General features: G+C 65.2%; 43 protein-coding genes and 1 pseudogene. 25 read left to right on the top strand and 19 right to left on the bottom strand.

What is annotated here, in order from left to right; translation table 11 throughout:
• Both ASC45_RS14465 and ASC45_RS14460 read left to right on the top strand, forming a co-directional pair.
• The coding region (locus ASC45_RS14465) for a transposase (protein WP_174514729.1) at positions 1-267 on the top strand (267 nt) is incomplete at its 5' end.
• A gap of 176 nt (positions 268-443) precedes the next feature.
• Positions 444-1,532 carry an IS5 family transposase gene (locus ASC45_RS14460; protein ID WP_055451737.1) on the top strand — a complete coding sequence of 363 codons (1,089 nt, stop codon included), beginning with the start codon at positions 444-446 and terminating at the stop codon, positions 1,530-1,532.
• Between the two features lie 256 nt (positions 1,533-1,788).
• Here ASC45_RS14460 and ASC45_RS15810 read toward each other — a convergent pair whose 3' ends face one another.
• Positions 1,789-2,634: a hypothetical protein gene (locus ASC45_RS15810; protein ID WP_141655809.1), complete on the bottom strand. Its 846-nt coding sequence runs from the start codon at positions 2,632-2,634 to the stop codon at positions 1,789-1,791.
• Between the two features lie 258 nt (positions 2,635-2,892).
• On the opposite strand from ASC45_RS15810, the gene ASC45_RS15805 reads away from it, so the two are divergent.
• From ASC45_RS15805 to ASC45_RS14430, 5 genes are all read left to right on the top strand, one after another.
• Complete coding sequence (locus tag ASC45_RS15805; RefSeq protein WP_156346985.1) at positions 2,893-3,054, top strand: hypothetical protein; 162 nt, start codon at positions 2,893-2,895, stop codon at positions 3,052-3,054.
• A 159-nt stretch (positions 3,055-3,213) separates the two neighbouring features.
• The gene (locus tag ASC45_RS14445) at positions 3,214-3,612 is read left to right on the top strand and encodes a hypothetical protein (RefSeq protein ID WP_055451734.1); all 399 of its coding nucleotides are present in this window, start codon (positions 3,214-3,216) and stop codon (positions 3,610-3,612) included.
• Positions 3,613-3,701: 89 nt separating this feature from the next.
• Positions 3,702-4,772, top strand: a complete 1,071-nt coding sequence (locus ASC45_RS14440; RefSeq protein WP_245610077.1) for a transporter family protein — start codon at positions 3,702-3,704, stop codon at positions 4,770-4,772.
• Positions 4,773-4,807: 35 nt separating this feature from the next.
• Complete coding sequence (locus ASC45_RS14435; RefSeq protein WP_055451733.1) at positions 4,808-5,320, top strand: copper chaperone PCu(A)C; 513 nt, start codon at positions 4,808-4,810, stop codon at positions 5,318-5,320.
• An 18-nt stretch (positions 5,321-5,338) separates the two neighbouring features.
• Positions 5,339-5,869 carry a TlpA disulfide reductase family protein gene (locus ASC45_RS14430; RefSeq protein WP_072243086.1) on the top strand — a complete coding sequence of 177 codons (531 nt, stop codon included), beginning with the start codon at positions 5,339-5,341 and terminating at the stop codon, positions 5,867-5,869.
• On the opposite strand, the gene ASC45_RS14425 is transcribed toward ASC45_RS14430, so the two are convergent.
• Complete coding sequence (locus ASC45_RS14425; protein WP_055451732.1) at positions 5,859-6,818, bottom strand: AAA family ATPase; 960 nt, start codon at positions 6,816-6,818, stop codon at positions 5,859-5,861. The genes ASC45_RS14430 and ASC45_RS14425 overlap by 11 nt on opposite strands.
• Positions 6,819-6,950: 132 nt before the next feature.
• Positions 6,951-8,846, bottom strand: a complete 1,896-nt coding sequence (locus ASC45_RS14420) for a potassium transporter Kup (protein WP_055451731.1) — start codon at positions 8,844-8,846, stop codon at positions 6,951-6,953.
• A gap of 189 nt (positions 8,847-9,035) precedes the next feature.
• Between ASC45_RS14420 and hemN the strand changes: the two genes are divergently transcribed.
• The 3 genes from hemN to ASC45_RS14405 all read left to right on the top strand — a co-directional run bounded on the left by hemN (position 9,036) and on the right by ASC45_RS14405 (position 12,123).
• On the top strand, positions 9,036-10,439 hold the full coding sequence (hemN, locus tag ASC45_RS14415; RefSeq protein ID WP_055451730.1) for an oxygen-independent coproporphyrinogen III oxidase: 1,404 nt from the start codon (positions 9,036-9,038) through the stop codon (positions 10,437-10,439).
• Positions 10,440-10,483: 44 nt separating this feature from the next.
• A complete protein-coding gene (locus ASC45_RS14410; protein WP_055451729.1) occupies positions 10,484-11,107 on the top strand; it encodes a MarC family protein in 624 nt (207 codons plus the stop codon).
• A gap of 260 nt (positions 11,108-11,367) precedes the next feature.
• The gene (locus tag ASC45_RS14405; protein ID WP_055451728.1) at positions 11,368-12,123 is read left to right on the top strand and encodes a sulfite exporter TauE/SafE family protein; all 756 of its coding nucleotides are present in this window, start codon (positions 11,368-11,370) and stop codon (positions 12,121-12,123) included.
• A gap of 70 nt (positions 12,124-12,193) precedes the next feature.
• On the opposite strand, the gene ASC45_RS14400 is transcribed toward ASC45_RS14405, so the two are convergent.
• Together ASC45_RS14400 and ASC45_RS14395 are read right to left on the bottom strand one after the other, a co-directional pair.
• Complete coding sequence (locus ASC45_RS14400; protein WP_055451727.1) at positions 12,194-12,385, bottom strand: YgaP family membrane protein; 192 nt, start codon at positions 12,383-12,385, stop codon at positions 12,194-12,196.
• Between the two features lie 95 nt (positions 12,386-12,480).
• A complete protein-coding gene (locus ASC45_RS14395; protein WP_055451726.1) occupies positions 12,481-13,152 on the bottom strand; it encodes a Crp/Fnr family transcriptional regulator in 672 nt (223 codons plus the stop codon).
• A gap of 98 nt (positions 13,153-13,250) precedes the next feature.
• Between ASC45_RS14395 and mnmG the strand changes: the two genes are divergently transcribed.
• The 5 genes from mnmG (at position 13,251) to ASC45_RS14370 (ending at position 18,248) form a co-directional block, all read left to right on the top strand.
• Positions 13,251-15,215 (top strand): tRNA uridine-5-carboxymethylaminomethyl(34) synthesis enzyme MnmG, encoded by a 1,965-nt coding sequence (mnmG, locus tag ASC45_RS14390; protein ID WP_425427641.1) that lies wholly within the window; start codon positions 13,251-13,253, stop codon positions 15,213-15,215.
• Positions 15,212-15,883, top strand: coding sequence for a 16S rRNA (guanine(527)-N(7))-methyltransferase RsmG (rsmG, locus tag ASC45_RS14385; RefSeq protein ID WP_425427640.1), 672 nt, complete (start codon positions 15,212-15,214; stop codon positions 15,881-15,883). The genes mnmG and rsmG overlap by 4 nt, the downstream gene beginning before the upstream one ends.
• Before the next feature lie 85 nt (positions 15,884-15,968).
• Entirely contained in the window at positions 15,969-16,742 is a 774-nt protein-coding gene (locus ASC45_RS14380; protein ID WP_055451725.1) for a ParA family protein, read from the top strand.
• Positions 16,743-16,752: 10 nt separating this feature from the next.
• On the top strand, positions 16,753-17,325 hold the full coding sequence (locus tag ASC45_RS14375) for an RBBP9/YdeN family alpha/beta hydrolase (RefSeq protein WP_055451724.1): 573 nt from the start codon (positions 16,753-16,755) through the stop codon (positions 17,323-17,325).
• Positions 17,326-17,348: 23 nt separating this feature from the next.
• Positions 17,349-18,248 (top strand): ParB/RepB/Spo0J family partition protein, encoded by a 900-nt coding sequence (locus ASC45_RS14370; RefSeq protein WP_055451723.1) that lies wholly within the window; start codon positions 17,349-17,351, stop codon positions 18,246-18,248.
• 3 nt (positions 18,249-18,251) lie between these two features.
• Here the strand turns inward: ASC45_RS14370 and ASC45_RS14365 are convergent, their stop codons facing one another.
• The 3 genes from ASC45_RS14365 to ASC45_RS14355 form a co-directional block, all read right to left on the bottom strand.
• The gene (locus ASC45_RS14365; RefSeq protein ID WP_055451722.1) at positions 18,252-18,530 is read right to left on the bottom strand and encodes a hypothetical protein; all 279 of its coding nucleotides are present in this window, start codon (positions 18,528-18,530) and stop codon (positions 18,252-18,254) included.
• Positions 18,531-18,886: 356 nt separating this feature from the next.
• Entirely contained in the window at positions 18,887-19,081 is a 195-nt protein-coding gene (gene hemP, locus ASC45_RS14360; protein ID WP_055451721.1) for a hemin uptake protein HemP, read from the bottom strand.
• Between the two features lie 212 nt (positions 19,082-19,293).
• Positions 19,294-20,865: a sensor domain-containing diguanylate cyclase gene (locus ASC45_RS14355; RefSeq protein WP_055451739.1), complete on the bottom strand. Its 1,572-nt coding sequence runs from the start codon at positions 20,863-20,865 to the stop codon at positions 19,294-19,296.
• A gap of 209 nt (positions 20,866-21,074) precedes the next feature.
• Here ASC45_RS14355 and ASC45_RS14350 point away from each other — a divergent pair, with 209 nt between their 5' ends.
• Together ASC45_RS14350 and ASC45_RS14345 are read left to right on the top strand one after the other, a co-directional pair.
• Positions 21,075-27,455, top strand: a complete 6,381-nt coding sequence (locus ASC45_RS14350) for a non-ribosomal peptide synthetase (RefSeq protein ID WP_082454463.1) — start codon at positions 21,075-21,077, stop codon at positions 27,453-27,455.
• 13 nt (positions 27,456-27,468) lie between these two features.
• Complete coding sequence (locus tag ASC45_RS14345) at positions 27,469-28,347, top strand: helical backbone metal receptor (RefSeq protein WP_055451720.1); 879 nt, start codon at positions 27,469-27,471, stop codon at positions 28,345-28,347.
• Here ASC45_RS14345 and ASC45_RS14340 read toward each other — a convergent pair.
• Together ASC45_RS14340 and ASC45_RS14335 are read right to left on the bottom strand one after the other, a co-directional pair.
• Positions 28,301-28,780 carry a DUF6790 family protein gene (locus ASC45_RS14340; protein ID WP_055451719.1) on the bottom strand — a complete coding sequence of 160 codons (480 nt, stop codon included), beginning with the start codon at positions 28,778-28,780 and terminating at the stop codon, positions 28,301-28,303. The genes ASC45_RS14345 and ASC45_RS14340 overlap by 47 nt on opposite strands.
• Before the next feature lie 36 nt (positions 28,781-28,816).
• Positions 28,817-29,374 (bottom strand): carboxymuconolactone decarboxylase family protein, encoded by a 558-nt coding sequence (locus ASC45_RS14335; protein WP_055451718.1) that lies wholly within the window; start codon positions 29,372-29,374, stop codon positions 28,817-28,819.
• A gap of 122 nt (positions 29,375-29,496) precedes the next feature.
• On the opposite strand from ASC45_RS14335, the gene trxC reads away from it, so the two are divergent.
• Positions 29,497-29,913, top strand: coding sequence for a thioredoxin TrxC (trxC, locus tag ASC45_RS14330; protein WP_055451717.1), 417 nt, complete (start codon positions 29,497-29,499; stop codon positions 29,911-29,913).
• A gap of 10 nt (positions 29,914-29,923) precedes the next feature.
• On the opposite strand, the gene ASC45_RS14325 is transcribed toward trxC, so the two are convergent.
• Positions 29,924-30,550 (bottom strand): PhaM family polyhydroxyalkanoate granule multifunctional regulatory protein, encoded by a 627-nt coding sequence (locus ASC45_RS14325; protein WP_055451716.1) that lies wholly within the window; start codon positions 30,548-30,550, stop codon positions 29,924-29,926.
• A 191-nt stretch (positions 30,551-30,741) separates the two neighbouring features.
• On the opposite strand from ASC45_RS14325, the gene ASC45_RS14320 reads away from it, so the two are divergent.
• Both ASC45_RS14320 and ASC45_RS14315 read left to right on the top strand, forming a co-directional pair.
• The gene (locus ASC45_RS14320) at positions 30,742-31,974 is read left to right on the top strand and encodes a DUF3108 domain-containing protein (RefSeq protein ID WP_055451715.1); all 1,233 of its coding nucleotides are present in this window, start codon (positions 30,742-30,744) and stop codon (positions 31,972-31,974) included.
• Positions 31,975-32,132: 158 nt separating this feature from the next.
• Complete coding sequence (locus ASC45_RS14315; protein ID WP_055451714.1) at positions 32,133-32,414, top strand: BTH_I0359 family protein; 282 nt, start codon at positions 32,133-32,135, stop codon at positions 32,412-32,414.
• A gap of 21 nt (positions 32,415-32,435) precedes the next feature.
• Here ASC45_RS14315 and ASC45_RS14310 read toward each other — a convergent pair whose 3' ends face one another.
• Complete coding sequence (locus ASC45_RS14310) at positions 32,436-33,725, bottom strand: MFS transporter (protein WP_055451713.1); 1,290 nt, start codon at positions 33,723-33,725, stop codon at positions 32,436-32,438.
• 175 nt (positions 33,726-33,900) lie between these two features.
• Between ASC45_RS14310 and ASC45_RS14305 the strand changes: the two genes are divergently transcribed.
• Positions 33,901-34,254, top strand: coding sequence for an ArsR/SmtB family transcription factor (locus ASC45_RS14305; RefSeq protein WP_055451712.1), 354 nt, complete (start codon positions 33,901-33,903; stop codon positions 34,252-34,254).
• 70 nt (positions 34,255-34,324) lie between these two features.
• On the opposite strand, the gene ASC45_RS14300 is transcribed toward ASC45_RS14305, so the two are convergent.
• Positions 34,325-34,894 carry an SRPBCC family protein gene (locus ASC45_RS14300; protein ID WP_055451711.1) on the bottom strand — a complete coding sequence of 190 codons (570 nt, stop codon included), beginning with the start codon at positions 34,892-34,894 and terminating at the stop codon, positions 34,325-34,327.
• 235 nt (positions 34,895-35,129) lie between these two features.
• Here ASC45_RS14300 and ASC45_RS14295 point away from each other — a divergent pair, with 235 nt between their 5' ends.
• Positions 35,130-36,140 (top strand): D-2-hydroxyacid dehydrogenase family protein, encoded by a 1,011-nt coding sequence (locus tag ASC45_RS14295; protein WP_055451710.1) that lies wholly within the window; start codon positions 35,130-35,132, stop codon positions 36,138-36,140.
• Between the two features lie 15 nt (positions 36,141-36,155).
• Here ASC45_RS14295 and mnmE read toward each other — a convergent pair whose 3' ends face one another.
• The 5 genes and pseudogenes from mnmE to rpmH all read right to left on the bottom strand — a co-directional run bounded on the left by mnmE (position 36,156) and on the right by rpmH (position 40,413).
• A complete protein-coding gene (mnmE, locus tag ASC45_RS14290) occupies positions 36,156-37,574 on the bottom strand; it encodes a tRNA uridine-5-carboxymethylaminomethyl(34) synthesis GTPase MnmE (RefSeq protein ID WP_055451709.1) in 1,419 nt (472 codons plus the stop codon).
• Positions 37,575-37,605: 31 nt separating this feature from the next.
• Positions 37,606-39,297: a membrane protein insertase YidC gene (yidC, locus tag ASC45_RS14285; protein WP_055451708.1), complete on the bottom strand. Its 1,692-nt coding sequence runs from the start codon at positions 39,295-39,297 to the stop codon at positions 37,606-37,608.
• A gap of 248 nt (positions 39,298-39,545) precedes the next feature.
• Positions 39,546-39,752 (bottom strand): annotated as a pseudogene (gene yidD / locus ASC45_RS16095) (membrane protein insertion efficiency factor YidD); the annotation flags it as partial.
• A complete protein-coding gene (locus ASC45_RS14280) occupies positions 39,749-40,168 on the bottom strand; it encodes a ribonuclease P protein component (RefSeq protein ID WP_055451707.1) in 420 nt (139 codons plus the stop codon). The pseudogene yidD and the gene ASC45_RS14280, both read right to left, overlap by 4 nt.
• A gap of 110 nt (positions 40,169-40,278) precedes the next feature.
• Positions 40,279-40,413 (bottom strand): 50S ribosomal protein L34, encoded by a 135-nt coding sequence (gene rpmH, locus ASC45_RS14275; protein WP_055451706.1) that lies wholly within the window; start codon positions 40,411-40,413, stop codon positions 40,279-40,281.
• A 452-nt stretch (positions 40,414-40,865) separates the two neighbouring features.
• On the opposite strand from rpmH, the gene dnaA reads away from it, so the two are divergent.
• The 3 genes from dnaA to gyrB all read left to right on the top strand — a co-directional run bounded on the left by dnaA (position 40,866) and on the right by gyrB (position 46,289).
• Positions 40,866-42,314: a chromosomal replication initiator protein DnaA gene (dnaA, locus tag ASC45_RS14270; protein ID WP_055451705.1), complete on the top strand. Its 1,449-nt coding sequence runs from the start codon at positions 40,866-40,868 to the stop codon at positions 42,312-42,314.
• 264 nt (positions 42,315-42,578) lie between these two features.
• Complete coding sequence (gene dnaN, locus ASC45_RS14265; protein ID WP_055451704.1) at positions 42,579-43,709, top strand: DNA polymerase III subunit beta; 1,131 nt, start codon at positions 42,579-42,581, stop codon at positions 43,707-43,709.
• 96 nt (positions 43,710-43,805) lie between these two features.
• Positions 43,806-46,289, top strand: a complete 2,484-nt coding sequence (gyrB, locus tag ASC45_RS14260) for a DNA topoisomerase (ATP-hydrolyzing) subunit B (protein WP_055451703.1) — start codon at positions 43,806-43,808, stop codon at positions 46,287-46,289.
• Between the two features lie 203 nt (positions 46,290-46,492).
• Here gyrB and ASC45_RS14255 read toward each other — a convergent pair.
• A partial coding sequence (locus ASC45_RS14255) for a transposase (protein ID WP_174514729.1) occupies positions 46,493-46,759 on the bottom strand: 267 nt, incomplete at its 5' end.

Below are 46,759 nucleotides of genomic sequence, written 5' to 3'. Positions count from 1 at the left end.
GACGTGCTGGCCTTCATGACCTTCCCGAAGGCGCACTGGCCGCAGACCGACTCGACCAACCCGCTCGAGCGCCTGAACGCCGACATCAAGCGCCGCACCCACGTCGTGGGCATCTTCCCCAACGATGGGGCCATCACCCGCCTGGTCGGTGCCATGATGCTGGAGCAGAACGACGAGGGGTCGCTGAACCGTCGATACATGCAGCTTGAAGGCCTCCAGTCGCTCTGCGATACTGCCCCGGCTCGGCTGTCCGCTGTGGCACGCTGAGTACCGTGTAGCTCAGCCTATCCGGGCTGTGGACCTACACCACGTCGCGGGACGCGACCCCAATGCCCGTGTGCAGGTGCGAAGCGCCGCCTAACAGGCCGTTGAAAAATCCCCCGCCGGTGCCTGCGTCGGCCACTACGATCTGCAGCCATCCGAGAACGACGCAGACGAGCACGATGAGAGGCAACCAAGACTTCCAGGGGACGATGTTCAGCTACATCAGCCTTGAAGAGCGAGTTCCGCAGGCACACCCGCTGCGCAAGTTGCGTGCCGTGGTCGATGCGCTGCTGACGACGATGAGCAGCGAGTTCGAAGCGGCCTATGCCCGCCGCGGCCGCCCCTCGGTGCCGCCGGAGATGCTGCTCAAGGCCTTGCTGCTGCAGATCCTGTTCTCCATCCGCAGCGAACGCCAGCTGGTCGAGGCGGTCAACTACAACCTGCTCTACCGCTGGTTCGTGGGCCTGAACATCGAAGAGAAGGTCTGGGACCACTCCACCTTCAGCGCCAACCGCGAACGACTGTTCAATGAAGACCTCGCTCGCGCCTTCTTCGAGCGCGTCAAGCTCAGCGCCCAGTGGGGTCGGCTCGCCAGCGACGAACACTTCAGCGTGGACGGCACGCTCATTGAGGCCTGGGCCTCGCACAAGAGCTTCAAGCGCAAGGACGATGACAGCGCCAGCCCGCCGGGGCGCAACCCCGAGGTGGACTTCAAAGGGCAGGAGCGCTGCAACGACACCCACGCCAGCACCACCGACGCCGATGCCCGCCTGTTCAAGAAGAGCCAGGGCGACAAGTCTCGCCTGTACCACATGGGGCACATCCTCATGGAGAACCGCAACGGGTTGATCGTGGACGTTGAGATCACCCACGCCAGCGGCACGGCCGAGCGCGAGGCGGCGCTGGCGATGCTCAAACGGCGGGGCAGCAGAAACAAGCGGGCCACAGTCGGGGCCGACAAGGGCTATGACAGCAAGGCCTTCATCAAGGGTTGCCGCCAACTCAAAGTCACGCCGCACGTAGCGGCCAAGGACAAGCACTCGGCAGTCGATGGTCGCATCCAGCGGCACGAGGGCTACAAGACCAGTCTGAAGGTGCGCAAACGCATCGAGGAGGCCTTTGGCTGGATCAAGACGGTGGGCGGCTTGGCCAAGACCAAACTGATCGGTCAGGCCAAGCTCACGAGCCAGGCGCTGCTGTGCTTTGCCACCTACAACCTGGTGCGCATGGGCAGCCTCGGCGGCTGGTGGGACGCGCATCATGCGTGAGTCCTGGGATACGTGCGCCCGAAATGGGCGAGATGGCCTGCAAACAGGCCGAAATGCACGTCGCAACGCTGCACAGCCGCCTCTGGGCGGCTCGTTTCTTCGAAATCAGCGCCCCTGATGCGTTCGAAGAGCACTTTTTCAACGGCTTGCTAATGAACAATCTGGGTTCAAACCAAGTCTGCACCAGCATGCGGGCAGCGGGAGGCAACCCCCAAAGGGGCGGTCGGGGCATGAAAACAGCGCACAACCCCGAGGTTCAATTCAAAGCCCGCGCGTCGTTCGACGCTTTGGCTGTGAGTTCAACACCCTGCGAACTATTCATTGGGGGACAGTACTGCGAAAACAAGCGTCGCAGCCTTTCCAGTCGCCTGCTGCCAGACCAGAAGACCTCTTCTTTCATCGTGCCGTCAAACCGCACCCGACTGGCCTTGGTGGTCATCGTGCTGATTGGAATCCGCATTTTATCCAAAGCGAATTTCAATAACTTTTCGGCATGCAAGGGTGCGTCATACTCTTCGCAATAAGAGAGTGCCTCATCTACGCGACAACCGTAGGCGTGGATGGCGTCTGCACCCTTGCATATTGCAAACCGATCATTGAGCCCACCCTCCCAGTGCTGCCAATCCGGAACGCAGACTTCGTTTTCATTTCTCGATTGCACCACTCGAAGGAGAGGGCGACGAATTGAATCATGGTACAAAAGATCGGGGCGGGCAAAAATCACCAGATCAAAATCATGCGATTGGACGGCCTGCGTGACCGTTTTGATTGAATGCAGTTGATGCAGCAAATTTCTAAGCGATTTGAAATCGTCGCCCCAATAATCACCATAATGGAAAATACGATCGATGGGATAATTTTCCAAGCATTGATCCGGCTCATCCAGTTGGAGCCAATCTGGGGACAACAACTTGTATTCGTTTCTATCCAGTTCGCCACGCTCCCCGGATCTCGGATTATTGATATCGCCAAGTTGAAAAAAGTGACAGAAATTCTCGGTGTCGCCAACATCGCGGCAGGGCTTCAATACATTTGAAGAAATGGACTCGAACGTGTGCCGCAAGGACCGAGTGATTCCAAAAAAGCAAATCGCGATTTTCATGGCGAATGATTTCTCGAGGACAGCTCCCAAGCCGCTCGACATCATTCCGCGGGGCTTGCATGAAGCCTATGACAACACGCATCCTTTTAAGCAAAAATCAGACCAGAAATCTGGCCCACCATGAGTGCTTCACTCTGGGTTCCGCTTTCATCTTGACGCCATGAAAGCGGCCGGGCGATGGTCCACGGCTTCCTGGAAATTTCCCTCGGCGCCCAGATCATCGACGACGCGCAACCACGCCGCCCTGAATAACTGGCCGTGAAGCTGCTTACCGGCTGGATCGCTGCCGAGCTGTTTTCCGTCATCATCGGGCTGACCGGCGGCAGCTCGACAGCGCCGCTGCTCGCCGGCGCCCAGGTATTGCGGCACAAGCCGCTGGACGCGGGTGTGAGGTGCAGGAGCCGTCGGCCGACGTCCTGACCGTGGTCGGCTTGATGTTGCACATCTCCGGCTGAACGGGCTTGTGTCGTGTCCGGGCGAGGCCACGTCACCCCCTGGACTGGCGGCCGATTACCACGGCTGCAAGCGAAACGTTTTATTGCAACGCAAATCTCGGCCGTCTGAGTAATATCCTGGCTCATGCGCGCCACCCCTCGTCCGTTCGCCCTGCGGCTTCCCCGCCTGATCTGGCTGGTGGTGCTGGCCTTGGCCTTGCAGCCTCTGGCGTGGGCGTGGCAACCTGCGGCGCAATGGGTGTCGCTGCCGTATTGCACGACCGGCGCTGCGTCGGTACAGCATGCCTCGCCCGCAGCGCAGGCAAGCGTCGGCGGGCATGCGCATCACCTGCGGGTCTTGCTCAATCCCGCAGCCGCCTTGAACGCCGCCGGGGCGCAGTGGGCCATGCCCGCGGCGCCCGGACCAACCCTGGCGTTCGCCTCGCCGCCCGCACGGCGGCTGTTGCCGCAACCATCGGCGCCCCACTACGCGGCGCCACGGCCCAGCCCGCTGCAGCCGCGGGCTCCACCCCAAGTCTCCTGATCCGTTCGATCTCGCGGCGCCGTGCTCGCCTATGGCGTTGCGCCCCCGCCCGCGACCGCGGGCGATCCGAACCGACTGGAGCATCATTCATGCGCCCTCATTTGCGCACATGCTCGCGCCTTTCCCCGCGCGCGCTGCTTACCCTGACCTGGGCGCTCGGCGCCCTCTGCCTTCCCCTCACGGCTCAGGCCTGTGCCACCTGTGGCTGCAGCCTGAGTACCGACGCCGCCATGGGCTATTCCGCCGCCTCGGGCTGGCGGGTGAACCTGCAGTATGACTACATCAACCAGAGCCAGTTGCGCAGCGGCACGGGCAGCGTATCGGCCTCGAGCGTGGCCGCGCTCAACCCGGCGGCAAACCAGGAGGTCGAACACGACACCATCAACCGCTACACCACGCTGGGACTGAGCTACAGCCCCAACTCCGACTGGTCGCTCAACCTGCAGATTCCCTACATCGACCGCAGCCACAGCACCTACGGCGCGGCCACGCCGGACCAGCTCACGGCAGACAACCTCAGCGGCGCCACGCTGCGAGGGCTGGGCGACATCAAGCTCATCGGCAGCTTTCAAGGTCTGCTGCCCACACACAACCTGGGCGTTCAGCTCGGTGTGAAGCTGCCTACCGGCCGCTACGGCGGGCCGAATGCCGACGGCACCGGCACCGTTGGCCGCGACCCCATTGCGTTTTCCAGCGGGCCGAGCGCCGGACAACTGGTGGACACCAGCCTGCAGCCGGGCACGGGCAGCACCGATCTGATCGTCGGCGCTTACTACTACCAGCCCCTAAGCCAGGACTTCGACGGCTTCGTCAACGGCCAGTTTCAGTCCGCGGTGGCGCACAAGCTCGACTCGCCCGGCGCCGACTACCGCCCCGGCAATCTCGCCAGCCTGAGCTTCGGCGTACGCTACGAGGCGCACCCGGACTGGGTGCCGCAACTGCAGGTGAACCTCACCCGCAAGAGCCATGACCAGGGCGCTCTGGCCGATACCACCGACACCGCGGGCACCGTGGCGTACCTCAGCCCCGGCCTGTCTGTAACCGTGGACAAGGGCTGGCAGGCTTATGGTTTCGTGCAGTTGCCGGTGTACAGCCAGCTCGACGGCTATCAACTCTTCCCGCACTGGACCGCCAGCCTGGGAATCAGTACGGCGTTTTAAGCTCTGATTTGTTCCACCTTCAACAGGAGTTCACGATGCGTTCACATGCTTCCCTCTCCCGCGCAGCGCTGCGCGGTCTTGCCGCAGGCGCGCTCAGCCTGGGGCTGCTCGGCTCGGCCTTTGCCGCGGGCATCCAGGTCACGGATGCCTGGATTCGCTGGCTTCCGGCCAATCTGCCCGCCGGCGGCTACGCCAAGGTGACCAATGACACCGACAAGGAGGTCAAGCTCGTCGGCGCCTCCAGCCCGAAATACGGCATGGTCATGCTGCACCAGACGGTGAACAAGAACGGCATGTCGAACATGGTGCATGTCGATGCCATTCCCATCGCCCCGCACAAGAGCATGGCGTTCACCCCGGGTGACTATCACATCATGCTGATGCAGCCCAAGCCAGGCATCGAACCGGGGCAGAAGGTGCCCGTCACGCTCAAGTTCTCGGACGGTCAAACGGTGACCGCCGAGTTCGAGGTGCGCAAGCCCACCGCATCCGGGCCCGGAGACATGAAGGGGATGGACATGGACCACATGCAGGGCATGAAGCACTGAGGTGTGAACACCCCTGACCTGCCCGCACTGAGCCGACGCCGGCTGCTGCGGCGCGGTGCGCTGCTGGGTCTGGCCGCGGCTGGCCTGGGCGCACGCGCTGCCTGGGCGGATGGCATGGCGATCGGCCAGCCCGCCCCGGTCGCGGTGCTGCACACCCTGGACGGCCAGACCTTGTCCACCGCCGACATGCGCGGGCAGGTGGTGATCCTCACCTTCTGGGCGACCTGGTGCGATCCGTGCCGCGAGGAACTGCCCATTCTGTCGCGCTTTGCTGCGGCCCACGCAGCACAAGGGCTGCGCGTGCTGGGCTTTTGCCTGGACGGGCCGGACCGGCTGGCGCAGGTGCGCACGGTGGCCGAGACCTTGTCGTTCCCGGTGGGGCTGTTGCCCAGCCCATGGTTCGGCGCGTATGGCCGCATCTGGCGCATTCCGGTGAGCTTTGCCATCGATCGCGCCGGACGCCTGGCCTACGACGGCTGGAACGACCCGCATCCGGCATGGACGCCAGAGAAGCTCCGGCGCGTCGTCTTGCCCTTGCTCAGTGCATGAAGCCGATGCGCGCCTGACGCCGCAGACGCTCGAAGTCGAGATCCCTGGGTTGCAGCGCCGTGCGCTTGTCGAGCTTGGCAGCGCCGAAAGCGCCCAGCAGCAGTCGGCGCAGCTCGCGCGGCTTGCACTGCTGCAACACATCGAGCACGTCGTCGTCGGGTTGCTCGGGGAAGGCTGCGCCCCAGTCGTGGGCGTTGCGGATCTCGCGGTACAGGTTGACGGCGATGTTGCGCGTGCCTTCGGCATCGGGCGCGGCGATGTCGTAAACGTTGAGCCGGTTGAGGATGGGCTCGGGGATGCCGCTGGCGTCGTTCGCGGTGGCGATCCAGATCACGCTGCTGCAGTCGATCGGCACTTCGGCGAACTCGTCGGTGAAAGTACGCGCGGTGTCGGCTTCGAGCAGGCTGTAGAGCGCGCCGAGCGGGTCGTACTGGGCGTGGCCCGCGGCCTTGTCGATCTCGTCGATCACCAGCACCGGGTTGGCGTATTCACCGCCCACGAGGGTGTCGAACACTTTGCCGGGGCGCGAGTTCTTCCATTGCGATGAGGCGCCCGACAGTATCCACCCCGCAGTGAGGGCATTCATCGGCGCCACCGCGCAGGTGGTGCCGAGCAGCGCCGAAACCCGACGGGCGAAGTGCGTCTTGCCGATGCCGGGGTCGCCCAGCAGCAACATGGGCATGATCTCCACCGGGTCGCGGCTGTCGGCGCACAGCGCCAGACTGCGCTGGATGTCGCGCAGCGGGGCGCCGAAGTTGGGCAGCTCGGCGCAGAGCTGGTCCATCTCGGGCGCGTCCTGCGGCTTGATCGCAAGTCGATCTCCGCCGGTGGCCAGCATGCGCTGGTAGGTGCCGCGCAGATGCTCGTTGGCATCCGGCCCCATACCCTGGAGCTTGCGTTCCACGGCGCTGACATCGAACACGGTTTTGTAGGCGGCTACGGCAAGCATGGTGTCCTCCTGGTGCGGGTCAGTGGGGTTGAAGCATCAACCATGCCCGCATCATCGGCACACTGGCGGCGCCGCACAAGGGCGGCAGCCCTCAAGGGCATCACCAAGCCGTGAAATACCGCACAACGCAGCTCAGATTTCCACCTGCGTACCGAGTTCGACCACGCGGTTGGGCGGGATGCGGAAGTAGTCCGAGGCCTCCTGCGCGTTGCGGCTCATCCACGAGAACAGCACCTCGCGCCACAGCGCCATGCCCGGCAACTTGGACGGAATGATGGTCTGCCGCGCCAGGAAGAAGGAGGTTTCCATGAGCTGGAATTCCAGGCCGTAAAGCCGCTCGCACTCCTTGAGCAGACGCTGGATGTCGGGCTCGTCCTGAAAGCCCAGTTCCACGTGGAGCAGATAGATACCCTCCTCCATCGGCGTGAGCTTCAGCCCGACGTCGGGGCTGACGTGCGGCACGTCCATGGTCTGCGCCGACAGAAAGATCACCCGCTCATGCAGCACCTTGTTGTGCTTGAGGTTGTGCAGTAGCGCGTGCGGCACAGTGGTGGCGCTGGGGGTGAGGTAGATGGCCGTGCCCTCGACGCGGGTGGGGGGGTAAGTGGACAGGCTGGAGACGAAATCCTGCAGATTCAGTGCATGCTCTTCGAGCTGGCGACGCAGCAGGGTACGGCCGCGCTTCCACGTCGCCAGCAGGGTGTAGACCACCGCGCCGAACAGCAGCGGGAACCAGCCACCGTGATCGACCTTCAGCGCGTTGGACGACAGAAAGGCCAGATCGATCAGCATGAACAGCCCGAACACCGCATTGGCCCGCGCCGCGCTCCAGCCCCAGCGATGCTGGGCGATCATCCAGCAGAACGCGGTGGTGACGATCATGGTGATGTTCACCGCGATGCCGTAGGCCGCGGCGAGGTTCTCCGCGGTCTTGAAGCTCAGCACCAGCAGCAGCACGAAAATCATCAGCAACCAGTTGATGAAGGGCACGTAGATCTGCCCCTGATTGCTCTCGTTGGTGAACAGCACCCGCATGCGCGGCAGATAGCCCAGCTTGATCGCCTGCGTGGTGATGGAGTAGGCGCCGGAGATCACCGCCTGCGAGGCGATGATGGTGGCGGCCGTGGCCAGCGCCAGCAGCGGCCACAGCGCCCATTGCGGCGCCAGATAGAAGAAGGGGTTCTTGGTCGCCTCCGGGTGCGCCAGCACCAGCGCGCCCTGGCCGAAATAATTGAGCACCAGGCCGGGCATGACCAGGCCGATCCAGGCGATTTGAATGGGCTTGCGGCCGAAATGCCCCATGTCGGCATACAGCGCCTCGCCGCCGGTGAGCACCAGGAACACCGCGCCCAGCAGAATCAGCGCCACCGTAGGCTCGCGCACGAACAGCTCGGCGCCGTAGTAAGGATTGATGGCCAGCAGCACCGTGGGGTTGTGCACGATCTGCGCCAAGCCCAACACGCCAATGGCGGTGAACCAGAGCAGCATGACCGGGCCGAAAAACCGTCCGACCACGGCCGTGCCGTGCTTCTGCACCACGAACAGCCCCACCAGAATGCCCGCCGTGATCGGCACGATCCAGTCGTTGAACACCGGCGTGGCCACGCCCAGGCCCTCGATGGCCGAGAGCACCGAAATCGCCGGGGTGATGACGCTGTCGCCGTAAAACATCGACGCGCCGATCAGCCCCAGGGTGATGGCCACAGTGCGCCCTCGCGTGCCCTTGGCATAGCGCCGCATCACCAGTGCCATGAGGGCAAGGATGCCGCCCTCGCCGTCATTGTCGGCACGCAGCACCAGCAGCACATACTTCACCAGCACGATCAGGGTCAGCGCCCAGAAGATCAGCGACAGCACGCCCAGAATGTTGTCCGCGCTGTAAGGCACGCCGTGGTCGGGGCTGAACGCCGTCTGGAAGGCGTACAGCGGGCTGGTGCCGATGTCGCCGTACACCACGCCCAGAGCGCCGAGACTCAGGGCCGCCATGCTGGATTTGTGCTCAGTCGCGGATGGGGTTGCTGTCTGCATGGGTATTGCGCGAGGCCAACGGAAGATGCGCGTCGCAGGATAGTCCATTCGCCCCTGACTTCCGGGCCTACCGGGCCACTTCCGGGCAGCCGCTGTTGTTTTTGCGTTGCAGCAAGGGTGTTCCGACCACGCCATTCCTTGCGTCAGATCAAGACCACTGCGTCGCCTTTGAGCAAACATTCAATCATTATGATGAATCAATCTCTCGACTTCCAGCCCGAGCTGCTCCAGCGTTTCGACATCTCCGGCCCCCGCTACACCTCCTACCCCACGGCCGACCGTATGCACTCGGGTTTCGGTCCGCGCGACTACGTCGAGGAACTGCGGCGGCGCGCCCAGCGCCCGGAAGAGCCCGTGTCGCTGTATTTCCACATCCCGTTCTGCGAAACGCTGTGCTATTACTGCGGCTGCAACAAGATTCCCACCAAGAATCATGGCCGCTCGGCCCCCTATCTCGACAGCGTTCAGCGCGAGCTCGAACTGATCGCCGGGGTGCTGCAGACCCGCCTGCCGGTGACACAGCTGCACTGGGGCGGCGGCACGCCCACCTTCCTGAACGACGAGGAGGCCGCGCGGCTCATGGCCATGACGCGCGAACATTTCGAGCTGCGGCCTGGCGGCGAATTCTCCATCGAGATCGACCCGCGCAAGGTGGACGAGAAGCGCGTGGCGCATCTGGCCCAGCTCGGCTTCAACCGCATGAGCGTCGGCGTGCAAGACTTTGCCCCCGAAGTGCAGCAGGCGGTCAACCGCATCCAGAGTGTCGAGGAAACCCGTCTGGTCATCGACGCCGCACGCGCCCACGGTTTCGGCTCCATCAGCCTCGATCTGATCTACGGCCTGCCTTTCCAGAATCTCGATTCGTTCGCCCGCACGCTCGACCAGGTCATGGAGCTTTCGCCCGACCGGCTTTCGCTCTACAGCTACGCGCATCTGCCCCATATCTTCAAGCCGCAGCGCCGCATCAACGCCGAAGACCTGCCCAGCCCCGAGGTCAAGCTCGGCCTGCTCGGCCTGGCTATCAAGCGGCTGGAGGAGGCAGGCTATGTCTATATCGGCATGGATCATTTCGCCAAGCCCAACGACGAGCTCGCCCGCGCCCAGCGCGAGGGCAAGCTGCACCGCAATTTCCAGGGCTACTCCACCCAGGCCGAACTCGATCTCCTGGCCTTCGGCGTCTCGAGCATCTCCAACGTCGGCAACTGCTACGCGCAAAACGCCAAGACCATCGACGAATACACCGAGATGCTGGCGTTCAACAAACTGCCCACGGCGCGCGGCGTGCACCTCACCCCCGAAGACCACATGCGCCGCACCGCTATCCAGCGCTTGATGTGCGACTTCCACCTCGACCTCGCCGCCCTTGCCGACACCTTCAAGGTAGACGCCGCCTCGACCTTCGCCCAGGATCTGCAGCGTCTCAAGCCGCTTGAGGAAGCGGGACTGGTCGTGCGCGAAGGCCCGCAAGGGCTGCAGGTTCGCGTCACGCCCCAAGGTCGTCTGCTGGTGCGCGTCGTGGCCATGCAGTTCGATGCCTACCTGCATCAGCCGCGCGAACAGCTGCTGCAACCGCGCTATTCAAGGGTGATCTGAAGGGCCGGGAGGATAATGCGCAGCGCGCACTCTTTCCCGTCCCGATGAATCTGGTCAAACCGCTGATCGCCCTGCTGGCGATCGTCAACCCCCTGGGCATCATTCCCTTTTTCATTCTGTTCACCGAGAGCTTCACCCCCGAGCAGAAGAAAAAGACCATCCTGGTCAGTTCGATCTCGGCGTTTATCGTCATTGCCGTGAGCACGCTGATCGGCGCGGATCTGCTGCATTTTTTCGGCATTTCCATCGCGTCCTTTCAGGTGGGCGGCGGCATGTTGCTGCTGATTTCCGCGATCAGCATGCTCAACGCCAAGACCGGCGCGACCAAATCGACCAGCGACGAGGTCGAGGAGGCCGCCGACCGTGCCAGCGTGGCGGTCGTGCCACTGACCATTCCCCTGCTGACCGGCCCGGCCACCATCAGTACGGTCATCATCTACGCCAGCAACACCCATCACTGGTGGCAGCATGCCGTGCTGATCAGCTATGGCGTCATCATCGCGGCAGCGGCCGCGCTCTGCTTCATGGCGGCCGAGCCGATTGCACGCTTTCTCGGCAAGACCGGCATCAACGTGATGACCCGCCTGATGGGCCTGATCCTCTCTGCCCTCGCGGTCGAGATGATGAGCGACGGTCTGATCAAGCTGTTTCCGGGGCTGGGGCGCTGAGATGGGTTGCATGCACCCATTTGGATCTCTCAGGGTTCGCCCTAGTGCGTGCGGCGCACAAAATTTGAACAATACTTTTCATTGCGATTGGCTCGATCCGACGCACCCCAACAAGAGGGACTGAGGAGACTGGCAACCATCCGGTTGCTCCACGACAAATACGCTGCTCTTGATGGCAGCGCAGGCAACGCCCAAAGCACCGTGAACCCCGGTTCCGGTGCTTTTTTCTTGATTCCCCTTCATCCCCGAACGTCGCATCCATGGAATTGATCCTGCTCGGCCTCGCCGCCCTGTTCGCCGGATTCGTGGATGCCATCGTCGGCGGCGGCGGCCTGGTTCTGGTTCCGGCCCTCTTCGCCGCCTTCCCCAACGCGGCACCGGCCACGCTTTTCGGCACCAACAAGGGCGGCGCCATCTGGGGCACTTCGGCGTCGATGTGGTCCTATGTGCGCCGGGTTCAACCGCCGTGGTCGACCGTCGTGCCCGCCACCCTCGCGGCTTTTGTCGGTGCGCTCGGCGGCGCCTGGCTCATCACCCAGGTCAAGTCGAGCGATTTCCGCCAGGCGCTGCCCTTCATCCTCCTGGCGGTGCTGCTCTACACCCTCAAGCGCAAGGACCTGGGCCATCACCATGCGCCGCATCTCAGCGGCACAACCGAGAGGCTGCTTGCTGTGGGCGGCGGGCTGCTGATCGGGTTCTATGACGGGTTCTTCGGCCCGGGCACCGGTAACTTCCTGATTTTTCTGTTCGTGCGCGGCTTTGGCTTCGACTTTCTGCACGCCTCGGCCAGCGCCAAGGTGGTCAATGTCGCCTGCAACCTGGCCGCGCTGCTGGTGTTTGCCAGCAAGGGGCATGTCATGTGGCCCTATGCGGCGCTGATCGCGGTGTGCAACATCGCGGGCAGCCTGCTGGGAACCCGGCTGGCTTTGCGTCGGGGCACGCACTTCGTGCGAGCGGTGTTTCTGCTGGTGGTCGCTGCACTGATTCTCAAGACCGCGCATGACGCGTTTTTCTGACCCAGAAAAAACGGCGTCCCCGTGACGGGCGACGCCGTTCTTGTACCTGCGCCGCTCGTGCGGCCTTTTCTTATTTTTTCATCGGGCAAGTATTCATGCCGATGATGGAATACAGCGGACAGAATTTGAACAGCCCGGTCACCAAGGGCACGATGCCGATCCAGCCCCAGACGCCGATGGTGCCCATCAGTGTCAGCGCAATCAGCACGATACCCACAACAATGCGAAGAATGCGGTCGATGCCGCCAACGTTGAGTTTCATAGCCCACTCCTTGAAAAAAGAATGTCGCTATTGGACACCGATTGCCGCGACACCACTGTGACCGCTGTCACACGAAGGCGTAGCTACGCAGAAATTTAGCCGGAGATTTCTCCCGCCGCCACCTGCCGCAGCACGGCGGGTTGCAGGATGTCGATTTTCTCCCGCGACAGGGCAACCCACCCGGCCGCCTCGAATCTTTTGAGCAAGCGCGTGACGATCTCGCGCGCGGTACCCAGGCGATCGGCGAGTTGTTGATGCGTGCTTTGCAGGCGAGGCCCCTGCCCCAGCAGCGCCTGAGCCAGGCGCTGATCCAGGCGGTGAAAGGCCAGAGCATCGATCAGGGCGGTGAGGTCGGACATGCGGGTGGCAAACTGGCCCAACACGAAGCGGCTGAAATCCGGGGTGCTCTGCATCCAGCGCTCGAACAGCGGCGGGCGAATCAGCCACAAGGCCCCGTCCGTCTGCATGTCCGCATGCGCTGTGAGCGTCTCGCCCGAAAATAGGCTGGCCGACGACACAAGACAGATTTCACCCGGCGTCAGGCGATACATCTCGAGCTGCCGCCCCGATGGGGCCATGCGGAATACCCGCGCCTCTCCTGCGAGCACGAGCGGAAACCCTCCACACTGTGCGCCTGGAGCGAACAGTCGCATGTCCTTCGGCACCTGCATCACGGCAGCGCCGTCGGCCCATTCCGCGCGGAGCTCGGCGGGCGGCACGGCCGCGAGGGCCGGGTAAAGTTCAAGAAGTTTGCCTAAGCTATCCATGGAAGTTGATCGTTGTGGTGCAACGGGGCGGGCCAGCGCAGCGTGTTTCACGTGAAACAAATCCCCTCAAAGCCGCATCCAGGGTTAACCCGCATAAAATGCACGTCCAAATAGAGGAGGCGCACACCGTGGATTATCCGCGTAACTTTGATGTCGTCGTCATCGGCGGAGGCCACGCCGGCACCGAAGCGGCCCTTGCCGCCGCGCGCATGGGTTGCGCCACATTGCTGCTGACCCACAACATCGAAACCCTGGGGCAGATGTCGTGCAACCCGTCCATCGGCGGCATAGGCAAAGGCCATCTAGTGAAGGAAGTGGACGCCCTCGGCGGGGCGATGGCCGAAGCCACCGACGAGGCTGGCATCCAGTTCCGCGTGCTCAATGCCAGCAAGGGCCCCGCCGTGCGCGCCACACGGGCACAGGCCGATCGCCAACTCTACAAGCGCGCCATTCGGGGACGCCTGGAAAATCAGCCCAACCTCTGGCTGTTCCAGCAGGCCGCCGACGATCTACTGGTGGAATCCACGGGTCAGGGCGAGCGTGTCACGGCCGTGGTCACCCAGACGGGCATTCGTTTTCGCACCCGCACCGTGGTGCTCACCGCCGGGACGTTTCTCGACGGCAAGATTCATATCGGCCTCGACCAGTACGCTGCGGGGCGTGCTGGCGATCCCCCGGCGCAGCGGCTCTCCGCCCGCCTCAAGGCGCTCGCCTTGCCGCAGGGCCGCCTCAAAACCGGCACCCCGGCCCGTATCGATGGCCGCACCATCGACTTCTCCAAGCTGATCGAGCAGCCGGGCGATCTCAATCCCATCCCGGTGTTCAGTTTTCTCGGCTCGGCCGACCAGCACCCGACGCAGGTGGCGTGCTGGATCACCCACACCACGCAGCAGACGCACGACATCATTCGCGCCGGGCTCGATCGTAGCCCGATGTTCACCGGAGTCATCGAAGGCGTGGGGCCGCGGTATTGTCCCAGCATCGAAGACAAGATCCACCGCTTCGCCGACAAGTCGTCGCACCAGATTTTTCTCGAGCCCGAAGGCCTGCAGACCAACGAGTTCTATCCCAACGGCATCTCGACCAGCCTGCCCTTCGATGTGCAGCTTGCCATGGTGCATTCGATTCCGGGGCTGGAAAACGCCCACCTGCTACGCCCCGGCTACGCCATCGAGTACGACTATTTCAACCCGATGGCACTCAAGACCTCGCTGGAGACCAAGTCCATCGACGGTCTGTTCTTCGCGGGGCAGATCAACGGCACCACCGGCTACGAGGAAGCTGCGGCGCAGGGCTTGCTCGCGGGCATCAACGCCGCACTGCAGGTGCAGGGGCGTGAGCCCTGGTGCCCGCGACGCGATCAGGCTTATATGGGCGTGCTGGTCGATGATTTGGTGACCAAGGGCGTGAACGAGCCTTATCGCATGTTCACCAGTCGCGCCGAATACCGCCTCAGCCTGCGCGAGGACAACGCCGATCTGCGCCTGACCGAAATCGGCCGCGAACTCGGCGTGGTGAGCAATGCCCGTTGGGACGCCTTCTGCCGCAAGCGCGACGCCATCGAGCGCGAGATCCAGCGTCTGCGCTCCACCTGGGTCACGCCGCAGACCCTGCCGCCCGAGCAGGCGCAGGCCCTGCTGGGCAAGGCCATCGAGCGCGAATACAACCTCGCCGACCTGTTGCGTCGCCCCGAGCTGCGCTACGACACTTTGACCGCCTTCCCCCATCCCGACTTTGCGCCGGAAGCACCCCTGGGAGACACCGAACGCGAACAGGTCGAGATTCACATCAAGTACGCCGGGTATATCGAGCGGCAGCAGGGCGAAGTGGAGCGGGCCGCGCAGCACGAATCGCTGCGCCTGCCCGCAGACCTCGACTACCGCGAGGTGTCCGGGCTGTCGATCGAGGTGCAACAAAGGCTGAATCAGGCGCGGCCCGAAACCCTTGGGGTCGCATCGCGGCTCTCGGGCATGACCCCTGCTGCCGTTTCCCTGCTCCTGATTCATTTGCGCAAAGGCGTGCTCAAACAGGCGCTGAAACTGGAGAAGGATGCCGTCGCGTGACCCGCGCTGGCGCCACCGCGGAAGGCGGCTTTGACCTTGAGGGTTATCTGGAGCAGACCCTGTGCGCGCTCGGGCTGACGTTCAGCTCGACCCAAAAGCAGCAGTTGCTCGACTACACCGCGCTGCTGCAGCGCTGGAACCGGGTGTTCAACCTCACCGCCGTGCGCGATGTCGAAGGCATGGCTCGACTGCATCTGGCGGACTGCCTGACCGCCCTGCCCGCCCTGCAGCGGCTGGCACCGCGCCGCCTGCTCGACGTCGGCTCGGGCGGCGGCCTGCCCGGCATCGTGTTTGCCATCGGCCTGCCCGATGCCGCTGTGCATCTGGTCGACACCGTGCAGAAGAAGTGCGCCTTTCTGCAGCAGACTTGCGGCAGCCTGCAACTCCAGAACGTACAGGTACATCATGCGCGCGTCGAGACGCTGGCCGATCCTGACGGCTTCGACTGCATCACCAGCCGCGCCTTCAGCGATCTGCCCCTGCTGGTCAAGAGCACGACACACCTGCTCGCGCCGGGAGGGCAATGGTGTGCGATGAAGGGCCATCCGCCCGAAGATGAGATCACGGCCGTGAGCTGCCTCGTGCGCGCCCGCATCGAACCCTTGCAGGTGCCCGGGCTGGACGCGCAGCGCTGCCTGGTCTGGTTGCAGCGCGCCGTAGAACGTTGACCCCTGGCCCGCTCCGGCACAATACAGCCTGCTGAGTTCGGGCTCAGCTGTTTCACGTGAAACATCGGTTTTCTGGAGAGTCGGCTTGGCGCAGATTTTTTGCATCGCGAATCAGAAGGGTGGGGTCGGCAAGACAACCACCAGTGTCAACCTGGCCGCCGCACTTTCTCGCATCGGCCAGCGCGTCCTGCTGGTCGACTTGGACCCGCAAGGCAACGCCACCATGGGTTCGGGCGTGGACAAGCACACCCTCGAAGCATCGATCTACCAAGTGCTCATCGGTCAGAGCGAGCTTGGGCAGGCTCTGCAGCGCAATACCAAGGCGGGTTATGACATCATCGGCGCCAACCGTGAGCTGGCCGGTGCCGAGGTCGAACTGGTCGATCTTGCCCAGCGCGAACGCCGCCTCAAATCCGCGCTGGCCACCGTTCAAACGAACTACGACTTCATCCTCATCGACAGCCCGCCCGCCCTCGGACTGCTGACCCTCAACGGCCTGTGCGCCGCGCATGGCGTCATCGTGCCGATGCAGTGCGAATACTTCGCGCTCGAAGGCCTTTCCGACCTGGTCAACACCATCAAGCAGGTCCATGCCAACCTCAATCGTGACCTTCGTATCATCGGCCTGCTTCGGGTGATGTTCGATCCCCGCATCACCTTGCAGCAGCAGGTCAGCGAACAGATCAAGGCGCATTTCGGCGACAAGGTGTTCAACGCCGTCATACCGCGCAATGTCCGGCTCGCAGAGGCCCCCAGCTACGGGCTGCCCGGTGTGGTGTTCGATCCCGGCAGCCGGGGCGCTAAGGCGTTCATCGAATTCGCCCAGGAAATGGTCGATCGCCTCGCGGTCGCGGCCTGACGCGCCAGCCATGACGCTACCGCACATCCTGCTGCTGCCCGGCTGGCTAGGCTCCGGCCCCGAGCACTGGCAACGCCGCTGGGCCGCGCGCTATGGCGACACCGTAGTGGAACAGGCCGACTGGGAGGTGCCGCGCCGCGGTGACTGGGTCGCCCGCCTGGAAGACGTGATTCTGGCGCAGACCGCCCCCGTCGCTCTCGTCGGGCATAGTCTGGGCTGCCACCTGATCGACGCCTGGGCCAGCAGCTCGCGGCATACCGACCGGGTCGTCTGCGCCCTGCTGGTCGCGCCCCCCGACTTGCACGGCTCGCAACTGCCCGCCGTTCTGATGCCTTGGCGCCGCGCCCTGGCGCAGCCGCCGCTGCCCTTTCCCGCGACCGTCGCCGCCAGCGCCGACGACCCCTACTGCCGTCTTGCCGCCGCCAAGCGCCTGGCCGAACGCTGGGGTGCTGGCTTTGTCGATCTCGGGCCTTGCGGCCACGTCAACGCCGAATCGGGGCTGGGTGATTGGCCGCAGGGCCGCCATCTTCTCGACGAGCTAGTGCGCCGCAGCTCGCACCCGGCTTCCCCTTTCAACGACTGAACCCGTTTTCAACCGCCACACCTATGGCTACCAAAAAACCCAAAGGTCTGGGCCGCGGACTCGATGTACTGCTCGGCCCCGCCGTCGACCTGACCGACAGTGATGCCTCAGCCTTGCGCGAACTTCGCCTGGACGATCTCGTTCCCGGCCGTTACCAGCCCCGCTCGCAGATGGACGAAGGCGCACTCTATGAGCTGGCCCAGAGCATCAAGACGCAGGGTGTGATGCAGCCCGTGCTCGTGCGCGCCCTGCCCGATGGCCGGTTCGAGATCATCGCCGGAGAGCGACGCACACGCGCCGCCCGCCTGGCCGGGCTCGACACCGTTCCCGCCATCGTCAAGGACGCCGACGACCGCGACACCCTGGCCATGGCGCTGATCGAAAACCTCCAGCGCGAAGATCTCAACCCGCTCGAGGAAGCCCGCGGCATCGCCCGTCTGATCGAAGAATTCGGCTACACCCATGAGCAGGCCGGGCAGGCCGTCGGCCGCTCCCGCACCGCCACCAGCAATCTGCTACGCCTGCTGCAGTTGGCCGATGCGGTGCAGACCATGCTTCTGGCCGGTGATCTCGACATGGGTCACGCCCGTGCCCTGCTTTCGCTGGAAAAGGCGCAGCAGGTTCAGGCCGCACAGCAGATCCTCGCCAAACGCCTGAGCGTGCGCGAAGCCGAAAAGCTCGTCGCTCGCACCCATCAGGGCGCGCCGACCAATCGCCCGGCCAAAGCCGCCGCAGCCGCCAAAGACCGCGACTGGCAAAGGCTTGAGGAAGAGCTCTCCGAGCGCTTCGGGACCACCGTCGAAATCCGCGGCAAGTCCCAACGCCAGGGCAAGATGCGCGGCGAAATCGCGCTGCGCTTTGGCTCCCTCGACGAACTCGACGGCCTCCTCGCCCTGCTTCGAGCCGAGGATTCGCCGTCCTGAACTTCACTGCGTGGCGACCGAGGCCGCCGCAAACCGGCAGGCCGCAGGCCCGTCCGCGGGTTCGACGTCGCAACCGAGTGTCAGCCAGTAAGCTGCCAGCCGCCTGCAGACGAGGCTCATTTCCGCGCTGAGTGCGGGGTGCTGATGCAGACACTGCAGATTGCGGCCGATTTTCTGCATAGCCGCCACACTGGGCCGGTCGGCATAGAACGTCATCAAAGCCAGAGTGCCCGCCAGCAGCGGCTCGGCAGATTGCGGGTTGAAGGAAGATGTGTCGGACATAAAAATCGCATGGCTGGCATCCGTGCCGGAGGGTTAGGGCCTGTTAACGCTATGGGTGCACCCGCGTTGCCCTCAGGCGGGGATGGATGCAAGGCGGAGGGCACAGGCAAGGCTGGGTGCCTTGCCTGTGCCCGACAACGCCGCAGACGCCCCGCCTGAGGGCAACCCTTCGGGCCGGGGGTTTGGGCGGCGCATCGCCACGTTGCAGTCCGCTTGTGGTGCAACACACCACGGCGCGGCCTGCGCCTCGCGCTGCATCCGCCCAAACCCCCGGCGCGGGTGCACCCATAGCGTTAACAGGCCCTAATCCACACTGGGCTGGCTAGCGAAGCTGCGAGAAAGAGGAAAGAGACCGCCTACTTGGTCAAAATCAGCTTGTCCTGCCGGGTCAGACGCAGTTGGTACACCTGCCCGTGATGGCGAATCTGCACAACAGCGCCCTGCCGGAACAGCTCGCGCGAATGCAGCGTCAAGCCCGAATGGGCCATCGGTTGCGACAACTCGACCTTCGTGGCCGAAAATGGCATCGCCTTGCTTGGCAGGGCATTCATTTGGACCACTCCATCACGACCCAGGTCAGCAGCACCGCCGCCAGGAGACTGAGCCCCAGTTCTGCAACACCCATGTTCATACTCCTTGAGCCTGCTTGCGCCCCATCCCGCAGGGGCTGCGGTGTGATCTTGCCGATCACGTTGCAGCCATCTTATTGCGAATCATTCCTATTCGCTTTTTATCCCTTGGGCGCCTGTGGGTTTACCCTGGCTCAGGCACAGTGCAATTCGGTGCGGTTGCGCCCGCCCTGCTTGGCGCGGTACATCGCCTGATCGGCCATCGACAGCACGGCATCGATGCTCTGGACGGGTGCGTCGCAGCCGGCAACGCCCAGACTGAGGCTGAGCCGCACCACACCGGCCATGGTCTGGAAAGGGTGGGCCGCGACGAATTCGCGCACCCGCTCGGCCACTTCCAGCGCCTGCGCGGCTCGCGTATGCGGCAGCAGGATGCAGAACTCCTCTCCGCCCAGCCGGGCGAACACATCGCCATCGCGCAGCAGCGCCAGCACGACCTGGCCGAACTGCACCAGCACCTCGTCACCCACCGGGTGACCGTAGCGGTCGTTGATTCTCTTGAAATGGTCGATGTCGATCAGCACGACGCAAGGCCCGACCGAGTCGAGTGCCGATTGCGCCATCGCGCGCTCGACCAGGGTGAAAAACCCTCGCCGGTTCTGCAAGCCGGTGAGCGGATCGGTGAACGCCAGCGCCCGCAACTGTCGCTCCAGCGACTTCTGGGCCGAAATCTCGACCATGCCGGTGATTACACAGTCTTCTCCGGCAAACCGCACCTTGCGCATCGAAAACAGCACGTCCACGGCGGTGCCCCGCACCGTCTTCAGCCGCACCTCCACCTGGCCGACGGCGTCCTCGGCTTGAAGTCGCGCGATCAGTTGGTCGCGCTGTGCCGGGTTTTCGTAGAAATCGGTGCTGTAGATGTCGCCTTGCAAGGCACCATCGGGGTCGATCAGCGCCTTGGCCGCGGCGTTGAAACGCAGCACCCGGGCATCGGCCATGCGCACCAGCACCAGCGGCATCGGCGCCGCGTCGAAGAGCCGCTGCAGATTCTCCTCGCTCTGCTCGGCCATGTGCTTGGCCTGCTGCGCCGCCTCTGCCTCGACGCGCAGGCGCTGTCGATCGACCCAGGCCAAGCGCATGCTTCGGCTCAGCGATACCGCGATCTGCCACCCCGCGATATTGGCAAAACCGAACAACACGACGGCGATGCTGATGAATTTGGCGTCGTAGTGCAGGGAGGTCCAGATCACCACGGCGAACAGCAGCGTGAACAGGCCGCCCACCCACATGGCTTCGCGCCGCAATACCGGCACATAGGCGTAACCGGCAAAAATCAGGGCCAGCGCGGTAATCGAGTGGTAGTCGGCGCTGCCACCATAAGCCAGCACCACCAGCAGAAACAGCGCCATGATGCTCAGCTCGAAGCCGAGCAGCGCGGTCGCAACCCGCCGCACATTGGGCACGGTGCGCGCCTTGCCCACGCGCGCCAGCCAAAGACCCCAGGCCAGGATGCCGAACCGCGCCGTCAGCAGACTCCAATAAACCCAGGTCGCCCCCAGCACCGTGAGATCGGTGAAGGTGGCCGACAGGAACGCGAGCGAACCGTACAGACCGATCTGACGCACCCTCGGCCCGATGACCGTCCATTCCTCGCGAACGAACGTCTCCTCCTGCGCAGCATCGGCGAACAGGCCGTCCCACCCCAGACGCCATTCGGCGCGGGTGTCTGCTGCGGTTTGGGGGGGCGTCTTGGCTTCAGTCATGCTGAGCGGGGCGGCGAGCCGTTCGAGACCGGCTGAGGGCTCCATCGTAGGGCCGATACAACGTCCCGCAAATCGGCGCCCACCCCGCAATAGTGGAATAGTTCACGAATCGAAGGACTGTTAGGGTTGCCTTGCCCGGAACCATCCACAGCGTTCACACGCCCCAGTCAGAATAGAGGGCCTGACGCCTTCTGCAGCGAGCTTTTTTGATGTCGGCCTGCCTGTACAGCCCTCACGCCCACCCCACGGAGCCAGCACCCGCCGCGGCCCCGTGCGCGCTGAGCCTGACGCAGCAGGCCATCCTGTTGCGTCAGGAACTGCTCGGAAGCGCCATCTACACCATCGGTCTCACCGTCCAGATCGAAGGCGACATCGACCCCGCCCTGCTCGAACGCGCCACCCAGGACGTCATCGCCGCCGAGCCCATGCTGCGCGCGCGCATCGAACAATCGCCAGAAGGTCCCCGCTGGCACTATGCGCCCACGCTGTCCTGGCGCTTGCCTGTGATCGACTGTGCCGCTCAGACCGAGACTTCCGAGCAGGCGACCGAGTGCGCCGAGCGCGCCATCGCCGCCGTCAAGGATCGGGGCATAGACCCGATGGGCGACACCCTCTGGCATTTCGTCCTCTATCGCCTCGCCCCGGCGCGCTGGGCCTGGCTGCTGAGTTTCAACCATCTGCTGGTCGACGGCTGGGGGGTACTGCTGGTGGGCGAGGCCATCCGCCAGCGCTACGACGATCTGGCGCAAGGCGCAGCGCCTGCGCTCGCACCCGGCGCCGATTATGCGCGCTTCGTCTCCCGCGAGCAGGCCTATCTGAAGTCCGAACGCCACGCCCGCGACCGCGCCTTCTGGGGCGAGCGCCTCGCCCACAGTGCGGCCACGGGCCATGCTTCCGCACCCGTCCCGCAGGTACTCGCCGCCCCCGCCCTGATGCGCTGGAACCCCGATCCCGGCGCCTGGCAGCGTTATGTCGAACGCGCTGCCGCCGAGGGGCTGTCTGCCGCGCAGGCCGTGCTGTTCATGCTGGGCACCTATATCGCCCTCATCACCGGGCAAGACCGCGTGCGCCTGGGCATGCCGCTGCACAACCGCAAGGACGCCATCGACAAGCGTACCCTGGGCGTGTTCGCCAACACCCTGCCCGTGGAGCTCGACAGCGCGCCGCTGACGTCCCTGCACCAGGGCATGCGAGCGCTGGCCGAAGACACCCGGCAAGTCCTGCGGCACCAGCAATACCCGCTCGACGACGCCATCGCCCGGCTGCCGCCGCGGCAGGGCGTTCCCGGCATGCATTTCGACCTCATGGTGTCGGTCGAGGACTTCGGCAAACACGCCACGCTCGGCGCCGCCCGGCTCAGCTTCGCGCCGTTCAGTGGCCACCCCGGCTTCGCGCCCATCGCCGCCTATGTGCGCCATTACGCCGACGCGCCGATCGCGCCCATTGACTTCGTCATCGACCCGCGCGCCCCGGCGGCGTTGCGGCACACCCGCTTTCTGCGCGAGCGCCTCGACCACCTGCTACAGCAGCTGGCCGGGGATGCGCAGGGCACTTTCGCCAACCTCGACCTGCTCTCCCCCGCCGAGCTTGCCGCGCTCAACGCGCTGCAGCCCGCGCCGCAGCCGCGCCCCAATCCCCAATGCCTGCACGCCCTCGTAGCCGAGCAGGCGCGCCGCACCGCGCAGGCCTGCGCGGTGCGCTTCGGCGCATCCGAACTGAGCTATGAGGCGCTGGAGCGGGCAGCCAACCGTTTGGCCCACGCCCTGCGCGCGCAGGGCGTGGGGCGCGACGTCTGCGTGCCTGTTCTGATGGAGCGTCGTCCGCAGCTCGTCGTCGCGCTGCTGGCCGTGCTCAAGGCGGGCGGCACCTATGTGCCACTTGACGCCGAATTACCCGCTGAGCGCGTGCGTGCCATCGTGTGGCAGACCGGCGCGCGGGTGCTACTGGCCGCGCAGGCCCAGCACGCGGCGTTACGCGAAGCGCTGGCTGACGCCGACCTGCAAATCTTCGATGCCGACCTTGCCTCGGGCGGCCCCGCCGCGCCGCCCGAGGTGGTGAACACACCCGACGACCTTGCGGTGGTCATCTTCACCTCCGGCTCCACCGGCCAGCCCAAGGGCGTGATGCTCAGCCACCGCGCGCTGTGCAACCACAAGCTGTGGAACGCCCGCGCGGTGGACTTCGGCCCGCACGACCGGCTGCTGCAAAAATCGTCGCTGAGTTTCGACGCCTCGGTTTCCGAGTTTTTCGTGCCCCTGATTTGCGGCGCTGCGGTGCACCTGGCCCCGCCCGGCCTGCAGTGCGATCTGCACGCCCTGCTGCAATACGTCATCGACGAGGGCATAACCCATCTGACCCTGGCGCCGTCCACCGCCCGCGCTCTGGCCGACGACCCGCTGCTGCCCCGTTGCACCAGCCTGCGCTACCTCCAGTTCGGCGGCGAACCGCTCGACGCCGCACTCGCTGCGCACTTCCAGGCGCTGCTGCCGCAGACGCGTCTCCTCAATTTCTACGGCCCGAGCGAAACCACCGAAGACAGCGCGCTGTATGTCATCGAAGGCCCCATCACCCAGAGCGGCGGCTCGTTGCCGGTGGGCCGCCCGATCGACAACACCCGCATCCATGTGCTCGATGCGCGGCTGCGCCCGCTGCCCTTCGACGTCGTCGGCGAGGTCTGCATCGCCGGTCTGGGCGTGGCGCGCGGTTACCTCGGTCAGCCCGAGCTGACAGCGGCGCGCTTCATCCCCGATCCCTTACATACCGGCTCGCGGATGTTCCGCAGCGGCGATCTGGGCTATTGGTCGCAAGACGGTCAACTGCACATCCTCGGTCGCAGCGACGACCAGATCAAGCTGCGCGGCTTTCGCATCGAGCTCGGCGACATCGAAGCCGCGCTGCTGCGCCATCCCGCAGTCGCCCAGGCCGCCGTCACCGTCTGGACGGCCGCATCGGGCGAGCCCAGCTTGGCCGCGTATCTCGTCTTGCGTGAGGAACACGACGGTACGGTGCTGGCCTCGGTGCGCCAGGCACTGAAGGACAGCCTGCCGCACTACATGGTTCCCGCCGCCTGGCAAATCCTGCCCCGCCTGCCGCTGACGGCCAGCGGCAAGCTCGACAAGCGCCAACTGCCCGTGCCCCAAGTTCTCGCGCAGGCCGCCGCCACGGTCGAGTCCACCCCGCCGCGCACCCCCACCGAGCACACCCTCTGGGCCATCTGGAGCGAAGTGCTGCACACCACCGATTTCGGCATCGGCGACCACTTCTTCGACCTCGGCGGCCATTCGCTCACCCTCACCCAGGTCCGCTCGCGCATCCAGGCGCGCTTCGACCTCGAGCTGCCGCTGGCCGCGCTGTTCACCCACCTCACCCTCGAATCGCTGGCGCGCCATATCGACGAGCGGCTGCACGAGGCGCGGCAGCAGGCCTCCATTCCCATGGCCGACCGCAGCGGCGACCTGCCCGCCTCGCTGTCGCAACGCCGCATGTGGGTCATCCAGCATTTCCATCCCGAGACCCTGGCCTACAACGTCACCGCGCCGCTGCGCCTGCGCGGGCCGCTCGATCTGCCGACGTTCGAGCGCGCGCTGGCCAAGCTCGTGGCGCGGCACGAAGGCCTGCGCACCCAGTTCGCCCTGCGCGGCCAGGAGCCGGTGCAGGTCATCCTGCCGTCCGTGGCTCCCGGGCTCGACATCCTCGACTTCCGCCACCTCCCGGCCGATGCGCGCTTGGCCGCGGCCCGGCAGGCCGCCACCGCCTTCCTCGCCCGCCCGTTCGACCTGGCCCGCGCGCCGCTGCACCGAGTCTGCCTGATGCGCCTGAGCGAAGACGACCATGTGCTGTTCTGGGTGCTGCACCACACCATCGCCGACAACTGGTCGCTGGCCATCCTCGGGCGCGAGGCCATGCAGATCTACGCCGGTCTGCTTCAGGGCAAGACCGATGCCGCCCACATGGGCCTGCCTCCGCTGCCCCTGCAATACGCCGACTACGCCGCCTGGCAGCGCAGCGCCGCTGTGGCCGCCGCGCGCGAGGCGCAACTCGACTACTGGATGCAGCGCCTGCAAGGCCTGGCCGACCTGCCGCTGCCGACCGACTTCCCCCGCCCATCGCAGCCCAGCTTCCAGGGCCGCAGCGTTCATGCGCCGCTCAGCGAGCCGCTGCGACTAGCCCTGCGTGGCTACTGCGCGGCGCATGGCGTAACCCCCTTCATGCTGCTGCTGGCCAGCTTCGACGTGCTGCTGGCGCGCATCACCCGCAGCAGCGACATCGCCGTGGGCACCCCCATCGCCAACCGGCATCACGCCGCCACCGAGCAGCTCGTGGGCACCCTGGTCAACACCCTGGTGCTGCGCAACAGGGTCGATCTCGACCAGTCGTTTCACGACTTGGTCCAGCAGGTGCGCGATACGGCGCTGCAGGCCTACGCCCACCAGGACGCCCCCTTCGACGAACTGGTCGAGCGCATGGATGCGCTGCGCGCCGATCATCCCCAGGGGCTGGTGCGGGTGCTGTTCAACGTGCTCAACGCCCCTCTGGGCCAGGCCGTCGCCGTGCCCTTCACCTACGAGCCCTTCGACTTCGACCGCGTGGCCGCGCAGTTCGACCTGTCGCTGCATATCGACACCGAATTCAGCCACCGCATCCAGCTCGAATACGCCACCGACCTGTTCAGCACCGACTCCGCGCAGCGCCTGCTCGACGGCTATGTGCAGCTCACCGAACAGCTTCTGTCCCAGCCGCAGGCGCCGCTTGGCGCTCACCCGCTGATCACCGCGCCGCAACGCGCCCTGCTCGACTCGTGGAACGCCACCCAGGCACCGCCCCCGCCCGCGCGCAACCTGCCCGACTATCTGCGGCTCGATGCCCCCGAACGGCACGATCGCCTTGCCGTGACCGACGCCAGCGGCCGCAGCCTGCGCTACCCCGAACTGCACGCCCGCGCGCTGCAGATCGCCGGGCTGTTGCAGCATGCGGGCGTCGGCCGGGGCGACCGCGTCGGGCTTTGCCTGCACCGTCACGCCGACATGCTCGCCGCCCTGCTGGCCGTGCTGCATACCGGCGCCGCCTACGTGCCGCTCGACCCCGGCTTTCCACCTGCGCGCCTGCACCACATGGCCACCGACGCCGAGCTGCGCTGCATCCTCACCGAGACCGACCTGCTGCCACTCTTGGCCGCCACCGGCGTGCCGCAAATCGCCCTCGACGCCGCGGCCGACGCTCCCGCCTTCGCGACCGACCCCGCCCACGCGCCCCGGCCCGAAGACCCCGCCTACATCCTCTACACCTCCGGCTCCACCGGACGGCCCAAGGGCGTGGTCGTTCCGCACCGCGCCGTGATCAACTTTCTGCACAGCATGGCCGGCGAACCCGGCCTGAAGGCTGACGACGCGCTGCTGGCCGTCACCACCCTGTCGTTCGACATCGCCGTGCTCGAACTGCTGTTGCCGCTGGCCGCAGGCGCGCGCGTGGTGCTCGCCGATCACGCCCAGTCGCGCGTCCCCTACGCCCTGCGCGACCTGCTGCGAGGCAGCGGCGCCAGCGTGATGCAGGCCACGCCCTCGACCTGGCGCATGCTGCTCGACACCGGCTGGCGCGGCGGCCCCGGTCTGCGCGCCTTCATCGGCGGCGAGGCCCTGCCCGCCGACCTCGCCCCCCGCCTGCTGGCCGCCTGCGCCGAAGTCTGGAATCTGTACGGACCCACCGAAACCACCGTCTGGTCCACCTGCTGGCGGGTGCAGCCGCAGCAGCCCATCGTCATCGGACGGCCGATAGCCAACACCCAGGTCTGGGTGCTCGATCCCCGGGGCCAGCTCTGCCCCATCGGCGTGCCCGGCGAAATCCACATCGGCGGCGCCGGGGTGGCGCTGGGCTATTTCCAGCGCCCCGAACTGACCGCCGAGCGCTTCATCCCCGACCCGTTCAGCGTCGACGCACAGGCCCGGCTCTACACGACCGGCGACCTCGGCCGCTGGCGGCACGACGGCCAGCTCGAATACCTCGGTAGGCTGGATCATCAGATCAAGATTCGCGGCTACCGCGTCGAACTCGGCGAGATCGAAGCCGCGCTGCGCGAGCAGACCGGCGTTGCCGACTGCGTGCTCACCACCCATGCCCCCACGCCGGACGATGTTCGCCTGGTGGCCTACATCGTGCCCGCGCCCGGTGTCGCCGCAGCGTCTGCCGCAGACCTGCGCCGTTCCCTGCGTGCGCGCCTGCCCGACTACATGGTGCCGCAGCACATCGTGCCGTTGCCCGCGCTGCCGCTGCTGCCCAACGGCAAGCTCGACCGCACCGCGCTGCCCGCCCCGCAGCCCGACGCCCCCGACCGCATGGCCGACACTCGCGCCGCAGAGCAACCAGCCACACCACAAGAGCGCCTGATCGCCGCCATCTGGCGTGAGTTGCTCGGTGTCGATCAGGTTCTGCGCACCGACAACTTCTTCGACCTCGGCGGCCATTCCCTGCTGGCCATGCGCGCGGTCCTCGCCATCGAACAACAGCTGGGCTGGCGCCTCGCGCCACGCCGTCTCATCTTCGAGAATCTCGGGCAGATAGCCCGCTCGGCCCCCAGCCGGATCGACGCCGCCTGAAGCCGCTCTCCTCATGCCCCTGCACGATGCCATCGGCCAGCCCGTCGTCGCGGCGGGCCCGCAGGCGCGCATCGCCAGCCTGGTGCCCAGCCTGACGGAAACCCTGTTCGCGCTCGGGCTGCAGGCGCAGATCGTCGCCCGCACCGGGTTCTGCATCCATCCCCGCGACCAGGTCGGCGCCGTGCCCAAGGTCGGCGGCACCAAGGATGTCCACCTCGATGCGCTGCGCTCGCTGCGCCCCAGCCATGTGCTGGTCAACGTGGACGAAAACACCCGTGACACCGTGGAGGCGCTACGCCGCTTCGTGCCGCAGGTCATCGTCACCCATCCGCAGACGCCGGAGGACAACCTCGCCTTGTTCGACCTGCTCGGCGCGGCGTTCGCGGGCGTACCCGGTGTGCCCGAGCGTGCCGCGGCGCTGCGCAAGGCGATGCGATTGGCGCTCGACAGCCTGCCGCCCACCCCGCCGCCACACCATGCGCTCTATCTGATCTGGCGCCAGCCGTGGATGACCGTCGCCCGCGACACCTACATCAGCCGCAGTCTCGCAGCCGTCGGCCTGCACACCCTGCCCGACGTGCGCGGCGGCGACGGGCTGCACCAGCCGGGTTCCACCCGCTATCCGGCCTTCGACTGGTCTGCCGACTGGCTGACCCAGGTGGACACGGTGCTGCTGTCGAGCGAGCCCTATCGCTTCGGCCCAAGGCATGCCGACGAAGTGCGCGAGCTGCTCGCACGCCGCGGCCTGCATCCGGCCGTGCACTGCATCCCCGGAGAATGGGCCAGCTGGTACGGCGTGCGCACCATAGACGGCCTGCGCCAGCTCGCCGCGTTTTCGTCGAGGCTCACAGCCGCGAACGCGCAAACACGCTACGGTGCCGCTGCGCCCTGAACTGCCAGGCCAGCAGCGCGAAGCCCACCAGGGGCAGCAGCAGATCGGCGGGGCCGAACAGGGCTGACGGCGCCGCCGCCTGGCCCAGCAACGCGCCGACGATCCACACCGACGGCCCGATCAAGGCCGCCAGCCTCGCGCCCAGATCGCCCCAGGCCGCGGCCACGCCGACCGCGGCCATGCCGAGCGCCGCCAGCCCGAGCTGAAACCGCGCCGGGTCGGGCGCTGCGCCCGGCAGCAGATGCTGCGCTCCCAGCACCAGAAAACCCACGCCAACCGCACACAGCAAAAACCACCGCAACAGCACCTGCGCCACGCGCAGATCGTGCGCCGCGCGCGAGCTGGTGAGCAGGGTCAGGCCCGCCAGCACCAAGCCCAGAACGATCAGACTGAGGGTGCGGTAATGCAGTGCAAGCAGCCAGAAATGCGTCATGTCGTCTCCTCGGCGTGGGTTGCCTGCGATCTGGGGTCAATGCGCGGGCTCCGACCCAGACCGGTCTTCAATGCCCACGTCGAGCGCCACCAGAAACCGCGACACCATGTTGTACGTCGCCACCACGCCCACCAGTTCCACCACCTGCTGCGCCGGCAGCAGGGCGCGGATGGCGGCGAAATGCGCCTCGCTGACCCGCACGCGCCGCGTCATGTCATAGGTCAGCGCCATCACCGCCCGCTCTCGGGTGGAGAACGCCAGCCGATTTTCCACCGCGGCGGGAATGTCGTGCAACAGGGCGAGCTGCTCGGCCGCTCCGCCCGCGGCCAGAAACAGCGGCGCGTGATGCATGAATTCATAGTCGGCACCGTTGAGTCGCGCCACCACGCAGATCGCCAGCTCGCGCAGATCGGCGTCGAGTTCGAGCTCGCCGCGCACCGCGCCCAGCAGGTCGTTCCAGCCTCGCGCGAAGGCGGGGCTGTGCAGCAGCATGCGATCGAGATTGAGCAGCTCGCCACCGCGCCGCTGGCGTATGGCCGCCACCAGGTCCTCGGGCTCGGTGTGATGTTGGGGCAGATACGCGATTCTCGGCATGATGGGCGGGATGAGGGTCGGATCGATGACCGCAATGTACGCCGGATAGGCCAGCCCTTGAAAACCATCGCGCCGTGCCGCATGTTCTTGTCTTCCGCGTTCCTGCTCTCCAATAGCCCGCCATGCTCGTCGTCTGCCCCCATTGCGCCACGCTCAACCGCGTCCCCGAAGACCGCCTGGGCGACTCGCCCGTCTGCGGTCAATGCGGCAAGGATCTCCTCCCGGCCGCGCCCATCACCCTCACCGACGCCAGTTTCGATCGCTTCATCGCCAAGAGCGAACTGCCCGTTCTGGTGGACTTCTGGGCCGAGTGGTGCGGGCCCTGCAAGATGATGGCGCCGCAATTCGCGCAGGCCGCGACGCTGCTCAAGGGCCGCGCGGTGCTGGCCAAGGTCGACACCGACGCCAATCCGCAGGTCTCGGTGCGCAACCGCATTCGCAGCATCCCCACCCTCGCGCTGTACCGCGGCGGGCAGGAGGTGAAACGCCAGTCCGGCGTCATGCCCGCGCAGGAACTGGTGCGCTGGGTCGGCATGTAAGCGACGCGGGTCAGCGCGCGGCCTTGCCGCGCTTGGCCGCTGGCTTGGCTCCGGTGCCCGTCTTGCGCGCTCCGGTGGCGGCGCGGGGCTTGGTCGCGGCCTTCTTCGCTGCTTTGTTCGCCGTCTTCTTGGCAGCAGGCGGGCGCGCTGCAGGCATCTTGACGGGTGCGGCGGTTGTCGTGCTCTGAGGGTGCATCGGCCCACCCTCCTGCAGCGCCTGATTCGCCAGTTCGGTGAACTGCTGCGTCATGGTGTTCCACCACTGCATCGGATCGAACAGGGGCGCGGCAGGCTCGGCCTGTGCCTGTTGCGGCTCTGGGGCCTCGCGCTCGGCGGGCGATGGCTCGGCCACCATGCCCTTGGCGAAAGCCTGCATGTCCACATTCATGGTCTTGAGCGCCTGCACCGTCATGCGCTGCACCTCCAGCGCCTGAATCATGTTCTGCGTCATGCGAGTGTGGGTTTCGAGCCAGCCCAGCACGGCCTTGAGATCGGTGATTCTCTGCTCCAGCTCCTCCACGTCCAGCGTCGGCGCCACCCAGTTGGCAAACTGCGACGGCATGCCCGCGCCCCTGAGCAAGGTCTGGAAAAACTCCAGGCCCGGCATGAAATCCTTGAACTCCGGTATCTGCGCCATGACTCGTTCCTCGTGGGTCTTGCCTGGGAGTCAATGTCACTCCCTGGCCGCAGCATACGCGCGGCCGACTACCGCGAAAACCCGCACCGTCCATGATGAACGGCAGACGCCCGGCAGAATGAGAGGCATGTTCGCACGCACTGCCCCGCTCGTTTGCCCACGCGGCCCCGCGCGTCCGAAAGGTTGCCGCCATGCCACCTGAGGGCCGCGGGCGTCGGCTGCGGACCTGGTGGGCAATGGCCTTGCTCGGCCTGGGCGTGCTGCTGCTGCATCTGCTCGCACTGCATTGGCTGGGCGACGCCTTTGCGCCCTGGGCCAGCGGTCGCCTTCCCGAGCCGATCTACACCCAGTTGCTCAAGCCCGTGCCACCCGTCGTCCACCCGCCTCGACCCACGGCACCGCCCCGACACGCCGCCGCGCCCAAGCCACGGCAGCCGTCCAGGCATCGCCCGGTCTCCCCGGCGCCCGCGCCGAGTCCCGAAACACCACCGCCGCCCAGCCCGCACCGAACCCTGGTGGCAGACACTGATCCGGCCGCTGCCGCGTCCTCACCTGCGCCGCAGACCAGCGCGCCACAGCCGCCAATATCCGCGCCCAGCCCGAAGGTCGCCTCCAGTCTGGGCGGGGAGGCCGCGCCCGGAGCCATCAGTCAACCCGGTGCGGCTCCGGCCGGCAAGGCTGAGAACAGCTCGGCGAGGCAGAGCGCGCCCGCGTCGTCGGCTTCGGCGCCCGTGAGCGATGCGGCACCGGCCTCAGCGCGCGCCTGGCCGCCGTCCACCCGACTGAGCTACACCATCACCGGCTACTGGCGAGGCCAACTGCACGGCAGCGGTGCCCTGGTGTGGACCGTCGACGGCGATCATTACGAAGCCACCCTCGAAGGTCAGGCGCTGATCGGCTTTGCCTACCGCAGCGTCGGCCGCATCGACGGCAACTGGCTCGCGCCCACGCGCTATACCGAGCGCATCTTCACCCGCGAAAAATCGGTGCGCTTCGACCGCAGCGACGGCACCCTGCACTTCAGCGCCAGCCCCCAGGTTCTGCCGCTGCAACCCCATGTGCAGGACAGCGCCAGCCTGTTTCTGCAACTCGCCAACCGCCTCACCCGCGATCCTGAGGCCTTCCAGCCCGGCGCCCAGCTCACCTTCGCCGTGGCCCGGCCCAGCGGCATGGCCGACTGGACCTTCACCGTCGCCGGCATGACCACCGTGTCCACCCCGGAAGGGCCGCTGTCCTGCTGGCATATCGTGCGTCACGCCGAAGACGCCAACCAGCTCGGCGCCCAGATCTGGCTGTCGCCGCAGTTGCAGAACCTCCCGGTGCAGATCCGACTGCAGCACTCCGCCGACAGCTACCTGCTCTTCACCCTCGATCACGCCGAGCAGCAGGCCCTGCCTCAAGCCCCTACCTCCGCCGCGCCATGAGAAAACGGCGCACCCCGAGGGGTCAACCCCGGCCCATCCCGTGCCGTTATGCAGACATGGGAAGGCCGATCTGGAGTGCAGACACAGCCCCGGAAGACCACAGGCTTGAATTTTGCTTGGAGCAACCCTATCTCCCCACCATCCAGCGGAGGAACACCATGCAAACCATGATCTATGACTCAGACGCCTTCTGTGTCCTGCAGCTCGATTGGTCGGGCGCACAGGCTTCACAGGATGGTGCCGAAGCCGATCTGTCGCGCGGAGGTTACGAAATCGTCGACAAATTCGCCCGCAAGGAAATTTTTCTGGGCGGTCGCGCGGCCGAGGGCTTTCGCCACAGCGTGCAGCAACTCATCGCCCAGGAGCCCAGCAGCGAGGAGATCGACGATTTTCTCGACCGCTATTCGGCGCTATCACGTCAATCGCTGCAGGCCCACTGAGCGCACGCAGGTCGGCCCCGCTCAACTCGTTGCGAGGGGCCGTGCGTGCGTCTCGCGCGCCAGCAGCACGCACAGCACCGACACCGCAATCCAGGCCAGCAACACCCCGTTGGCCGCCTGAAACGCCACACCGTCGTACAAGCGCACCCCACCCGACTGCTGGCCTTTCCAGAACAGATCGAGCACCCAGCCCAGCAAGGGCAGTTGCACCAGCGCGCCCACCATCACCCCAGTGTTGTGCACGCCCGAGGCCGTGCCAGCGAGCCGCTGAGGCACCGACTCCTTGGCCCAGGCGAACCCCACCACCATGCCGCCCGAGCCTACCGAGCTGAGCAGCAGCCCGAGCAGCATCAAAACCCAGGGCGCCTGGGGCCAGAACACCAGCAGCGAAAAGCCCGTCAGCATCATCACCCCGCCGAGCAGATAGGGCGCCTTGCGACGGCGCCAGCGATCCGAAATCCGCCCCCACAAGACGCCGCCGACGGAAAACGCCACCAGCATGGCCGCCACCACCCACGAAGCCTGTCCCGCGGGCAGTGATCGCTGCTGCGTCAGGAACGGCATGCCCCAGAGCGTGGTGAAAGTCAGAAACGCGCCGCACACCCCACCCGGCGCCATGAACAGCAGGACGGTATTGCGATAGCGCCAGACTTCCCCCAGGCCGCGCCCGACCTCGGCCAGCGTGGGCACCCTGCGCGCGGGCAGGTAACCGTCGAAACCCAGGTCCTCGGGCCGATTGCGGATGCGCAGCAGCGCCAGCAACGACAAGCCCAGACACAGCACCCCGACCGCGCCGAGCACCCATCGCCAGCCGAAGCTGTGCGACAACATCAGCAAGGGCGCCTGCGCCAGCACCGCGCCGAGCGTGCCCAGGGCCAGCGACAGGCCCGACATGGTGCCGAACACCCTGGGCGCGAACCAGGCCGCCGATAGTTCGAGCAAAGACACCCAGGCCACTCCATGCCCCAGGCCGATCAGGGCGCGCGCCACCGCCGCCGATTCGAAGCTGCCCGCCAGCGCGAACAACAACGCCCCGATGCCGGTGATGGCCTGTCCGACCACGATGAGGATCTTGGGGCCGAAGCGATCATTGGCGATCCCGGTCGGGATCTGCGAGGCGGCGTAAAAATAAAAATAGAACGAAGCCAGATTGCCCAGTTGCGCGGCATTGAGATGAAAATCGCGCATCAGATCGACATTGAGCACGCCCGGCGTGACCCGCAGAAAGAACCCCACCATATAGGCCGCCGCGCCTATGCCCCAGAACAGCAGGGCAAGACGAACGGGGGGATGACGCAGAACGTGGGTCATGGGCAGTGGACTAGGCCGGGAAAAGTCTGGCAGCTTACCCAAACTGGCGTCGGGCCGTGTTCCGTAGGCTCGGGCGGTCCGACGGGCGGGCCCGATTCGGTTCGCGCCCGGTCGATGACTCTTTTTATTGTGTTGAATCAAAACCTTGGGAATTGATATTCATAAACTCCAAATCATGAATATCGCCCCTCAGTCCACCTCCACCAACGCGCCTCATCTCATCCTGCCCACGCCGCAGAACCGGCTGGCGCGGCTGGAGAGCATGGCCGGTGGAGATGTGGTGCGCATCCTGAAGGCGCTGGCGCACCGCGAGCGCTTGGCCATTCTGTGCCTGCTGCTCGATGGCGAGCGCTGTGTGCGCGAGTTGGAACACGAAGTCGGCATGCGCCAGGCCGCGCTGTCACAGCAACTGGCCAAACTGCGCGCCGAAAACATCGTCGAAGCCACCCGACGCGGGCGCTTCGTGCACTATCACATCAAGAGCCAGCAAGTGCTCAACGTGGTGCGCGCGCTCTGCCCTGCCGAATAAGGCCGGTCCAAAGCCCGACCGTGGCGCCTGCCTAACGGCGGCCCAACGCCCACCTTGCCCTGCGGCATGCTCACCATGTGCCGTGCAGGCCCCAGTACACGATGAAGACCAGCACCAGGGTGGACACGGCCCAGGCCCAGGGCGGCATCATGCCCCAGAGGCGATCGAGCACGCCGGCCCCGTCATCCACCGGAAGCTGCCCGCGCATGACCTGATCGAAGCGCGAAAAGAACGTCTCCGCCAGACTCTGCGCCGTGCTGTCGACCGTGCCCTTGCCCAATTGCCCGATGGCGCCGCCCACTTCGGCGGTAGCCTGGTAATTCATCTGCGTGCCGCCGTCGGCCGTAGGCTGCAGGGCCACCAGGGCGCGCCCAAGGCCGAAACCAGCGCTTCCCGCGTTGCCCTCGAAGCGCAAGACATAGCTGTGCGGCGGGTTGGGATCTTCCAGGGTGAGCGTGCTGCTGAACCGGGTCTTGAATCCACCCACGGCCAGCACCTGCACGACCTCGAAGTGGCCAGACCCGGTATCCGTGATCGATTCGCAGCCTGGGATGCAGGCCTTGAGCACTTCCGGATTGTTGAGCGCCTCCCAGGTTTTCTGCGGACTCGTCGGCAACAACCACTTCCCCTTGACATCCATTGCGGTCTCCATGTCGTCTGACCGTTGCCGCATCGATTTCAAACTGCGCGGCAGACAGGCATATATCAAGGGCTACTTATATTCTGTGGGCGGTGGCAGATGCAAGCTGCAACGCAGCAAAATCGGGTAACTCCTAATCGGGGCATTACGGATCGTCACGGTCCGGCGACTTTCTGCAGCGCACGAGTGAGGGTCTACACTGGCCGACTCTGCTGTTTTCCCCGGACCGACCGCCATGCAGATCACCGTGCTCGACGACTATCAAGATGCTGTGCGCAAACTCGACTGCGCGCAGCATCTCGATGGCCACGATCTCAAGATTTTCAACAACACCGTCAAGGGCGTGGGGCAGCTCAGCGTGCGTCTGCGCGACACGCAGGCGCTGGTGCTGATCCGCGAGCGCACGACCATCAGCCGGGCGCTTCTGGAGAAATGTCCCAAGTTGCAGCTCATCGTTCAGACGGGGCGGATCGGCCCGCATGTGGACGTGCAGGCCTGCACCGAGTTGGGCATTGCGGTTGCGGACGGGCAGACCGATCCGGGCGTCACCGCCGAGCTGACCTGGGCGCTGGTGCTGGCCGCCATGCGTCGGCTGCCGCAATACGTCGCCAGCCTCAAGCACGGCGCATGGCAGCAGGCGGGGCTGAAATCGCAGTCGATGCCACCGAACTTCGGTCTGGGCCAAAGGCTGGCGGGCAAGACGCTGGGCATCTGGGGCTATGGCCGCATCGGCCAGCGCGTGGCCCGGTACGGTCAGGCCTTCGACATGCAGGTGCAGGTCTGGGGCAGCGAGGCCTCGCGCGCGCTCGCGGTCACGCATGGCTTCAAGGCCGTGGGCTCAAGAGAAGAGCTGTTCGCCAGCAGCGATGTGCTCAGCCTGCATCTGCGCCTGAGCGACGCCACGCGCCATCTCGTCACCCTGGCCGACCTTTCGCTAATGCAGCCCACGGCGCTGCTGGTGAACACCGCCCGGCCCGAGCTCACCGCGCCCGACGCCCTGGTGGCCGCGCTCAACCGCGGGCGGCCTGGGCTGGCCGCCGTGGACGTGTTCGAGGCCGAGCCGATTCTGCAAGGCCATCCGCTGCTGCGGCTCGAAAACGCCATCTGCACGCCTCACATCGGCTTCGTCGAACAGGCACACTACGAACAGATGTTCGCGCAGGCGTTTCGTATCATCCAGCAGTTCGCCGCTGGCGACATGAGCGCCCTGCTCAATGCCGATGGGTTGAATCCTCGGCGGGGCTGATCCTGCGGCGCGGCGCTACTTGCCGATACAGAAACTGGAGAAGATCGCGCCGAGCAGATCGTCCGGGGTGTATTGCCCGGTGATGGCCATCAGCGCCTGATGCGCCAGTCTCAGCTCCTCGGCCAGAAGGTCGAGCGGCGCCTGCGCGTCGAGCTCGATCAGGCGCAGGGCGGCGTCGAGGTGCTGCCGCGTCTGCGCCAGGGCCTGCACATGCCGCTGGCGCGCGATGAACACGCCTTCACTGCCCTGCTGCGCCCCGGCCAGGGCAAGCAGTTGGTAGCGCAAGGTCTGCAGGCCCTCGCCGCTGGCGGCCGAGATCCAGACTGATTCGCCCGCCTCCATCCCCCAATCCGACCAGACTTGCGGGAGTTGCAAGGTCAACGTTGCGACATCGACACGGTCGCGCTTGTTGAACACATGCAGCAGCGGCACGCCCTGGGGCAGCCCGCGGGCAATGTCGGCCTCGGCCTGGGCATAACCCGTCGCATGCAAGCGGGTGAGATCGTGCAGGAACAGCACCACATCGGCGTCGGCAATGGCGTGCCAGCTGCGCTCCACGCCGATGCGCTCCACCACGTCGGCGCTGTCGCGCAGCCCGGCGGTATCGACGATATGCAGCGGCACGCCCTCGATCTGGATGGTCTGGCTGACCTTGTCGCGCGTGGTGCCGGCAATGGGCGTGACGATGGCCAGCTCGGCGCCCGCCAGGGCGTTGAGCAAAGAGCTCTTGCCCACGTTCGGCTGTCCGGCCAGAACGACGCGCAGCCCCTCGCGCAACAGCGCGCCTTGCCGCGTCCTGACCTGTACCTGCTGCAGTGTCTGCTGCAGAGCCTGCAAGCGCTGCTGCGCCTGCGCCTGACGCAGAAAATCGATCTCCTCCTCGGGGAAATCGAGCGTGGCTTCGACCAGCAGTCTGAGTTCGACCAGCTCGGCGGCCAGCTCGCCCACAGCGCGCGACAGCTCGCCAGCCAGCGCGCGCGTGGCGCTGCGGGCAGCCGCTTCGGTGCTGGCATCGATCAGATCGGCCACGCTTTCGGCCTGCGCCAGATCGAGCTTGCCATTGAGAAACGCGCGCCGGGTGAACTCGCCGGGTTCGGCCAGCCGCAGGCGCAAGGGCGCCCCAAGTTCGAGCAGCCGGGCAAGCAGCAGTTGCAGCACCACCGGCCCGCCGTGGATCTGCAACTCCAGCACGTCCTCGCCGGTGTAGGAGTGCGGCGCAGGGAAGTACAGCGCCAGCCCCTGATCGATCACCTCGCACCGAGCGTCCCTGAACGGCAGATAGGTCGCATGACGCGCGACGAGCTCCCGTCCGGTGATGGCGCGGGCCACGTCAGCCAGCGACTTGCCCGAGGCCCGCACGATGCCCACGGCACCGCGCCCGGGCGCGGTGGCCACCGCCACGATCGGATCGCCGTCACGCGCCAGCAGATTCATGGCCCAGCGCCAGCGCGTCTCCCGCCGAGCCTTATTTGGCCGCGGTGTCGGTCAGCACGCCCACACCCATCTTCTTGTTGATGAACCACTGCTGCGCGATCGAGGTGGTGTTGTTGGTCAGCCAGTACAGCACCAGACCGGCCGGGAAGAAGAAGAACATGATGGAAAACGCCGCGGGCATGATCCACATCAGCCGCGCCTGCATCGGATCGGGCGGCGTCGGGTTGAGCTTGACCTGCAGGAAGGAGGTGGCGGTCATGATGGCCGGCAGGATGTAGTACGGGTCCTTGGCCGAGAGGTCGTGAATCCAGAGAATCCACGGTGCGCCGCGCAGTTCCACGCTGGAAAGCAGCACCCAGTACAGCGCGATGAACACCGGGATCTGGATCACGATGGGCAGGCAGCCGCCCAGCGGGTTGATTTTCTCCTTGCGGTACAGCTCGACCATGGCCTGGTTCATCTTGGCCTGATCGCCCTTGTACTGCTCGCGCAGCGCGTTGATGCGCGGGCCGACCGCCTTCATGCGGGCCATCGACTTGTAGCTGGCCGCCGTCAGCGGGAAGAACGCCAGCTTGATCAGCAGCGTCAGCACGATGATGGACCAGCCCCAGTTCTGCACCACCTTGTGGATCATTTCCAGCAGCCAGAAAATGGGCTTGGCCAGGATGGTGACCCAACCGTAGTCCTTCACCAGTTCCAGGCCGGGGGCGAGCGCGCCCAGGGTGCTCTCCAGCTCGGGGCCGACGAATAGCTTGGCGTCGGTGTTGATGCTCTTGCCCGGCGCGATCTGCGCAAGTGGCTGAATCACGCCCACGGCGTAGAGGTTTTCGCCGAGTTTGCGGGTGTAGAGGTCGCGCGGCCCCTCGTAGGGCTGCGGCACCCAGGCCGAGACGAAGTAATGCTGAATCATGGCCACCCAACCGCTGTCGACCTTTTTCGGCGTCTCGTTGGCTTTCAGATCCTTGAACTCGAACTTCTGGAACTTGTTGGCGTTGTCGTAGTACGCCGGGCCGGTATAGGTGTGATAGAAGTGCGATTCGTCGCCCGGCGGGGTATTGCCGTCACGCACGATCTGCATATACATCTGCGGGCTCACCGGCTGGGTGCCGGTGTTGGTGATGGTGTTCTGCACATTCACCACATAGCTGTCGCGGGTGAAGGTGTAGGTACGTTCGAGCTTGATGCCGCCCAGATCGGGCGAGACCAGCTTGACCTGCAGGGTCTTGGCATCGCCCATGTCGCGCGGGCCGGGCAGCACCGTCATCTCGGTTTCATGGTTGGGAAAGTCGCCGCCGATCAGGCCCGATTGCGCCATGTATTTGTTGTTCGCCGTGTCGTCGAACAGCACCACGTTCTTGCCCGGCTCGGTGCGGCTCTCGTACTTGAGCAGCTTGGCGTATACCAGATTGCCACCTCGCGAGGAGATCTTCACTTCCATCAAGTCGGTATGGACGGTAACGATCTGCGCAGCGCGTGCCGATGAAGCCGCCGCGGTGGGCGCGGCCAGAGGCGCACCCGAGGCCGTGCTCGTGGCGTTCGGCAGAGTGGCCGCACTGGGCGCAGCCTGCGGCACGGCGCTGGTCGGCGCGCTCGCCACGTGCGCGGGATGGGCCGGCGGCGTGCCGAACAAATCGGTCTCACCGTTGTAGCGCAACCATGCGTTGTACAGAAAAATCATCGACATGGTGAATACCACCCAGAGAACCGAACGGCGGAGATCCATACGCAAATCCTGTTGAAGTGATGCAGAAGGGCCCGAAGACCTCAGAGCTTGGAAGAGAGGAGTGGAGACGGGGGTTTTGGCGCCCTCGCGCCAGGGCCGGACGCTGCGGGCGAAACCGATTCTTCCGACGTCGACGCGCTATTGTGCATGGCGGGCGGTGACGCATCCCGCGTCGCGTCGCCAGCCTCTTGTTGCGCCTGGGCATCGGCTTCGTCGCGATGACGCCAGGGCGCCCAGGTAAAAACCTCGGGCACCGGCTCATGCCCGCCTAGACACCAGGGCTGACAACGCAGAATTCTCGCGGCTCCAAGATAGGTTCCCGCCGCCGCACCGTGTCGTTCCAGCGCTTCGATGGTGTACTGCGAACAAGTCGGGTAGAAACGGCACTGCCCGCCCACCCAGGGGCTGAGCAGCAGACGGTACAAGCGCACCAGCCCGATCAGAATGTGTTTCATGCGGAACCCCGCTCAGCCAGGATCACCGTGCGTTCGATCCAGGCCTTGAGCAAAGCGTTCACCGCCTGCTGCACATAAGCCAGCAAGGCCGGCGAGCGCGCACTGCGGAAATCCGTCGGCAGCTTGCGCGTCAAACGCAGCATCAGCACCGGCGCCTGCATTTGGGCGAACTCGGGCAGATGCAGCTCGCGCAACGCCTGGCGCATCACCCGCTTGATGAGGTTGCGGCGCACGGCAGCCTTGCAGAATTTTTTGGGGATGACCAGTCCGAGCCAGCAACACCTGGGGGCCGCGTCCCCCTGCAGCCACTCGGCAGGCGCCGCGCGGTAGTGCAGGCGGAACTCGGCCTGCTGAAAGTATCGCGCAGCAAAAAGCGCGGCAAACGCGTCGGGTTGCCGCAGCATTTCAATATTCATGGCACTCGGAAGTGCGGTGGAAGGATCGAGTGTCGCGTCCTCGGCGTGCGCGACACCGTCGGACTGCAAGCGAGACCCGCAGACCGCTCAAACCCAATGGCCTGACGACCTCAGACCGCCAGACGCTTGCGACCCTTGGCGCGGCGGGCATTGATCACCGCGCGGCCACCCTTGGTCTTCATGCGCACCAAAAAGCCATGGGTGCGCTGACGGCGGGTCTTCGAAGGTTGATACGTACGTTTCATGAAACTCACCTTGATGGAAAAACGGCCAACATCACAGCCGTCCGGTTTGAAGCACCGACTTGATTGATCGCGCCGGGCGGCGCGCAAATCCTGGCCGATCGAAGGCCTAGATTCTTCAAAAAAAGCCCTCTATTGGAATCGGCTTCACTCCGCTTGTCAATCAAGACCCTCTTTTTCCATGCCCATTTGCCCCATCCGAAGCCGTACAGGCCTTGCACCATAAGCACCCCTCGCAACCTCCCTCGCGAACCCGATTCACAGCAAAAAAAGCGCCCCCGGTCTGTGGATAACTTGTGCAGCGGAGTTAAACTTACAGGCTTTCGCTTGGCGTTCGCAGCCGATTTTTTCACCCTCGCCAAGCCCCCTGATACAGTCGTTGAGCAACCCCGTTTCCCGACTGGCGCCGCCAAAGACGAAGGGCCTGGGGAACCGATTCCAACCTCGTTTTCTGCATGACTCACGAACAATCCTGGCAGCAGTGCTGCGCCCAGCTCGCTACGGTCATTCCCGATCAACAGTTCGCAGCCTGGATCAAGCCACTGTCGGCTCCAAGTTGGAGCGAAGACGGCAGCACCGCCGTGCTCAACGTGCCCAACCGCTTCAAGCTCGACTGGCTGCGCTCGCAATACGGTGCCCGCATCACCGAATCGCTCAGTGCCGTCGTGGGTCGCCCGGTGCAGGTCGATTTCATGGTGCAGAAGACGCCCGCCCGCCCGGCCCAGCATCACAGCGGGACTCATGGGCTGCGGCCGCCTGTCGGCACCCCATCATCTCAGCCCAACACCGAGGCATCTGCCCCGGAACCGGACGATGCGCCTGGAGCTCAGCCTGCTGGCGGCAATGGCCTGTCCCGGGATACCGTCGAAGCCGACGCGCTGGAGCGCTCACGCCTGAACCCGATGCTCAGCTTCGAGACGCTGGTCACCGGCAAGGCCAACCAGCTCGCCCGCGCCGCGGCGATCCAGGTCGCGGAAAACCCCGGTCGTTCCTACAACCCGCTGTTCATCTACGGCGGCGTCGGCCTGGGCAAGACCCACCTGATGCATGCCGTCGGCAACGCGCTGCTGGCGCAACAGCCCGGCGCGCGCATCCGTTACCTGCAGGCCGAGCAGTTCGTCAGCGAAGTGGTACGCGCCTATCAGCGCAAGGCCTTCGAGGAATTCAAGCGCTACTACCACTCGCTCGATCTGCTGTTGATCGACGATGTGCAGTTCTTCGCCGGCAAGGACAAGACCCAGGAAGAGTTTTTCTACGCCTTCGAGGCGCTCATCACCAAGCGCTCGCAGATCATCCTCACCAGCGACACCTACCCCAAGGAGCTTCGGGAGATGGATCAGCGCCTGGTCTCCCGCTTCGATTCCGGCCTGACGGTGGCCATCGAGCCGCCTGAGCTGGAGATGCGCGTGGCCATTCTGCTGCGCAAGGCCGATGCTGAGCTGACCACCCTGCCTGAGGAAGTCGCGTTTTTTGTCGCCAAGAACGTGCGCTCCAATGTGCGCGAGCTCGAAGGCGCGCTGCGCAAGATCCTGGCCTATGCGCGCTTCAGCGGGCAGGACGTGTCGATCAGCCTGGCGAAAGAGGCGCTCAAAGACCTTCTTTCGCTACAGAACCGGCAGGTATCTGTGGAAAACATCCAGAAAACAGTCGCCGATTTCTACAAGATCAAGGTGGCCGACATGTATTCCAAAAAACGTCCTGCCAGCATCGCGCGTCCTCGCCAGATCGCCATGTACCTCGCCAAGGAACTGACGCATAAAAGCCTGCCGGAGATCGGCGAGTTGTTCGGTGGGCGCGACCACACCACGGTGCTGCATGCCGTGCGCAAGATCGGCCAGGAACGTACCAAGCTGCAGGAACTCAACCAGCAGCTCCACGTGCTGGAACAGACGCTCAAGGCCTGAGAGGTTGCGAGCAAATCCGGCGCGAACGCAGCATCAACCCGTAGAAGAAGAACAAGTCGTTGTGTAGGGTGTGAAGAATTTCTGGATAAATCGGCAAGTCGTGCGGCTCGAGGCAAGTTGTTCCAAACCGTCCTTTGTCTCCCGGCTGTTTGTCCACAGCCCCTTGCAACGATGCAAGCCGCATGAACACTGCACTTTTTGTCTTATCCACAAGCTGGGCCGCCCCTTACTATCAGTCCTATTCTGAATAAAGGAAAAGAAAGAATGAACAGATTGACGTCTTCTCGCGATGAACTGCTCAAACTGCTCGGCCAGGGAGCGGGCATCGTCGAACGCCGCCAAACCCTGCCCATCCTGGCCAATGTGCTGATCCAGCACAACGCTCAAGGCACCCAGTTCATCACCAGCGATATGGAAGTGCAGATCCGCCTCCAGGCCGGTGAGACGGTGCAGACGAGCGCGGAAGACGCAGCGATCACGGTCAACATGCGCAAGCTGCTCGACATCCTGCGCGCGGCCAGCCCCGGAACGGTCACGCTGGAATGGAGCGAGGGCAAGATGACGGTACGCGCCGGAAAGAGCCGCTTCAGTCTCCAGACCTTGCCCGCAGAAGACTTTCCTCTGGTGCGCGCCGCGGCCGACTTCACCGACCCTGCCGCTCATGGCCCTACTCTGCGGCTGCCGCAAAAGCTGCTCAAGCGCCTGCTCGGCCTTACCCACTTCGCCATGGCGCAGCACGACATTCGCTACTACCTCAACGGCATGCTGTGGGTCGCCGAGGGGCAGCAGATGCATCTGGTGGCCACCGATGGCCATCGCATGACCCTGGCCACCGCGCCGCTGGAACAAGCGGTTGCGCGCCGCGAAATCATCCTGCCGCGCAAGACCGTGCTCGAACTCTCGCGTTTGTTGAGCGACGACGACGAGGCCATGATCGACATCGCGCTGGCCAGCAACCAGGCCCGCCTTACCATGGACGGGCTGGAATTCACCAGCAAGCTCATCGAAGGCAAGTTTCCCGACTACCAGCGCGTCGTGCCTAAAGGCCACCGCAATATGCTGCAGGTCGAGCGCAGCACCCTGCAGGCGGCGCTGCAGCGCGTGGCCATTCTGACCAACGACAAGTTCAAGGGCGTGCGCGTCAACCTCGAACCCGGCCTGCTGCGGCTGACCTCGATCAACGCCGAGCAGGAGGAGGCCCAGGAAGAGATCGATGTCGATTACGGTGGTGATGCCATCGAGATCGGCTTCAACATCGCGTATCTCATCGATGCTCTGGCCAATATGACCTCGGATCAGGTGCGGCTCGAACTGCTCGACGGCAACAGCAGCGCCCTGTTCACCATGCCCGACGAACCCCATTTCAAGTATGTGGTCATGCCCATGCGGATCTGACCCGGCGCTCGCCCCGGCTCCGGCCCTGCCTCACCCGGCCTCACCGCATCGATTTTTTCCATGGATGGCCATGGCATCCGTTTTTGAAAGTGTCTGATGAACGAACCGAAGAACGACAGCTACAGCGAAAATTCCATTCAAATCCTGGAGGGACTCGAAGCGGTGCGCAAACGTCCCGGCATGTACATCGGCGACACTTCCGACGGCACCGGTCTGCACCACCTGGTATTCGAAGTCGTCGACAACTCCATCGACGAAGCCCTAGCCGGATTCTGTGACGACATCGTCGTCACCATCCACTCCGACAACTCCATCAGCGTGTCCGACAACGGGCGGGGCATTCCCACCGGTGTCAAGATGGACGACAAGCACGAGCCCAAGCGCAGCGCGGCCGAAATCGCCCTCACCGAGCTGCACGCCGGGGGCAAGTTCAACCAGAACAGCTACAAGGTCTCCGGCGGTCTGCACGGCGTGGGCGTGAGCTGCGTCAACGCCCTGTCGCAATGGCTGCGACTGACCGTGCGGCGCGATGGTGATGTGCACACCCTCGAATTCGCCCGAGGCGCGCTGCAGAACCGGCAGATTCAGATGATCGATGGCGTGGAAGTCTCCGCCGCACCCGTCACCGGCAAGACCGACAAGCGCGGCACCGAAGTGCACTTCCTGCCCGATGCGGAGATTTTCACCACCGTCGACTTCCATTACGAAGTGCTGGCCAAGCGCCTGCGCGAGCTGTCCTTCCTCAACCACGGCGTCAAGATCCGTCTGGTCGACGAGCGCCAGGGCAAAGAAGAGAACTTCGCCTTCTCCGGCGGGGTGAAGGGCTTTGTCGAATACATCAATCGCGGCAAGAGTGTGCTGCACCCGAACATCTTTTACGCCCAGGCGGAAAAGGCTTCCGAGGTGGGCACCACCATCAGCGTGGAAGTCGCCATGCAGTGGAACGATGGCTATGCCGAAACCGTGCAGTGCTTCACCAACAACATTCCGCAACGCGACGGCGGCACCCACCTCACCGGCCTGCGCGCGGCGATGACCCGGGTCATCAACAAATACATCGACGACAACGAACTGGCCAAGAAAGCCAAGGTCGAGATCAGCGGCGACGATATGCGCGAAGGCCTCACCTGCGTGCTCTCGGTGAAGGTGCCCGACCCCAAGTTCAGCAGCCAGACCAAAGACAAGCTGGTGTCGAGCGAAGTGCGCGGGCCGGTCGAAGACCTCGTGGCCAAGGCGCTGTCCGACTACCTGCTCGAAACGCCCAATGACGCCAAGATCATCTGCGGCAAGATCATCGACGCCGCCCGTGCCCGCGAAGCCGCGCGCAAGGCGCGTGAAATGACCCGCCGCAAGGGCGTGATGGACGGCCTGGGCCTGCCCGGCAAACTGGCCGACTGCCAGGAAAAAGACCCCGCCCTGTGCGAGCTCTACCTGGTGGAGGGCGACTCCGCCGGCGGCTCGGCCAAACAGGGCCGCGACCGCAAGTTCCAGGCCATCCTGCCGCTGCGCGGCAAGATCCTCAACGTCGAAAAAGCGCGCTTCGAAAAGCTGCTCACCAGCAACGAAATCCTCACCCTCATCACCGCGATGGGCACCAGCATCGGCAAGGACGATTTCAACATCGACAAGCTGCGCTACCACCGCATCATCATCATGACCGATGCCGACGTCGACGGCGCGCACATCCGCACCCTGCTGCTCACCTTCTTCTTCCGCCAGATGCCCGAGATCGTCGAACGCGGGCACATCTACATCGCCCAGCCGCCGCTCTACAAAGTCAAGCACGGCAAGGACGAGCAGTACCTCAAAGACGGCGCCGAACTCGACGCCTACCTGCTGCGCGTGGCGCTCAAAGACGCCGCCATCCACCGCCCCGACACCCCCTCGCCGCTGGCGGGCGAAACCCTCGAACAACTCGCCCGCCAGCACGTTCTGGCCGAGGCCGTGATCGCCCGTCTGGGCGTGTTCATGGACGAGCAGGCGCTGCGCGCCATCGTCGATGGCGTGGTCATCGACCTCGACCATGCGCCCCAAGGCAGCGCCGACGCGCTCGCCGCCTATCTGGCGCAGCACACCGACCACGGCGAAGCGCCGCAGGTGCTGGCCGAGGTCGATCCGCGCACCGAAAAGCCCTATCTGCGCATCGTGCGCCGACACCACGGCAACCTCAAATCCACAGTGCTGCACGCCGACTTCGTCCACGGCGCCGACTACGCCGTGCTGGCGCAGGCCGCACAGACCTTCCACGGCCTCATCGCTGCAGGCTCCACCGTGCGCCGCGGCAACGGCGACAACGCCAAGGAAGCCGCGGTGGCCAGCTTCCGCGAAGCCATGGACTGGCTCATCCGCCAGGCCGAAAACACCGTCGGCCGCCAGCGCTACAAAGGCCTGGGCGAAATGAACCCCGAGCAACTTTGGGAAACCACCATGGACCCCGCCGTGCGCCGCCTGCTGCGCGTGCAGATCGACGACGCCATCGAAGCCGACCGCGTGTTCACCATGCTCATGGGCGACGAAGTCGAACCCCGCCGCGACTTCATCGAAACCAACGCCCTGCGGGCAGCGAATCTGGATGTGTAGGTTTGTAGGTTTTCATCTAACTTGCCAAAATTCTCACACTTGCCAAAAAATCCCCAGCCTGGAGGTTGGGGATTTTTTGTTTTAGATCAATGGGATAGCCAAGTATCTGGATAGCAGATCGCAACGAGTCGTTGCGTCCGATGGGGTCGCGTCCCGCGACGTGGTGTAGGTCCACAGCCCGGATAGGCTGAGCTACACGGTACTCAGCGTGCCACAGCGGACAGCCGAGCCGGGGCAGTATCGCAGAGCGACTGGAGGCCTTCAAGCTGCATGTATCGACGGTTCAGCGACCCCTCGTCGTTCTGCTCCAGCATCATGGCACCGACCAGGCGGGTGATGGCCCCATCGTTGGGGAAGATGCCCACGACGTGGGTGCGGCGCTTGATGTCGGCGTTCAGGCGCTCGAGCGGGTTGGTCGAGTCGGTCTGCGGCCAGTGCGCCTTCGGGAAGGTCATGAAGGCCAGCACGTC

The organism is Thiomonas bhubaneswarensis (assembly GCF_001418255.1).
Lineage (GTDB): Bacteria > Pseudomonadota > Gammaproteobacteria > Burkholderiales > Burkholderiaceae_C > Thiomonas > Thiomonas bhubaneswarensis.
This window is presented reverse-complemented; position numbering and strand designations above follow the sequence as displayed.

Excerpts from the sequence above, each read along its gene's own strand:
- ASC45_RS14365 (WP_055451722.1), bottom strand. The coding sequence starts at position 18,530 with ATGTCCGACACATCTTCCTTCAACCCGCAATCTGCCGAGCCGCTGCTG.
- ASC45_RS14460 (WP_055451737.1), top strand. The coding sequence starts at position 444 with ATGAGAGGCAACCAAGACTTCCAGGGGACGATGTTCAGCTACATCAGC.
- ASC45_RS14325 (WP_055451716.1), bottom strand. The coding sequence starts at position 30,550 with ATGGCGCAGATACCGGAGTTCAAGGATTTCATGCCGGGCCTGGAGTTT.
- ASC45_RS14340 (WP_055451719.1), bottom strand. The coding sequence starts at position 28,780 with ATGACGCATTTCTGGCTGCTTGCACTGCATTACCGCACCCTCAGTCTG.
- yidC (WP_055451708.1), bottom strand. The coding sequence starts at position 39,297 with ATGGATCTCCGCCGTTCGGTTCTCTGGGTGGTATTCACCATGTCGATG.
- ASC45_RS14410 (WP_055451729.1), top strand. The coding sequence starts at position 10,484 with ATGAATCTGGTCAAACCGCTGATCGCCCTGCTGGCGATCGTCAACCCC.
- ASC45_RS14310 (WP_055451713.1), bottom strand. The coding sequence starts at position 33,725 with ATGACCCACGTTCTGCGTCATCCCCCCGTTCGTCTTGCCCTGCTGTTC.
- trxC (WP_055451717.1), top strand. The coding sequence starts at position 29,497 with ATGCTCGTCGTCTGCCCCCATTGCGCCACGCTCAACCGCGTCCCCGAA.
- gyrB (WP_055451703.1), top strand. The coding sequence starts at position 43,806 with ATGAACGAACCGAAGAACGACAGCTACAGCGAAAATTCCATTCAAATC.
- ASC45_RS14335 (WP_055451718.1), bottom strand. The coding sequence starts at position 29,374 with ATGCCGAGAATCGCGTATCTGCCCCAACATCACACCGAGCCCGAGGAC.
- ASC45_RS14375 (WP_055451724.1), top strand. The coding sequence starts at position 16,753 with ATGACGCTACCGCACATCCTGCTGCTGCCCGGCTGGCTAGGCTCCGGC.
- hemP (WP_055451721.1), bottom strand. The coding sequence starts at position 19,081 with ATGAATGCCCTGCCAAGCAAGGCGATGCCATTTTCGGCCACGAAGGTC.
- dnaN (WP_055451704.1), top strand. The coding sequence starts at position 42,579 with ATGAACAGATTGACGTCTTCTCGCGATGAACTGCTCAAACTGCTCGGC.
- hemN (WP_055451730.1), top strand. The coding sequence starts at position 9,036 with ATGATGAATCAATCTCTCGACTTCCAGCCCGAGCTGCTCCAGCGTTTC.
- ASC45_RS14305 (WP_055451712.1), top strand. The coding sequence starts at position 33,901 with ATGAATATCGCCCCTCAGTCCACCTCCACCAACGCGCCTCATCTCATC.
- ASC45_RS14300 (WP_055451711.1), bottom strand. The coding sequence starts at position 34,894 with ATGGATGTCAAGGGGAAGTGGTTGTTGCCGACGAGTCCGCAGAAAACC.
- ASC45_RS14420 (WP_055451731.1), bottom strand. The coding sequence starts at position 8,846 with ATGCAGACAGCAACCCCATCCGCGACTGAGCACAAATCCAGCATGGCG.
- ASC45_RS14405 (WP_055451728.1), top strand. The coding sequence starts at position 11,368 with ATGGAATTGATCCTGCTCGGCCTCGCCGCCCTGTTCGCCGGATTCGTG.
- ASC45_RS14445 (WP_055451734.1), top strand. The coding sequence starts at position 3,214 with ATGCGCGCCACCCCTCGTCCGTTCGCCCTGCGGCTTCCCCGCCTGATC.
- ASC45_RS14395 (WP_055451726.1), bottom strand. The coding sequence starts at position 13,152 with ATGGATAGCTTAGGCAAACTTCTTGAACTTTACCCGGCCCTCGCGGCC.
- ASC45_RS14350 (WP_082454463.1), top strand. The coding sequence starts at position 21,075 with ATGTCGGCCTGCCTGTACAGCCCTCACGCCCACCCCACGGAGCCAGCA.
- ASC45_RS14295 (WP_055451710.1), top strand. The coding sequence starts at position 35,130 with ATGCAGATCACCGTGCTCGACGACTATCAAGATGCTGTGCGCAAACTC.
- ASC45_RS14315 (WP_055451714.1), top strand. The coding sequence starts at position 32,133 with ATGCAAACCATGATCTATGACTCAGACGCCTTCTGTGTCCTGCAGCTC.
- dnaA (WP_055451705.1), top strand. The coding sequence starts at position 40,866 with ATGACTCACGAACAATCCTGGCAGCAGTGCTGCGCCCAGCTCGCTACG.
- ASC45_RS15810 (WP_141655809.1), bottom strand. The coding sequence starts at position 2,634 with ATGAAAATCGCGATTTGCTTTTTTGGAATCACTCGGTCCTTGCGGCAC.
- ASC45_RS14320 (WP_055451715.1), top strand. The coding sequence starts at position 30,742 with ATGCCACCTGAGGGCCGCGGGCGTCGGCTGCGGACCTGGTGGGCAATG.
- ASC45_RS14370 (WP_055451723.1), top strand. The coding sequence starts at position 17,349 with ATGGCTACCAAAAAACCCAAAGGTCTGGGCCGCGGACTCGATGTACTG.
- ASC45_RS14425 (WP_055451732.1), bottom strand. The coding sequence starts at position 6,818 with ATGCTTGCCGTAGCCGCCTACAAAACCGTGTTCGATGTCAGCGCCGTG.
- ASC45_RS14440 (WP_245610077.1), top strand. The coding sequence starts at position 3,702 with ATGCGCCCTCATTTGCGCACATGCTCGCGCCTTTCCCCGCGCGCGCTG.
- mnmG (WP_425427641.1), top strand. The coding sequence starts at position 13,251 with ATGCACGTCCAAATAGAGGAGGCGCACACCGTGGATTATCCGCGTAAC.
- ASC45_RS14280 (WP_055451707.1), bottom strand. The coding sequence starts at position 40,168 with ATGAATATTGAAATGCTGCGGCAACCCGACGCGTTTGCCGCGCTTTTT.
- mnmE (WP_055451709.1), bottom strand. The coding sequence starts at position 37,574 with ATGAATCTGCTGGCGCGTGACGGCGATCCGATCGTGGCGGTGGCCACC.
- ASC45_RS14345 (WP_055451720.1), top strand. The coding sequence starts at position 27,469 with ATGCCCCTGCACGATGCCATCGGCCAGCCCGTCGTCGCGGCGGGCCCG.
- rpmH (WP_055451706.1), bottom strand. The coding sequence starts at position 40,413 with ATGAAACGTACGTATCAACCTTCGAAGACCCGCCGTCAGCGCACCCAT.
- ASC45_RS14400 (WP_055451727.1), bottom strand. The coding sequence starts at position 12,385 with ATGAAACTCAACGTTGGCGGCATCGACCGCATTCTTCGCATTGTTGTG.
- ASC45_RS14355 (WP_055451739.1), bottom strand. The coding sequence starts at position 20,865 with ATGACTGAAGCCAAGACGCCCCCCCAAACCGCAGCAGACACCCGCGCC.
- ASC45_RS14435 (WP_055451733.1), top strand. The coding sequence starts at position 4,808 with ATGCGTTCACATGCTTCCCTCTCCCGCGCAGCGCTGCGCGGTCTTGCC.